This window comes from Methylomonas lenta (assembly GCF_001644015.1).
GTDB lineage: Bacteria > Pseudomonadota > Gammaproteobacteria > Methylococcales > Methylomonadaceae > Methylomonas > Methylomonas lenta.
In genome coordinates, this window is record NZ_LUUI01000092.1 from 1 (window position 1) to 57,671 (window position 57,671).

50 protein-coding genes, 2 tRNA genes and 1 pseudogene (1 of these 53 running past the window's edge) are annotated in these 57,671 nt (G+C 47.3%); 18 read left to right on the forward strand and 35 right to left on the reverse strand.

Features of this window, described 5'->3' with window-relative positions:
* Window positions 1-128 precede the first annotated feature (128 nt).
* The 4 genes from A1359_RS07705 to A1359_RS07720 form a co-directional block, all read right to left on the reverse strand.
* Window positions 129-419, reverse strand: a complete 291-nt coding sequence (locus tag A1359_RS07705) for a cupin domain-containing protein (RefSeq protein WP_066980518.1) — start codon at window positions 417-419, stop codon at window positions 129-131.
* Window positions 420-474: 55 nt separating this feature from the next.
* Window positions 475-1,473 carry a lipopolysaccharide heptosyltransferase I gene (gene waaC / locus A1359_RS07710; RefSeq protein WP_066980521.1) on the reverse strand — a complete coding sequence of 333 codons (999 nt, stop codon included), beginning with the start codon at window positions 1,471-1,473 and terminating at the stop codon, window positions 475-477.
* Between the two features lie 52 nt (window positions 1,474-1,525).
* A complete protein-coding gene (locus tag A1359_RS07715; RefSeq protein ID WP_066980784.1) occupies window positions 1,526-2,449 on the reverse strand; it encodes a branched-chain amino acid transaminase in 924 nt (307 codons plus the stop codon).
* Window positions 2,450-2,699: 250 nt separating this feature from the next.
* Window positions 2,700-4,145 carry an autotransporter outer membrane beta-barrel domain-containing protein gene (locus A1359_RS07720; protein ID WP_232322156.1) on the reverse strand — a complete coding sequence of 482 codons (1,446 nt, stop codon included), beginning with the start codon at window positions 4,143-4,145 and terminating at the stop codon, window positions 2,700-2,702.
* A 551-nt stretch (window positions 4,146-4,696) separates the two neighbouring features.
* On the opposite strand from A1359_RS07720, the gene rpe reads away from it, so the two are divergent.
* A complete protein-coding gene (gene rpe / locus A1359_RS07725; RefSeq protein WP_066980790.1) occupies window positions 4,697-5,365 on the forward strand; it encodes a ribulose-phosphate 3-epimerase in 669 nt (222 codons plus the stop codon).
* Window positions 5,366-5,465: 100 nt separating this feature from the next.
* Here rpe and A1359_RS07730 read toward each other — a convergent pair whose 3' ends face one another.
* From A1359_RS07730 to A1359_RS07760, 7 genes are all read right to left on the reverse strand, one after another.
* Window positions 5,466-6,230: an inositol monophosphatase family protein gene (locus tag A1359_RS07730; RefSeq protein WP_066980524.1), complete on the reverse strand. Its 765-nt coding sequence runs from the start codon at window positions 6,228-6,230 to the stop codon at window positions 5,466-5,468.
* Between the two features lie 86 nt (window positions 6,231-6,316).
* Entirely contained in the window at window positions 6,317-7,606 is a 1,290-nt protein-coding gene (locus A1359_RS07735; protein ID WP_066980526.1) for an ammonium transporter, read from the reverse strand.
* Window positions 7,607-7,738: 132 nt separating this feature from the next.
* Window positions 7,739-8,077: a P-II family nitrogen regulator gene (locus A1359_RS07740; protein ID WP_066980530.1), complete on the reverse strand. Its 339-nt coding sequence runs from the start codon at window positions 8,075-8,077 to the stop codon at window positions 7,739-7,741.
* Window positions 8,078-8,240: 163 nt separating this feature from the next.
* Window positions 8,241-9,503 (reverse strand): ammonium transporter, encoded by a 1,263-nt coding sequence (locus A1359_RS07745; RefSeq protein ID WP_066980532.1) that lies wholly within the window; start codon window positions 9,501-9,503, stop codon window positions 8,241-8,243.
* 18 nt (window positions 9,504-9,521) lie between these two features.
* Window positions 9,522-9,860 carry a P-II family nitrogen regulator gene (locus tag A1359_RS07750; protein ID WP_066980535.1) on the reverse strand — a complete coding sequence of 113 codons (339 nt, stop codon included), beginning with the start codon at window positions 9,858-9,860 and terminating at the stop codon, window positions 9,522-9,524.
* A 98-nt stretch (window positions 9,861-9,958) separates the two neighbouring features.
* Window positions 9,959-11,371, reverse strand: a complete 1,413-nt coding sequence (locus A1359_RS07755; RefSeq protein ID WP_066980537.1) for an ammonium transporter — start codon at window positions 11,369-11,371, stop codon at window positions 9,959-9,961.
* 20 nt (window positions 11,372-11,391) lie between these two features.
* A complete protein-coding gene (locus A1359_RS07760) occupies window positions 11,392-11,730 on the reverse strand; it encodes a P-II family nitrogen regulator (protein ID WP_066980540.1) in 339 nt (112 codons plus the stop codon).
* Window positions 11,731-12,360: 630 nt separating this feature from the next.
* Here A1359_RS07760 and A1359_RS07770 point away from each other — a divergent pair.
* Complete coding sequence (locus A1359_RS07770; RefSeq protein WP_066980546.1) at window positions 12,361-13,632, forward strand: porin; 1,272 nt, start codon at window positions 12,361-12,363, stop codon at window positions 13,630-13,632.
* A gap of 156 nt (window positions 13,633-13,788) precedes the next feature.
* Entirely contained in the window at window positions 13,789-15,198 is a 1,410-nt protein-coding gene (gene glnA, locus A1359_RS07775) for a glutamate--ammonia ligase (RefSeq protein ID WP_066980549.1), read from the forward strand.
* Between the two features lie 300 nt (window positions 15,199-15,498).
* On the opposite strand, the gene A1359_RS07780 is transcribed toward glnA, so the two are convergent.
* Window positions 15,499-16,350, reverse strand: coding sequence for an SIR2 family protein (locus tag A1359_RS07780; RefSeq protein WP_066980552.1), 852 nt, complete (start codon window positions 16,348-16,350; stop codon window positions 15,499-15,501).
* Window positions 16,351-16,815: 465 nt separating this feature from the next.
* Here A1359_RS07780 and nifH point away from each other — a divergent pair, with 465 nt between their 5' ends.
* The 8 genes from nifH to A1359_RS07820 all read left to right on the forward strand — a co-directional run bounded on the left by nifH (window position 16,816) and on the right by A1359_RS07820 (window position 23,693).
* Window positions 16,816-17,700: a nitrogenase iron protein gene (nifH, locus tag A1359_RS07785; protein ID WP_066980555.1), complete on the forward strand. Its 885-nt coding sequence runs from the start codon at window positions 16,816-16,818 to the stop codon at window positions 17,698-17,700.
* A 105-nt stretch (window positions 17,701-17,805) separates the two neighbouring features.
* Window positions 17,806-19,284: a nitrogenase molybdenum-iron protein alpha chain gene (gene nifD, locus A1359_RS07790; RefSeq protein WP_066980558.1), complete on the forward strand. Its 1,479-nt coding sequence runs from the start codon at window positions 17,806-17,808 to the stop codon at window positions 19,282-19,284.
* 137 nt (window positions 19,285-19,421) lie between these two features.
* The gene (nifK, locus tag A1359_RS07795; protein ID WP_066980561.1) at window positions 19,422-20,993 is read left to right on the forward strand and encodes a nitrogenase molybdenum-iron protein subunit beta; all 1,572 of its coding nucleotides are present in this window, start codon (window positions 19,422-19,424) and stop codon (window positions 20,991-20,993) included.
* A gap of 166 nt (window positions 20,994-21,159) precedes the next feature.
* On the forward strand, window positions 21,160-21,372 hold the full coding sequence (gene nifT / locus A1359_RS07800) for a putative nitrogen fixation protein NifT (protein WP_066980564.1): 213 nt from the start codon (window positions 21,160-21,162) through the stop codon (window positions 21,370-21,372).
* 12 nt (window positions 21,373-21,384) lie between these two features.
* Complete coding sequence (locus A1359_RS07805; protein WP_066980567.1) at window positions 21,385-21,585, forward strand: 4Fe-4S binding protein; 201 nt, start codon at window positions 21,385-21,387, stop codon at window positions 21,583-21,585.
* 110 nt (window positions 21,586-21,695) lie between these two features.
* Window positions 21,696-21,962, forward strand: a complete 267-nt coding sequence (locus tag A1359_RS07810; RefSeq protein WP_066980570.1) for a DUF6129 family protein — start codon at window positions 21,696-21,698, stop codon at window positions 21,960-21,962.
* Between the two features lie 8 nt (window positions 21,963-21,970).
* Window positions 21,971-22,738 (forward strand): 4Fe4S-binding leucine-rich repeat protein, encoded by a 768-nt coding sequence (locus tag A1359_RS07815; RefSeq protein WP_066980573.1) that lies wholly within the window; start codon window positions 21,971-21,973, stop codon window positions 22,736-22,738.
* Entirely contained in the window at window positions 22,731-23,693 is a 963-nt protein-coding gene (locus tag A1359_RS07820; protein WP_066980576.1) for a hypothetical protein, read from the forward strand. Before A1359_RS07815 ends, A1359_RS07820 begins: the two co-directional genes overlap by 8 nt.
* A gap of 273 nt (window positions 23,694-23,966) precedes the next feature.
* Here A1359_RS07820 and A1359_RS07825 read toward each other — a convergent pair whose 3' ends face one another.
* From A1359_RS07825 to A1359_RS07865, 9 genes are all read right to left on the reverse strand, one after another.
* On the reverse strand, window positions 23,967-24,539 hold the full coding sequence (locus A1359_RS07825; protein ID WP_083960554.1) for a nitrogen fixation protein NifQ: 573 nt from the start codon (window positions 24,537-24,539) through the stop codon (window positions 23,967-23,969).
* 82 nt (window positions 24,540-24,621) lie between these two features.
* Window positions 24,622-24,972 carry a 2Fe-2S iron-sulfur cluster-binding protein gene (locus tag A1359_RS07830; RefSeq protein ID WP_066980579.1) on the reverse strand — a complete coding sequence of 117 codons (351 nt, stop codon included), beginning with the start codon at window positions 24,970-24,972 and terminating at the stop codon, window positions 24,622-24,624.
* A gap of 17 nt (window positions 24,973-24,989) precedes the next feature.
* Window positions 24,990-25,277 (reverse strand): 2Fe-2S iron-sulfur cluster-binding protein, encoded by a 288-nt coding sequence (locus A1359_RS07835; RefSeq protein ID WP_066980582.1) that lies wholly within the window; start codon window positions 25,275-25,277, stop codon window positions 24,990-24,992.
* Window positions 25,278-25,496: 219 nt separating this feature from the next.
* The gene (locus A1359_RS07840) at window positions 25,497-26,777 is read right to left on the reverse strand and encodes an FprA family A-type flavoprotein (RefSeq protein ID WP_066980586.1); all 1,281 of its coding nucleotides are present in this window, start codon (window positions 26,775-26,777) and stop codon (window positions 25,497-25,499) included.
* The gene (locus tag A1359_RS07845; RefSeq protein WP_066980589.1) at window positions 26,774-27,205 is read right to left on the reverse strand and encodes an ArsC/Spx/MgsR family protein; all 432 of its coding nucleotides are present in this window, start codon (window positions 27,203-27,205) and stop codon (window positions 26,774-26,776) included. Before A1359_RS07845 ends, A1359_RS07840 begins: the two co-directional genes overlap by 4 nt.
* A 5-nt stretch (window positions 27,206-27,210) precedes the next feature.
* Window positions 27,211-27,489, reverse strand: a complete 279-nt coding sequence (locus A1359_RS07850; protein ID WP_066980592.1) for a 4Fe-4S dicluster domain-containing protein — start codon at window positions 27,487-27,489, stop codon at window positions 27,211-27,213.
* Window positions 27,490-27,653: 164 nt separating this feature from the next.
* A complete protein-coding gene (gene nifB / locus A1359_RS07855; protein ID WP_066980595.1) occupies window positions 27,654-29,144 on the reverse strand; it encodes a nitrogenase cofactor biosynthesis protein NifB in 1,491 nt (496 codons plus the stop codon).
* 378 nt (window positions 29,145-29,522) lie between these two features.
* Window positions 29,523-29,984 carry a GNAT family N-acetyltransferase gene (locus A1359_RS07860; protein WP_232322157.1) on the reverse strand — a complete coding sequence of 154 codons (462 nt, stop codon included), beginning with the start codon at window positions 29,982-29,984 and terminating at the stop codon, window positions 29,523-29,525.
* 5 nt (window positions 29,985-29,989) lie between these two features.
* A complete protein-coding gene (locus tag A1359_RS07865; RefSeq protein WP_066980598.1) occupies window positions 29,990-30,298 on the reverse strand; it encodes a DUF6156 family protein in 309 nt (102 codons plus the stop codon).
* A 241-nt stretch (window positions 30,299-30,539) separates the two neighbouring features.
* Here A1359_RS07865 and A1359_RS07870 point away from each other — a divergent pair, with 241 nt between their 5' ends.
* Window positions 30,540-32,246, forward strand: a complete 1,707-nt coding sequence (locus A1359_RS07870) for an AAA family ATPase (protein WP_066980800.1) — start codon at window positions 30,540-30,542, stop codon at window positions 32,244-32,246.
* A gap of 181 nt (window positions 32,247-32,427) precedes the next feature.
* Window positions 32,428-32,646 carry a Nif11-like leader peptide family natural product precursor gene (locus A1359_RS07875; RefSeq protein WP_066980601.1) on the forward strand — a complete coding sequence of 73 codons (219 nt, stop codon included), beginning with the start codon at window positions 32,428-32,430 and terminating at the stop codon, window positions 32,644-32,646.
* Window positions 32,647-32,781: 135 nt separating this feature from the next.
* Here A1359_RS07875 and A1359_RS23120 read toward each other — a convergent pair whose 3' ends face one another.
* Together A1359_RS23120 and A1359_RS23625 are read right to left on the reverse strand one after the other, a co-directional pair.
* Window positions 32,782-33,219: a CZB domain-containing protein gene (locus tag A1359_RS23120; protein WP_408606536.1), complete on the reverse strand. Its 438-nt coding sequence runs from the start codon at window positions 33,217-33,219 to the stop codon at window positions 32,782-32,784.
* A 15-nt stretch (window positions 33,220-33,234) separates the two neighbouring features.
* Window positions 33,235-33,483, reverse strand: a pseudogene (locus A1359_RS23625) (methyl-accepting chemotaxis protein); the annotation flags it as partial.
* A gap of 1,124 nt (window positions 33,484-34,607) precedes the next feature.
* Here A1359_RS23625 and A1359_RS07885 point away from each other — a divergent pair.
* Both A1359_RS07885 and A1359_RS07890 read left to right on the forward strand, forming a co-directional pair.
* Window positions 34,608-36,080, forward strand: coding sequence for a TrkH family potassium uptake protein (locus A1359_RS07885; RefSeq protein ID WP_083960555.1), 1,473 nt, complete (start codon window positions 34,608-34,610; stop codon window positions 36,078-36,080).
* On the forward strand, window positions 36,077-36,733 hold the full coding sequence (locus tag A1359_RS07890) for a potassium channel family protein (protein ID WP_066980606.1): 657 nt from the start codon (window positions 36,077-36,079) through the stop codon (window positions 36,731-36,733). Before A1359_RS07885 ends, A1359_RS07890 begins: the two co-directional genes overlap by 4 nt.
* Window positions 36,734-36,982: 249 nt before the next feature.
* On the opposite strand, the gene A1359_RS07895 is transcribed toward A1359_RS07890, so the two are convergent.
* The 3 genes from A1359_RS07895 to A1359_RS07905 all read right to left on the reverse strand — a co-directional run bounded on the left by A1359_RS07895 (window position 36,983) and on the right by A1359_RS07905 (window position 38,546).
* Window positions 36,983-37,058: transfer RNA gene (locus A1359_RS07895), tRNA-Thr, on the reverse strand.
* Window positions 37,059-37,184: 126 nt separating this feature from the next.
* A tRNA-Met gene (locus A1359_RS07900) sits at window positions 37,185-37,261 on the reverse strand.
* A gap of 106 nt (window positions 37,262-37,367) precedes the next feature.
* A complete protein-coding gene (locus tag A1359_RS07905) occupies window positions 37,368-38,546 on the reverse strand; it encodes a phosphoglycerate kinase (RefSeq protein ID WP_066980608.1) in 1,179 nt (392 codons plus the stop codon).
* Window positions 38,547-38,675: 129 nt separating this feature from the next.
* Here A1359_RS07905 and A1359_RS07910 point away from each other — a divergent pair, with 129 nt between their 5' ends.
* The 3 genes from A1359_RS07910 to A1359_RS07920 are packed head-to-tail and all read left to right on the forward strand — an operon-like array spanning window position 38,676 to window position 41,562.
* Window positions 38,676-40,439, forward strand: a complete 1,764-nt coding sequence (locus A1359_RS07910; protein ID WP_066980612.1) for a VWA domain-containing protein — start codon at window positions 38,676-38,678, stop codon at window positions 40,437-40,439.
* Window positions 40,436-41,044, forward strand: coding sequence for a hypothetical protein (locus A1359_RS07915; RefSeq protein WP_066980615.1), 609 nt, complete (start codon window positions 40,436-40,438; stop codon window positions 41,042-41,044). The genes A1359_RS07910 and A1359_RS07915 overlap by 4 nt, the downstream gene beginning before the upstream one ends.
* Window positions 41,045-41,055: 11 nt before the next feature.
* On the forward strand, window positions 41,056-41,562 hold the full coding sequence (locus A1359_RS07920; protein ID WP_066980618.1) for a hypothetical protein: 507 nt from the start codon (window positions 41,056-41,058) through the stop codon (window positions 41,560-41,562).
* Window positions 41,563-41,694: 132 nt separating this feature from the next.
* Here A1359_RS07920 and A1359_RS07925 read toward each other — a convergent pair whose 3' ends face one another.
* The 9 genes in view from A1359_RS07925 to A1359_RS07965 are tightly spaced (at most 15 nt apart) and all read right to left on the reverse strand, a layout consistent with a single transcriptional unit that may run on beyond the window.
* Window positions 41,695-42,669, reverse strand: coding sequence for a tetratricopeptide repeat protein (locus A1359_RS07925; protein WP_066980620.1), 975 nt, complete (start codon window positions 42,667-42,669; stop codon window positions 41,695-41,697).
* Window positions 42,669-46,196, reverse strand: coding sequence for an eCIS core domain-containing protein (locus tag A1359_RS23130; RefSeq protein ID WP_066980623.1), 3,528 nt, complete (start codon window positions 46,194-46,196; stop codon window positions 42,669-42,671). Before A1359_RS23130 ends, A1359_RS07925 begins: the two co-directional genes overlap by 1 nt.
* Window positions 46,196-48,157, reverse strand: coding sequence for an ATP-binding protein (locus A1359_RS07935; RefSeq protein ID WP_066980626.1), 1,962 nt, complete (start codon window positions 48,155-48,157; stop codon window positions 46,196-46,198). The genes A1359_RS23130 and A1359_RS07935 overlap by 1 nt, the downstream gene beginning before the upstream one ends.
* Window positions 48,158-48,166: 9 nt before the next feature.
* A complete protein-coding gene (locus A1359_RS07940; RefSeq protein WP_066980629.1) occupies window positions 48,167-49,723 on the reverse strand; it encodes a hypothetical protein in 1,557 nt (518 codons plus the stop codon).
* Complete coding sequence (locus tag A1359_RS07945; RefSeq protein ID WP_066980632.1) at window positions 49,720-51,579, reverse strand: hypothetical protein; 1,860 nt, start codon at window positions 51,577-51,579, stop codon at window positions 49,720-49,722. Before A1359_RS07945 ends, A1359_RS07940 begins: the two co-directional genes overlap by 4 nt.
* A gap of 11 nt (window positions 51,580-51,590) precedes the next feature.
* Window positions 51,591-53,300, reverse strand: a complete 1,710-nt coding sequence (locus A1359_RS07950) for a hypothetical protein (protein ID WP_066980635.1) — start codon at window positions 53,298-53,300, stop codon at window positions 51,591-51,593.
* Between the two features lie 3 nt (window positions 53,301-53,303).
* Window positions 53,304-55,148: a hypothetical protein gene (locus A1359_RS07955; RefSeq protein WP_066980638.1), complete on the reverse strand. Its 1,845-nt coding sequence runs from the start codon at window positions 55,146-55,148 to the stop codon at window positions 53,304-53,306.
* Between the two features lie 15 nt (window positions 55,149-55,163).
* Complete coding sequence (locus A1359_RS07960) at window positions 55,164-56,105, reverse strand: hypothetical protein (RefSeq protein ID WP_066980642.1); 942 nt, start codon at window positions 56,103-56,105, stop codon at window positions 55,164-55,166.
* A 1-nt stretch (window position 56,106) separates the two neighbouring features.
* Window positions 56,107-57,671, reverse strand: the 3' portion of a protein-coding gene (locus A1359_RS07965; RefSeq protein ID WP_066980645.1) for a phage tail protein. Its footprint extends 832 nt past the window's final position; only the last 1,565 of its 2,397 coding nucleotides appear in the window; the start codon falls outside the window, past its right edge; its stop codon occupies window positions 56,107-56,109.

Consider the following 57,671-nt stretch of genomic DNA (forward strand, 5'->3'; position numbering starts at 1 on the left):
AACTTAATGGCAGTGAGGCCTTGCCTGCAAATATCACATTCTGATAATCAGCTTATTTCAATCCATATCAGATTTGAATTTCACCAACAAAAAAGGCGTCCGAAGACGCCTTTTTTGCTCAGTACAAATTAAACGCCGTCGGGATAATCGTAGCTGTAATGCTTACGAAGCGGCTTTACCACTTCCCATTGACTATCCATACCTGCTGGAAAAACGACTAAATCGCCAGGAACTATGCGCACAGGTTCGCCACCCGCTGGCGTGACCAGAATTTCACCGTCCAGCACATAAGCGCATTCTGTTTCGTCAAAGTCGATAGGGAATTTTGAGACTTCTTTTTCCCAAATCGCCCAACCGGATACGCCCAGTTCCTGCAAACGCTCTTCACTGGGTTTATGTTCAATCTTAATTTGGCTCATGTTGTTCCAGAATAGGTAATTATTGAGAGCGGGATTTTAGCACTCCGTTCACGGCTTAACCACGTGCCAACAATAAATTTGCTAAATCGACAATCTCTTTCGGAGGGATTTCGGCTATTGAAAAATCGTTTTTGTTCAGCTTGAACGGATTAACCACAGAGGGAGATTTCAATACCTTATTGATATTCGTCTGGTAAACCCGACTAACCGGTGTCGGCCCAAATAAAGTAATCGATGGCCGATTCAGCCCCCAGGCCATATGTGTAGGGCCGGTATCATTACCAATCAGTAAATCAACACCTGCAATTGCAGCCTTTAAATCATTTAAACTCAATCGAGGTAATAACCTGGCATCGCTACGATCAACCAGCCATAGCCCAGCCTGTCGCTCTTGTTCATTACCCCAGCAAATCAGATAGTTGGCCGGCAAAGCTTGCATCACTTGCAAAAACTGCTCTTTTGGATAATTACGACTTGGCCAGGTCGAACCGATAACCAGCATAAGATTAGCTTGGTTAGCCTGAAAGTAGTCATGCAAATCTGCATCTGCAGGTTTGAAATACAAAAATGGCTGTTTAGCCAAAATTTGCTGTGGAGATACACTAACACCCAAGGACTGAGTCAATACGCTTACATTGCGGTCTATGGTGTTCGCATCGTAAGCACAAGCGACAGTCTTGCGATAAAATTTTGCCGCCCACTTTTCTCGAATCGAATTTCGATCAAACCCAACCGTGTTGCTAGAGAGTAAGCGCGCAACAATGGCCGATTTGATCAAACCCTGGGCATCGATAACCACATCATAGTGCTGCTGACGATATTGTTTAACCTTGGCCAACTGACTAAAAAACAAGCTTTTATCTGTTTTTAAGGCCTTTAGATTAACCGTCAATACCTGTCGAATATGCGGATTATCCGCCAAAACACCGGCAAAATTCTGCTCGACTATCCAGTCTATTTGAGCCTGCGGCAGCGCTGCTTTAATAAATTGCAGCGCAACCATAGCATGCACGATATCACCAAGCGCAGAGAGTTTAACGATTGCGATCTGCATGCATTAACCGGCTATTGCCTTAAAACTGCGTCGACTCTTGTTCAATAGACATCTAAGAGACTAATGACAACCATTCCTGATGATCGTTGCGGCGACCGTGAACGTAATCGAAATAGAGTGATTGCAATCTTTCAGTAATTGGTCCACGGCTACCCGAACCAATATCGCGGTTGTCGTATTGACGAATAGGTGTCACTTCGGCAGCAGAACCGGTAAAGAAAGCTTCATCGGCCACATATACTTCATCACGAGTGATGCGCTTTTCGATCACTTCATAGCCTTGTTCGCGCGCAATTGTAATCAATGTGTCGCGGGTAATACCTTCCAAGGCAGAAGTAGTTTCCGGGGTGTATAGTTTGCCATTGCGCACGATGAATAAATTCTCACCGCTGCCCTCTGCAGCATAACCTTCATGATCCAACAGCAAAGCTTCGTCATAACCAGTCGACAAGGCTTCCTGCAACGCTAGAATCGAATTGATGTAATTACCGTTGGCTTTGGCTTTACACATGGTGCTATTAACGTGATTACGGGTATAAGACGAAGTACGGATACGAATGCCTTTTTCCATGTTTTCCGCACCCAGGTAAGCACCCCAAGTCCAGGCAGCCACCATGACATGAACTTTCAAATTGTCAGCACGCAAGCCCATGCCTTCCGAACCGAAAAACACCATACTGCGAATGTAAGCGGTGTCTAAATTGTTTTTAGCTACCGCATCTCGATGCGCCTGATTAAGCTCTTCTTTAGAAAACGGCATTTTCATATTCATGATATGCGCCGAGCGATATAAGCGATCCGTATGCTCGGCCAATTTGAATATCGCTGTACCTTTATCAGTTTTATAGGCGCGCAAACCTTCAAAAACTCCGCAACCATAATGCAAGGTATGTGTCAGAACGTGAACTTTCGCCTCACGCCATTCGACCCATTTCCCGTCCAGCCATATCCAACCGTCTCTGTCATCCATCGTCATCATTGTCAAAACCTGCGCTTCAAGTGTGTGTTATTGGGGATTTTCGGCCTCAGCCATAGTAAGATTGTACTATAGCGAGGCTTATGTCTCTAAGCAGAAAATCAACTCAGTTAATTCCGCTCAACGACTGTTGATCATCAGAGACTTATACACAACTCAAACAAAACGCCTTCCTCATTTAGAAACGCTGTTGACAGGACAAACATTGAACAAGGAAACGCTGATTAAGCCACAACCATATCCAAGATAGCTAAAACTCCATGCGGGCACCCAGGGTGAACAAATGGCTATCCACACTTCGATAGCCAAGCAGGGCATCATAGTTAAAAAAGGCACTCACACCCTCTGCAAAGGTACCCGATATTCCGGTACCGACAGTATAGTAATTGCGGTCAGGCGCAGTGGTCACGGCATTAAACGATAAGCCGCTGGTCGTATCACCTAAAAAGCGGGTAGTAATGTTTCGACTGTTATCCTTATACTGGTGGTGCCATTCGCCGCGGATAGTCGGCATCAACACCCCCCAAGAAGTACTGAGCGCATAAGATGCTTGAGTACCCAGCGTAGTAGTGACCGACTCAACCGTCTGATCCTGAAATTGCATACCCCAACCATTTCCGCCTGACTCACTAAATCCGTCAACATCAAGCTTTAAATAATTGACTTTTGCATATGGATTTAATGTCCATTCCTGAACAGCAAAGTTATAACCAGTACCCAAACCAATGGCATATTGATTACCACCAGGCGCAGCTGTTGCCTGAGTATTCACACTATCCACACCAGATAAGGAATACTGGATGTTTCGGGTAGAATCATAATTAATACCACCAACGCTGGCGATACCGTCAAAATAGAGATTTTCAGTGGCGTAGTAATTACCGTATATCGCGCCAGTGTAGGCATTACTATCTAAACTACCGCCATTTCCATCGAAACTTGATTCAGCCCGCATATAGGTAAATGCAGTCCCCAACACTAAATCGTTAGTCAACCGATAATCCAAACCGAAATTAACACTACCTGTATCAAAGTTATAGCCCAACTGGTTAAATTCCGAGTTAACGCTACCTGTATTGTAATTACCATTAGCAAAACCGCTCAGCCTATCCCAACCACTCGATTCATCCCCGGCTGCACCTCCGCTAATATTGGAAAGTGAAGCAAGATTTACCGGTAACGCATTCTTACCTAAGCCAGCAACCTGAAACCCTCTGGCTCCAGCCCTAAGCGCAGCAAGACGCCCAGCGATAACATTAAAGGATGTGCGCGTTGCTGATATACCCTGGGACGGCATTTGTTCAGGAGAGGATACTTGAAGTGCGTTATAGGTTTGCGACAAATCGCCTTCTTGTGCAGCATCAATAAGTCCATTACAGCGGGCCTGAAAATCCGCGGCGTTAGTTCCATTTGGACAGGCAATCTCGATGACCTGAGCCATGTTATTCTGAGTGGTATCCAATGCTGATGAGCTTTGCAGTAAACCATCAATTGTAGATTCGCTGGTACTGGTTGGCGGAGTAACAATTTCGCTAGTTGTGGGGCTAACTGGAGGAGCGGTATTTGGTGGCACTTGAGCATGAGTGAATGTTGCCCACCCCAACCCTAGAAGCGCATAAGCTATTTTCCGAACATAAAGTGCAGCCAGCATCGGTTTGCCATGAGACTTTTTTTTATTTTTACATTGAATTAGCATAATATTTTTCCAAAACAATTATTTATTCCCTCAAAACAACCGCAGCGCCTCCATTCAGGGCAGATTAAAAACTGAGTATTAGCTTGATGTTTTATACAGACCCGTTAAGTATAAAATAAAATCAAAAAACCGTGACGCCACTCTAACATTCCTCTCATAATCACATCAAACTATATCTTTTTCAGCTGAAATATTAAAAAGAACTAATATGGATTGAATTACCAATTAATTCATCGGATATTGATTTCACCGATCAATATTGCAGCCATAGGCAAATATATGGTTTCATTTCCAGCGTCTACTTACTCCATTACGCAATAATGCGACAAACTTCGCCCGACAGTTTGATAACATTTGTGCATAAAATGCTTTTTATCCGGTTGAAAATATTCTTAGGCGCACGATTCGTGTAATCCATGCCGGCGTGAAGGTGTTTGTCTGTCAGTCACTCAAGAGCAAACAAGCTGAACTTATATTTTGACATTGGTGTTTTAGCCAATACCTAGAAACAACGTATAATGGTCGGTTTTATAACCAACGAGGATCAGACAATGGCTGACAATTTAATTGCACCTTCCATTCTCTCCGCTGATTTCGCGCGCTTGGGCGAAGAAGTGGACAATGTATTAAAAGCAGGCGCAGACATCGTGCATTTTGATGTCATGGACAACCACTTCGTGCCCAACCTGACCATCGGTCCTCTGGTCTGCGAAGCACTGCGTAAACACGGGGTTACCGCTCCGATTGATGTACATTTAATGGTCAACCCTGTTGACCGCATCATTCCAGATTTTGCTAAAGCAGGCGCCACTTACATTACCTTCCATCCGGAAGCGTCTTTGCATATCGATCGCACCCTGCAAATGATAAAAGATCTTGGCTGCAAAGCCGGTTTAACCTTCAACCCTGCCACCCCGCTGCACTACCTTGATCACGTCATGGACAAATTGGACATGATTTTATTGATGTCAGTTAACCCTGGTTTCGGCGGTCAATCCTTCATTCCTTCTACTCTGGACAAATTACGTCTAGTCAGAAAACGCATCGATGAAAGCGGCTTCAATATTCGTTTAGAAGTTGATGGTGGCGTGAACGCTGCAAATATCCGTGAAATCAAAGCAGCTGGTGCAGACACTTTCGTTGCAGGTTCAGCAATCTTCGGTAAACCCGATTACAAGGCTGTTATCGACGAAATGCGCGCAGAAATGGCTAAAGCTTAAGTCAAACCCGCCTTTCCGCTTCGGCCGTTAATTCGACCGAAGCGACTTTATTTGATTTCAGAACCGGGCGGGAGCAAACCGCATCCATTCTGTTTACTTGTTACATCAAAGGCAAAATCTGATCTAAAAGCTTGCCATTGGTTGCTAAAACTTGTTTTGGAAATACGCCAGGATTACCTTTAAAGTCTGTGACTGAAGCACCTGCTTCCATGGCAATCAACGCACCAGCGGCAACATCGTATAGATTAAGCTCTTGCTCCCAAAAGGCATCCACTTGACCATCTGCAACCGTACATAAATCTAAAGCGGCCGAACCTAAGCGGCGCTGACCCGTGGTGGCTTGGGCAATCCGCGCAAAACGTGCCAGATTATTATCTTCCAGATATTGGCGCAAACAAGCAAAACCTGTAGATACCATACTCGAAGCCAGGCTGGTCTCCTCTGATACCCGAATTGGTTTACCATTTTTCCAGGCACCCTTACCTTTTTCGGCGCAATAATAATCGTCCAATGCAGGACCATACACAGCGCCCATTATCAATTCACCTTCGATTTCCAGGGCTACACTAACCCCCCAATAATATTGACCTTTGGAAAAAGAATGCGTGCCGTCGATAGGATCAACGATCCAACGACTGCTTTGATTAGCTGTTTTACCACTTTCTTCCCCCCAAAATCCATATTCCGGGCAGTGCTCTTGCAAAGCTTGCTTGAGATAATTTTCGACAGCAACGTCGGCATCGGTGACTAAATCGCGGGCGCTTTTTTTGCTGATTGCCAGCTGATCCAGATCGTTAAAATAAGACATCGCCACCTCACCGGCGGCGCGAACTATAACTTCCAGGGTTTCAAGAGTGATGGGCATGTTGTTCTCAGTTGATAAAAAAGGCAGTGAGCTGACTACCGTCAACTCACCAGACAAGCTTCTATTCTAACCTGCAAGCCCTAAGTTTACAGATTGTGATAGCCAGTCTCTTCGTGTAACACAATATCCAGACCTTGCACTTCTTCATCTTCGTTAACCCGTAAACCAATCGACATATTAATCAGTTTTAACAAAATATAACTAAACAACCCGCTCCAAACTATAGTCGCTAAAACAGCCAACGCCTGCACACCGACTTGCTCGGACATGCTGACGCCGCCTAAACCCAAGCCACCGAAACTTTCGGCAGCAAATACACCTGTCAGGATAGAGCCTACACAACCACCAACCCCGTGCACCGGAAACACATCAAGGGAGTCATCTATTTTCAAAATCCGTTTGATGAACTGAGTGGCAAGAAAACACACAACGCCGGCAATGATACCAATCGCCAGACCACCCACAGGCCCGACAAAACCAGATGCGGGTGTAATGGTGCCAAGCCCTGCCACCATACCCGTGACGATACCGAGTACACTAGGCTTGCCAAAACGCAACCACTCTATGGTCATCCAGGTTAATGAACCCGCGGCGGCTGCAATATGGGTTACCACAATCGCCATGCCAGCACTACCATCGGCAGTTAATGCGCTACCACCATTAAAGCCAAACCAGCCAAACCAAAGCATGCCGGCACCTGTTACGACCATAGTCATATTATGCGGTGGCATCGCGGTAGTTGGAAATCCGCGTCTAGGCCCTAACACCAAAGCCGCAACCAAGGCGGCGACACCGGCATTGACGTGAATCACAATGCCGCCCGCAAAGTCTTTTACACCCAGATCAGCTAACCAACCGCCACCCCAAACCCAATGACAGATCGGCATATACACCACAATTAACCATAAACCACTAAACCACATCATGGCGGAAAACTTCATGCGCTCAGCAAAACCACCGACAATTAGTGCCGGCGTGATAATGGCAAACGTCATTTGAAACATGAAATAAACACTTTCAGGAATATCACCAATCAGATTTTGCGTAGTCATATCCGGCAGAAAAATCTTGCTACCGCCACCGATGAATTGCTGCAAATCCCCGCCATCGGCAAAAATAAAACTGTAAACACCAACCAGCCAAAGCATTGATACCAAACAAGTAATCGCAAAACATTGCATCAATACCGACAACACGTTTTTGCTTCGTACCAGTCCACCATAAAACAATGAAAGACCCGGTATGGTCATAAACAGCACTAAAGCGGTAGAGGTTAAAACCCAAGCTGTATTGGCCTGGTTGATTTCAGTGGCGCTCGCTAATTCCGGCAACATCAACATGGCCGGCAACATGATTTTTTTTATAGTTATAGTCATTATTTTTCACAAGATTCCTGGTCTGATGACAAGCCGGATAACGCCAGACATAATAAAATCGCCTCTATCTGCATTGGTTTCTGCAGCTAGGGCGATTTTGAGTAAGCGGCTTACCGGTTTGCAATCAAACCGTTATATGGCATCGTCCCCAGTTTCACCGGTTCTAATGCGAACAATTTGCTCCAGATGAGTAACAAAAATTTTGCCATCACCGATTTTTCCTGTATTAGCGGCCTTGACTATAGTCTCGACAGCTAGGTCGACAACGCTATCTGCAACGGCTATTTCAAGCTTTACCTTAGGTAGAAAATCGACAACATATTCAGCCCCACGATAAAGCTCGGTATGGCCTTTTTGACGACCAAAACCTTTTACTTCGGTTGCAGTAACGCCGGCCACACCAATCTCAGACAATGCTTCTCTCACATCATCCAATTTAAACGGTTTGATAATCGCGGTAATTAATTTCATACTGTCCCCAGTTAAGTGATTAAAAAGTCAAGCCTGCCGGCAATAATAAATAATTCCCGGTCAACATACAATTTTCAAAGCAATAAATGCACCAAAATAGTGCCTGACGGAAACAAAAAAACCCGGGCGCTGAAGCGCCCGTTCCTGTCGGCAGACTTAATTTTTAACCTTTACTGCTCTCGGTAAACTCCGGATAGGCTTCCATTCCACATTCGGAAAGATCCACACCATCGTACTCTTCTTCTGCGGTGACACGAATACCCATGACCGCTTTAATCGCAAACCATGTCAGCAAACTGCTGATAAACACAAAAGTAAAGATGCTGGCTATACCAATGAGTTGGGCCGATAATTTGGCTTCAGGGTTGGTAATACATACTGCCAGCAAACCCCAAATTCCAATTACACCATGAACAGACAGCGCACCAACCGGATCATCAAGCTTCATTTTATCCATGAAGATAATCGAGAACACCACCAACACACCACCGACAGCACCAATTAATGTTGCAACCAAAGGTACTGGGGTTAACGGTTCAGCCGTAATGGCAACCAAACCGGCCAAAGCACCATTGAGTACCATGGATAAATCAGCCTTACCAAATTTCAATTGCGACACAATAAGTGCGGCGATCAAACCACCAGCAGCAGCGGCATTGGTATTTACAAACACCATGGCAACTGAATTGGCTTCTCCTACATTAGAAATTTTCAATTCAGAACCACCATTAAATCCGAACCAACCCATCCAAAGAATGAATGTACCTAAAGTTGCCATCGGCAAGTTACATCCAGGAATTGGATGAACTTCACCATTAGGACCGTATTTACCTTTACGCGCACCTAATAACAAAACCCCGGCCAAAGCAGCTGTCGCTCCGCATAAATGCACTACACCGGAGCCGGCAAAATCCAGAAAACCCAGCGCATCCAAAAATCCTTTACCCCATTTCCAGTAGCCTTGTACCGGATAAATAAAGCCGGTCATCACCACTGCAAAAACCAGAAAAGCCCATAATTTCATGCGCTCAGCAACAGCGCCGGACACAATGGACATTGAAGTTGCCACAAACACAACCTGGAAGAAAAAGTCAGACAAACCTGAATAATATGTCTCACCATTACTGGCCAAAACCTCTTCCAGAGTATGCTCACTACCGATTAAAAAGCTGAAGCCGGGCCAGACACTGTTAACAGCCGCACTGGGATACATGATGCCGTAACCACACAATAAATACATCGTGCAGGCAATCGCAAACAAGGCAATGTTTTTGGTTAGAATTTCGGTAGTATTTTTAGCCCTAACCAAACCCGCTTCCAGCATGGCAAAACCTGCGCCCATCCACATGACCAATGCGCCACAGATCAGAAAGTAAAAAGTATCAAGCGCATAGCTTAATTCAACAACTTTATTTAGATTTTCCACTTGCTTCTCCTCTATTGATTAAAGCGCTTCTTCGCCGGATTCGCCGGTTCTAATCCGCACGACCTGCTCCAAATTGGTTACAAATATTTTGCCATCACCAATTTTGCCGGTATTAGCAACTTTAACGATAGCCTCGACGGCTTGCTCCAACAAACTATCCGCGACCGCCACTTCAATTTTGGCTTTAGGTAAAAAATCGACAACATATTCCGCGCCTCGATAAAGTTCTGTATGCCCTTTCTGACGCCCAAAGCCTTTAACTTCAGTAACAGTCACACCGGACACACCAATATCGGATAACGCTTCCCGCACGTCATCCAGCTTAAATGGCTTAACAACTGCTGTTATCAGTTTCATAAATTCTCCTTATATTTATTGCGACAAGATCAGGAATCATTGGCTGGTGATAAAACACCAGCGCCTGAATACAAATCTCTTTCGGAATTTGGTTGTAATTAGAGGCTATAGGCAGTTTCGCCATGCTCTGGTAAATCAAGACCTTCTCGCTCAACGACTTCATCAACACGCAAGCCAAGAAAAATATCAGCAACTTTGAATGCAAAAAATGACACCACCCCTGACCAGACAATTGCAATAGCAATCCCCCAAGATTGGCTAATAAGTTGGGCAAACATGTCGTAATCACCCACTGAATTAGACACATAATCCCATACGCCAGCACCACCTAAATCCGGGCTTGCAACGATGGCTGTACCTAACGCGCCAACGATACCACCGACACCATGAACGCCAAATGCATCGAGTGAATCATCATATCCAAGCTTGTGTTTCAGACTGGTAACTGACCAAAAACAAATGGCACCAACGAACAGACCTAGAAAAATAGCTCCCATCGGTCCGGACCAGCCACAGGCTGGTGTAATTGCAACCAAACCAGCAATTGCCCCGGAAGTTGCGCCTAACATGCTAGGTTTTCCTCGCACGATCCACTCTATCGTCATCCAGGATAATGTTGCTGCAGCGGCTGCAAGCAAGGTGTTAACAAAAACCATTGCCGCCAGACCATTAGCTTCCAGGTTGGAGCCAGCATTAAACCCAAACCAACCTACCCACAAGAGAGATGCTCCAATCATGTTCATAGTTAAACTATGAGGCGCAATAAATTCTTTTCCATAGCCTATGCGCTTGCCTATCATCAAACAGCCAATTAAACCGGCAATACCAGCGTTAATATGCACAACGGTACCGCCTGCGAAATCCAGCGCGCCTTTTTGGAACAAAAAGCCCGCCGTAGCGCCAGCTGCATCTGCTGCCGCTTGGTCTGTATAGGCATCAGGGCCAGCCCAAAACCAAACCATGTGCGCCATTGGCAAATAACAAAAGCTAAACCACAATACGGTAAACAATAAAACTGCCGAGAATCTCACACGTTCCGCAAAGGCGCCAATGATCAAAGCCGGTGTTATGGCCGAAAAGGTCAATTGAAAGGCGATATAAATATATTCCGGAATATAAACCCCTTTGCTAAAAGTGGCCGCCATCGAATCTGGGGTAACACCTTGTAAAAAGGCTTTGCTAAAGCCACCGAAAAATGCGTTGCCTTCTGTAAACGCTATGCTGTAACCATAGGTGGCCCACAAAATTGCAGTGAGTGAGAAAATGACAAAAACCTGCATTAAAATTGAAAGCATGTTTTTAGCGCGGGCCATACCGCCATAAAACAAGGCCAAGCCAGGAATTACCATTAAGATAACCAATACAGTGGCGACAATCATCCAGGCGGTATCGCCTTTATCAATTGTTGGCTCAACAACTGCCTGAGCTACGGCTAAAATTTCCTGCGCTAGTGCCGTTTCTGAGAAACCAAATAACGCAAATAGCGCCATATACACATGAATTTTTTTCATAATCATTCCACCTTTTTAAATTAGAGCGCTTCTTCGCCAGATTCGCCGGTTCTAATCCGAACAACTTGTTCCAGATTAGTCACAAAAATTTTTCCGTCGCCGATCTTGCCAGTATTGGCGACTTTAACGATGGATTCGATGGCTTGTTCCAGCAAGTTATCAGGAACCGCCACTTCAATTTTTGCCTTGGGTAGAAAGTCGACAACATATTCGGCGCCGCGATAAAGTTCTGTATGCCCTTTCTGACGCCCAAAGCCTTTAACTTCAGTAACCGTCACACCGGACACACCAATATCGGATAACGCTTCACGCACGTCATCCAGCTTAAATGGCTTAACAACTGCTGTTATTAGTTTCATAAACTGACACCTCTTTTACACATGACTAAATACCCCTAGAAAATAAAAACTTCAATCACAACAAAGCATTTAGCATGCCATTTTATATACCGCTGTTTTTATTAGGTTTATTAGAAACCAGCTTGACTAGACTGCAGTTTGCGCACTAACCTGGTGCGTAATGCGTCATTTTGAAACATCCTCTAACGCTAAATCTAATAATTCATTTAAATGGTGCAATACCCCCCCCTTCGTACTCGACCACTGACCCAGAGCCCGGGCAAAGTAACAATGCTCACCTATACTCCATATATTATCGATGAACAGCCATATCACTATCACCTCTACGCCAAACCCAGCAGCCTTTAGATAAAGCAAGCAGAATTGCAAAAGATTAATAGCCGCCAAGAGAATAGAGCCCAATGCCACAACATCTCAGATACCTTTACCAACCGAAAATAAACAAATCCGTTGCTTATAAGCAAAATATTAGATTTTTTACAACAAAAATAGTGCGCCTTGCGCACTTTTTTGGTGCGACATGATGTTACTTATTGGCGCATAATTTCATAGGCATTTGATTTTATTGTATTTTAATAATGGCACATTTAATGCTTTAATTATGCCGAGTCTTAAATCTGGAGAAATTATATGAAAAAAATCTTACCCTCATTAATAACAGGCAGCTTGGTGCTGACCGCTGTTAATGTCTTAGCCGACGATGCTGCCATTAACAGCGACCAACGCTACAGTCATGAGGCCATGGATGCCTTAACCGACGATGCTGGAGCAATCGAATCCTTGACCGATGCTGGAGCAATCGAATCCTTGACGGGTTATAACGTTAACGAAAGCGCTTTAACCAAAAGCACAGGCATAGAATTTGGTGGCTGGGCAAGTGGCGGTGTTACCTATGCATCGCATAACAATCCATCTAACAGCAACTCTCCTATCAGTTTTAATGACCGCATTAACGAATTTCAATTTAACCAATTGAACCTCTTTATGGAAAAAGCAGTAGAAAAAGGTGATAGCTGGGATTTCGGTGGCCGCGCGGACTGGATGTACGGCATGGACAGCACCAAAACTCAAGCTTTGGGCTGGGACAACAAAATAATGGTCGAGGACAAGTCTTCCTATTATTCGGTTGCCTTTCCACAAGCCTATGCAGAAATTTACGCCCCATTCGGCAATGGTATCACCGCTAAAGTCGGTCATTTCTATACCCTGATTGGCTATGAAGTCGTCACATCACCGGATAATTTCTTTTATTCACATGCCTATACCATGCTATACGGCGAACCATTCACCCATACAGGCGCATTACTAAGCTATGACATTAATGACATGGTTTCTGTAACCGGTGGTGCGGTTATGGGCTGGGACAACTTTCGTGAATCACCTGGCGCATGGGACTTCCTAGGTAGCGTCTCCGTTAAACCAGACGATGACACCTCGATCGTAACTTCTTTGATTACAGGTGACACCTTATTTGGCGGCGAACTTCGTAACACGACCATGTACAGCATCGTGCTAAGTCACGATTTTACCGACAAACTGCATTATGTAGCGCAACATGATTATGGTGTTGCACAAAGCACACCTAACAGTATTCACGCTGACTGGTATGGCATCAATCAATATTTAACCTACGACATTAACGATAAATTAGCCGCTGGCCTTCGCGCTGAATGGTTTAGAGATGCCGATGGTTACCGCACAGGTGCAGACGGTAGCTTTTATGCTGTCAGTGCCGGCGTGAATTACTCACCTCTCTCTTGGCTAAAATTGCGTCCGGAGTTGCGTTACGACAACTTCGCAGCTGACAATGGCGCCGCAGCCAATGGCATGGCAACTCCTTTTGACGGCGGAAACGAAAACGATCAGATTGGTGTCGCCATGGATATGATCGTTACTTTCTAGAGTCAGTCTCAATTTTTTTTACTCAGCAAAAATCCGCAGCAACAATCACAAATCCCTATGCTTGTTGCTGTGGCTCTTTGTAAAAATAAATGATATTGTTTACCCGCTTAACACCCATAATAACCAAAATAATTTTCCTTTAGGAGACCTTGGCCGATGTCAGTTGAAAACGCACTTAAAATGATCCAGGAAAACGACATCCAATTTGTCGATTTTCGTTTCTGCGATACCCGTGGTAAAGAACAACATGTCACCTTCCCTGCTCACAGCATAGATGAAGACACTTTTGAAGAAGGCAACATGTTCGATGGTTCATCCGTTGCCGGCTGGAAACACATCAACGAATCCGACATGATTCTGATGCCCGATCCAAGTACAGCTAAAATTGATCCTTTCTTCGACGACAAAACCCTGATCTTGCGTTGCGACATCATTGAGCCAAAAAACATGCAAGGCTACGAGCGTGATCCACGCTCTATTGCTAGACGCGCTGAAGCGTATATGCAATCGACCGGCATCGCAGACACTGCATTCTTTGGCCCTGAAAATGAATTCTTCATTTTCGATGACGTGCGCTGGTCTGCAGAGATGGGCGGCTGTTCTTACAAAATCGATTCCGAAGAAGCTGGTTGGAACTCTGAAAAAGTCTACGAAAATGGCAACATCGGTCATCGTCCTGGCATTAAAGGCGGCTACTTCCCTGTACCACCTGTAGACTCATTTCAAGACATGCGTTCTGCCATGTGCTTGGTTTTGGAAGAAATGGGCCAAACCACCGAAGTACATCACCACGAAGTGGCAACTGCCGGCCAATGCGAAATCGGTGTCAAGTTCAACACACTGGTTAAAAAAGCCGACGAAGTATTGGAACTGAAATACGTTATTGCCAACATTGCACACGCGTACGGCAAAACCGCTACTTTCATGCCTAAACCACTGGTTGGCGATAACGGTAGCGGTATGCACGTTCACCAATCTTTGGCTAAAGGCGGCGTAAATTTGTTCACTGGCGATTTGTACGGTGGCTTGTCTGAAACCGCGCTGTACTACATCGGCGGCATCATCAAACATGCAAAAGCTTTAAACGCTTTGACCAATGCCTCAACCAACAGTTACAAACGTCTGGTACCAGGTTTTGAAGCCCCTGTTATGTTGGCATACTCTGCACGCAACCGTTCTGCGTCTATCCGTATTCCTTATGTAACCAATCCTAAAGGTCGTCGTATCGAAGTTCGTTTCCCAGACTCAACTGCTAACCCATACTTGGCCTTCTCTGCCATGTTGATGGCAGGCCTGGACGGCATCCAAAACAAGATTCACCCAGGTGAAGCGATGGATAAAGACTTGTACGACTTGCCTCCAGAAGAGGAAAAAGCCATCCCACAAGTCGCGTTTTCTTTGGATTCAGCTCTTGATGCGTTGGATAAAGACCGTGAGTTCCTGACTCGTGGCGGCGTATTCACCGACGATGCGATTGACGGCTACATTGCCCTGAAACAACAAGATGTGACTCGTCTGCGTATGAGCACTCACCCTGTTGAGTTCGACATGTACTACAGCTTGTAAAGTTTAAGCCTGTTTCAGACAGGCTCAGACTGACCCAAAACCCCGCAAGTTATCTGGCTTTGCGGGGTTTTTTATGCCCCAAGTATTCCCATGAAAACCCATTGAAGCCGGCTAATTTGTCCCGATCGAGTTACCAAGATAGTTGACGCTGGACTTATCTTGGCCGTCAAAGCAAAGGACAATATGTTTTGCTGCGCAAATTTTCGGATTGATAAAAAAACATCTGTCGACTGCTAAAAGGCTGCGTTGGAAACACCCGATCTTCGCCCTCAATAAGAACAGGTGTATTCCTATCTAAACTCAAGCAGCCTGTCGGGTTTGCACCAGTTCCAATAAATCCTGGCAATCAGCTTCAATAAGCTCTAAACCCATTTTCGAAGCATAGCGTTTTTCTTTGTCGGTGGGGTTTTTTCGCAAAAACCAGCCTCTGTGCTCATCAGCAGCATAAGTAATATCGCTCATCACCATACGCTCGGAATCGCGGTTTAAAGGTACGCCGACTAACAAATACTTTTTACCGACCCGATAATCCTTCAAAAAGTCCGGAATCGCAAACCCGCCCATTAACTCGGTGATGTAATCAACGTAATCGGCGTCTGAGGCAACATAATTAGATTCGGGTTTAGGTGTACCCATGGGTTTAAATAGAATAGGCAGTTTTCTATCGACCTGCTGTTGTTCGACTTCAAAATATTGTTCTCTGTCGTAATGATAGATTTTAAAGCGGAAATGGTTACCTATGACCCGGGCCAAACCCACCACTAAGGTATGCTCCTCATCGGCATAGCTATCTTGCAATTGAGTGTCGCGATTAATGTCGACGATGTAATTAGGTTTCCACTCGGCCAACCAATCATGTACTGCAGCCCTAGTCCACTTCATTTCTGCATAGGTTTTATCCAGAAATTGGCTGACATAATTACGGCCGCGTTTTAATTCTTGATTCATTGCCGCGCGGGGAAATTCGTACATTAATTTGGGCGCCATCGGCTTACCGCCGTTCATGGCCAAAATCAAACTATCACTATCAGCTGGAATGGGGGTGCCATTTAGCTTACTGGTGACATCGAATAAAACCCCTGGCCCCAGATAAGGCACCACTTGATTGTCATATAGACCGCTAAGGATCTCAGAAAAAACCGGATTGGACATGGTAAGACTCCTGAATGGATGGATAACTTATCCATAACAAAGCAATTTTCAATCCAGTTATACAGGCTATGGGCGCACAAGCCCGGCATTCAAGGCATCACGGACTGTGGCTCTGATTAATAAGGTCTGAATCAGATTAACTATGTCAATGATAGTTGTAGGGTTTATCACAAGAGCTTGGCCTGATGTCGAGATGCCGCCAAACAAAAGTAGATCTTGATGTGCATCATTATATGACCAGCCTGAATTAGAATCTGCAGCTACACCTAGAGCGCATAAAAAACCTTATTTTTCATGTTGTCTAATCAACATCGGCAGACAATTTGTTGGGTATACAACCAACAAATCCCCAACAATTTATATTTTTTCTTTTAATTTCAATATGTTGAAACCGCTTACAACCTTGGCATGGGCTTTGCTATAACTAGGTTGTCATTAACTGTTGATCCACAAGAGGAGAAGATCATGGCGAAATTACGTCAATGTGCTATTTACGGTAAAGGTGGTATTGGTAAGTCCACTACTACTCAAAATTTGGTTGCTGGCTTAGCTGAGCTTGGCAAGAAAGTCATGATAGTAGGCTGCGACCCTAAAGCGGATTCTACTCGCTTAATTCTGCATGCAAAAGCGCAAAACTCCATTATGCAAATGGCAGCTGACGCCGGTAGCGTTGAAGATTTGGAACTGGAAGATGTATTGAAAGTCGGCTATCGCGACATCAAATGCGTTGAATCCGGTGGTCCGGAGCCAGGTGTAGGCTGTGCGGGTCGTGGTGTTATCACCGCCATCAACTTTTTGGAAGAAGAAGGCGCTTACGACGAAGACTTAGATTTCGTATTCTACGATGTACTGGGTGACGTTGTTTGCGGTGGTTTCGCGATGCCTATTCGTGAAAACAAAGCCCAAGAAATTTATATCGTTTGCTCAGGCGAAATGATGGCTATGTATGCAGCCAACAACATCGCTAAAGGTATCGTGAAATATGCTAACTCAGGCGGCGTTCGTTTGGCCGGTTTGATCTGCAATTCACGTCAAACTGCTCGTGAAGACGAACTGATCATGGAATTGGCTGCTAAATTGGGCTCACACATGATTCATTTTGTACCCCGTGACAACGTGGTACAACGTGCTGAAATCCGTCGTATGACAGTGATCGAATATGAGCCACAAGCTAAACAAGCTCAGGAGTATCGTGATCTGGCCACTAAAATCCTCAACAATAAACAATTGGTCATTCCAACACCCATCACTATGGATGAATTGGAAGACATGTTGATGGAATTCGGCATCATGGAAGAAGTGGACGAAAGCATCGTTGGTCAAACCGCATCAGCTGAAGCTGGCGCGTAATACTCAAGCATGCAGGTTGGGCTGAGCAAGCTCAATCCAACCTGCCTTATAGTTCCTAATCGAGGTCAGTTGGGGGATTACCCACGACCACAGGAGGATGACATCATGGCAGCCATGACAAGAGAAGAGACTGAAGCACTTATTCAAGAAGTGTTGGAAGTCTATCCCGAAAAAGCCAAAAAAGACCGCGAAAAACATTTAGCGGTTAACGATCAAAGCCTGGAGAAGGCAAATAAATGCATTACTTCAAACCGTAAATCCCTACCCGGCGTGATGACCATTCGTGGTTGTGCCTATGCCGGATCAAAAGGGGTGGTTTGGGGTCCAATCAAGGACATGATCCACATTTCTCACGGACCTGTAGGTTGCGGTCAATATTCCCGTGCTGGTCGCCGTAACTATTATGTGGGTACCACAGGTGTCAATACCTTTGGAACCATGAACTTTACCTCCGACTTTACCGAAAAAGATATCGTATTTGGCGGCGATAAAAAGCTCGCTAACCTGATAGACGAAATCGAAGTATTGTTCCCATTGAACAAAGGCATCTCGATTCAATCCGAGTGCCCAATCGGTCTGATCGGCGACGATATTGAAGCGGTTGCCAAAGTCAAAAATAAAGAACACGGCAAAACCATCGTACCTGTACGTTGCGAAGGTTTCCGCGGCGTATCGCAATCCTTGGGTCACCATATCGCCAACGATGCGATTCGTGACTGGGTATTGGAAAAACGCGATGGCGACGATAGCTTTCCAACCACACCGTATGACGTTGCGGTAATTGGCGACTACAACATCGGTGGTGATGCTTGGGCCTCTAGAACCCTGTTGGAAGAAATGGGTTTGCGGGTTGTTGCGCAATGGTCCGGCGACGGTACCATTGCCGAGATCGAAAAAACTCCGAAAGTTAAATTGAACCTGATTCACTGCTATCGTTCAATGAACTACATCGCCCGCCACATGGAAGAAAAATATTCCATCCCCTGGATCGAATACAACTTCTTTGGCCCGACTAAAATCGCCGAATCCTTGCGCAGAATTGCCGAGCATTTCGATGACACCATCAAAGAAGGTGCTGAACGCGTTATCGCACGTTACAAAGCTGAATACGATGCAGTTATTGAAAAATATAAACCTCGCCTGGAAGGCAAACGTGTGATGCTTTACATCGGCGGCTTGCGTCCACGTCATGTTATCGGTGCCTACGAAGATTTAGGTATGGAAGTGGTCGGTACTGGTTATGAATTTGGTCACAACGACGATTACGACCGTACCATCAAAGAAATGGGCAACGCGACCCTTTTATATGATGACGTCACCGGCTACGAATTCGAAGAATTCGTCAAAAAAGTTCAGCCTGACTTGGTAGGTTCCGGTATCAAGGAAAAATACATTTTCCAAAAAATGGGCGTGCCTTTCCGTCAAATGCATAGCTGGGATTATTCCGGCCCTTATCACGGTTATGACGGCTTCGCCATCTTCGCCCGCGATATGGATATGACTATCAACAATCCTTGCTGGAAAAGCTTTAAAGCGCCTTGGAAAACCGAAGCTGCTAGCGAGCCGGTCAAGGCTGTTGCATAAAAAATCAAGGCCCAAGGCGAAAGATGAAAGGCAAAAATATTTGCCGATGAGTATTCTCGTTCATCTTTTCGTCTTGAACCTTTCGTCTTTAGCCTGTTACGTTAGTCCACAGATTAGTGGCGCGTTAGGAGATTATCATGAGCCAAGAAGTCGACAACATTCAACCCAGTTATCCTTTATTCCGTACCGACGAATACAAGGAAAACCTGGCAAACAAACGCGAAGCCTATGAAGAGCGTCATCCGCAAGAGCAAATTGATGAGGTTTTCCAATGGACGACCACACAAGAATACAAAGAGCTGAACTTTAATCGTCAAGCCTTGACGGTAAACCCTGCTAAAGCCTGCCAACCTTTAGGTGCTGTACTGTGTGCGTTGGGCTTTGAAAAAACCATGCCTTATGTACACGGTTCACAAGGTTGTGTGGCCTACTTCCGCACCTATTTCAACCGTCATTTTAAAGAGCCTATTTCTTGCGTATCTGATTCTATGACTGAAGATGCGGCGGTATTCGGCGGCCAGAAAAATATGTTCTCCGGCCTGGAAAATGCCAAAGCCCTCTACAAACCTACCATGATTGCCGTGTCTACAACCTGTATGGCTGAGGTAATTGGTGATGACTTAAACGCGTTTATTAACAACGCTAAAAAAGAAGGTTATATCGAGCAAGAATTTCCAACCCCGTTTGCGCATACGCCAAGCTTTGTGGGTAGTCACACCACCGGTTGGGACAATATGTTTGAAGGGATTGCGCGCTACTTCACGCTGAACTTTATGGAAGGCAAAGAAGTGGGCTCCAATGGCAAAATCAACTTTGTGCCCGGCTTTGAAACCTATTTAGGCAACTTCCGGGTCATCCATCGCATGATGAAGGAAATGGGCGTTGATTACACCCTGATGAGCGATCCAACCGAAGTACTGGACACGCCTGCAGATGGTGAATTCCGCATGTACGCGGGTGGCACCACTATGGATGAAGTGAAAGATGCGCCTAACGCGATCGACACCATTTTGTTGCAACCTTGGCAGTTGGAAAAAACCAAAAAATTCGTGCAAAACACCTGGAAACACGATGCACCCAAGCTGAACATTCCGATGGGCTTGGAATGGACCGACCAATTGTTGATGAAAGTCGCTGAGTTGACCGGCAAACCTATCCCAGCTTCACTGGAAAAAGAGCGCGGACGTTTAGTCGATATGATGACAGACTCACATGCCTGGTTGCACGGCAAAAAGTTTGCCTTATACGGCGATGCCGACTTTGCCTTGGGTATGACCAAATTCCTGTTGGAAATGGGTGCCGAAGTCACTGACGTATTAGTCAATCACGCCAACAAACGCTTCAAAAAAGCCTGTGAAGAAGTATTGGCAGAATCTCCTTACGGTAAAAATGCCACTGTGCATATCGGTAAAGACTTATGGCATTTTCGTTCTCTGATGTTTACCAACAAACCGGACTTCATGATCGGTAACTCATACGGTAAATTCATCCAACGCGATACCTTCTACAAAGGTGAAGCGGACGAAGTGCCATTGATCCGTATCGGTTTCCCAATCTTCGACCGTCACCATCTGCACCGCATGACCACTTTGGGTTACGAAGGTGCGATGTACATGCTGACTACCTTGGTGAATGCTGTGCTGGAACAGTTGGATAAGGAAACCAAAGGCATGGGAACCACTGACTACAACTACGATTTGATTCGTTAAAGTAAGTTAGCGTAGGGTGGGCACGGCTGTTCCGTGCCCACCATCAGCTTTAAAAGGTGGGCAGATTGCCCACCCTACGCCTAACGGATAGGTAACTGCTCCTGCGTTACCTATCCTCCTGCATCCATGCAGTCGTAACCCGACCTACATTTGTCTGGAGAACCTTATGCCCAGCGTCATGCTTAGAAAACGCGAAGATGGCAAATTGGTGTTTTATGTAGCCAAAAAAGATCTTGAAGAAACCATCGAATCGTTGGAATTCGACAGCCCGGAAAAATGGGGTGGTGAAGTGGTATTAGGTGACGGTTCTAAGTATTACTTCGAACCTATGGAGCCCGCACCCAGAATCCCTACGACTTTACAAGCAAAACGTTTATAAAAGGAGGCCGCCATGGCTCTAACTATTGTTGCTGAAGAATGTATTTCCTGCGGAGATTGTAAACCAGTCTGCCCGACCGACTCTATCAAGGAAGGTGCAGTAGTTTTCGAAATCAGCAAGAAAACCTGCACCGAATGTAACGGTGATTATGATGAGCCGCAATGCGTGAAGGTTTGTCCGATAGATAACTGCATCTTGCCTTTAGTGGCTTGAACTCTGTAGGGCGCAATTGCGAAAGCGTATTGCGCCAATTAAACAAACCGTAAAGGCAAAGTATTGCACAATGCTAATACGCCCTAGGGTCTTAAAAAGGTGGCATTACTATGATCAGCTCTGAACAAATGCAACGCGTAGCCTCGACCATCCGCACTCAGCCGTTGACAGAAACCCTGGTGTCAATCTTGAGAACTGAATATCCTGGCGTCCACTTCACCTACTGCATGGAAGACGATATTCCCAATCAAGAACCCGTGTTAGAAGGCGAAGGTTTTAATCTTTACCTGGTCGACGGGCGCGAACATTGCCTATGTCTGACCAACAACTACGAACATGCCACAGGCATTGTGATTGCCGAAATTATTGAAGATTAGGGGTTAGCATGGCCGAGCCCAACGACTCTCCCGTATCTCTGCCTATGGCCGATTGCAGCCTGTGTCCTTTCCGCAACAAAACCCTGCTGATGGGACGCTGCATGCCTGGCGATACTTGCGTATTAGTTGATAGCGGCCGCCAGATCGATCGCTTCTTTCGGGTAAACCCCGCATATGCCGTGCTGTATTTACAGGACAAGTTCTGGGAGCGGCGCGCCATTGCAGTTCGCTATGCCCCGCAAAAAGCCATTCAAGCCTTGGTTACTGATGAAGACGAAGTGGTACGCAGGGCCGTAGCATTCCGCTTGCCTAGCGCTCAATTACAACATTTAATTAAAGATTCGGATCGAGAGGTACGCATGACCGTGGCTGATCGCATCGATCTGGAGCATCTTGAATTATTAGCCAACGATGACGATTACATCGTCCGCCTGATGGTAGTCAAACGGCTAGCGCCCGGACGATTATTTCGCTTTATCAAAGATGAGGATATCCAGGTGCGTAAAATAGTTGCAGAGCGCCTACCAGAAGTTAGTCTTGGCTTAATGGTAAGCGACCCAGCAGCTGAAGTACGCCGTATCGTTGCCGAACGCTTGTCTGATGAGGATGCTGTGGCTCTACTCAGCGACAGCGACTGGGTAGTTCGCTATACCGCAGCTTTGAAAGTCGACCCGAAAAATTTAACCGCTTTAATCGACGACCCCGAACCCGACGTGCGTGACGTTGTGCAAAAACGTCTACATTCTAATAACGCTTTGGACTCAGATCATGACTGAATCTCGTTTAATGCTTGCCGGACAAGACATCACTGATTGTTGCAAAAAAATTATTCCTGGCCAGAATGAAGACCTATTATTGAGCCAGCTACAGAGCCTAATCCCGGATCATACAATTAAGCTGGCATTAACGGGTGATGAATGGTATCGATTGGGTGGCGTTGTGGATATGAATAACAATCGCATTGCCAATGATTTGATCGAATGGGCTGAACGCACCTATCTGGAATGCGGACAAAACCTGCAAACCTTAATCGATTACAGCATCGAACAACAACTCATCGCCACCAAACAGACCGGCAAAACCTTGTATTTTGTCGTGCAAACCGGCGATCTAGCTGAAGAGTTTAGTTTGATAGAAATTGACAAAACTCACGAAGTATCCGACCGCATGCTAGTCAATCAACTGATACCACCGGAAGACTTGGAAGAATTCATCGATCCCTTGCAGCCCTTTTGCATCGAAAGCTTTTGTTTTGGACACTCTCGATATACCTACCGACGTAAGACCGATGTCAAAATGTTTATGGAAGTCATCAACGAACGTTCCCCAGGCGAACATCCGGTGCAACGTTTCATGGATGACTGGAACCGCAGCAGTGCTGGTCAAAAACATTGCATGTCCGACGACTGGATTATTCGCCCGTTCCAAAACACGGGCCGTTTCGGAGAAACAAATATCAATGTCGAAATTATCAATACTCAAAAAACCAACCTACCGCAGCTGGAAGATTTCACTGGCAAAAAAGGTAGTGCACTCAGTAATGTCCTAAACCGTTTTGATCGACAAGCCGGTTACCCGTTTGCCTGGTTCTTCTATATGATTAAGGGTAGACAGGTGTCGACCTATAGTGCTGAAGCAGTTTACCGCGATATCTCCAATGATTTTGCCTACTTGCCAAAACGCGACGAAGCGGTGTTAAGAGACTGGATTGCTAGCCCATATAATGCTTAGGCTATTGCCAAGCAAGAAAACTCGATGATTTCATAATAGCGAATTTGGGCACAGGCCGGTGAACTCAGTTATTGCTAACTCACTGCATCAGGTGTCAGATGGAAATGAGCGCAACTGAGATAAGAACTATCGGCTAAATTACCGGTTCTGGTATTGACTGATTGCGTTGCTTAAGCTGCGGCATTTAACTGCAATTGCTCTACCCAAACTGTTATACGTCAGCACCCCAGGTGCATTAGTATCAACATAAACTGTTTTGACGGTAATTTTTTCTTAATCCTCTGGGCCAAAACAAACGGGGTAATCTTTACAAACCTCGCAAGATGGCGCACGGCATAAGTAAAGTCCCTCTGCTTCGCACAATTGCTTATACAAAAACTTTTTCCACTTCATGTCCTTACTGTTACGTGCTGCCATTTCCGGGAAATTGTGCTTTAGCATGGCGGACAAATCTTTACGACTCCAGAGTCCCAGGTCTTGCCAGAGATGATCGCTGCCCAGACAGGCGGCCACGATAATGCTAATCAGCCATTCAGTTTCTTCATTGCTAATTGCAGCATATTTTCGCAATAGCTGTTCCAAATCCTGCTTTTCCAGCATGCGATTGAAATCCAGGCTGTTAGCCGAATGAGTATCTGCATCTAGGCCAAGAAAGCGTTGCCGGAGTTGATCGAATTGCAGATCGGTTAAACCCAATTTGTCCGGCAATACACCCTCGCCTGCCTGCCAGCTGGCAATAATCTGCGCCAGCCAGATAGCATTGGCCGAGCTATCACTACCGGCCAACAAATGTTCATAAAATTGTTGCCGTGTAGGTAATGCGAAAGTCATAGCTTGAGCTTGCATGGTGACATCCTCACTCGCCAACCATGTTGCACCGGTTACGCATGGATATGCTGCAAGGCCAGTGAAACATAGTTAGTACCCGTTAATACTCGACGCGAAGATCTTCATCGCGCACTATCATCTGACAAGCCAGCCGCCATTCCGACGGCAGGTCATCGACGATCATTTTTTCCAGTTCTTCTTTGGTGACTTTACCGAGTTGTTTCAAAATGCTTTTCTCCTTCTCGGTCAGCGGCCCCCCCATGCGTTGATGTTTTTTATCGATACTGGATACCTTGACCAAACAAGTACCGCAATCACCATCTTCGCATTCAAAGTTGATAGGGATTTTATTTTCCAGCGCCAGCTTCAAAACCGATTGCGTATGACTTCCAGCAACGGCATATACGGTTTTATCACGATATTCCGGACTGGTGAATGTAACTAATGCCATAAAAAATACCTCTTTGTTTAAACGGGTTTGACGGAAATAGTACCGCCTAGTACCTGGGCCTGACAGGCCAGCCGATTGTGTTTGCCTGCCATGTTTTCCCGCAGAATTTTGTCCTCCAGTACTGAAGGTTCGCTGAGGTTGTTCCAGCCTTCGGTGAGTTTCATCAAACAGGTTCCACAGTCACCTTCACGGCAACCGTAGGTAATCGCAGAGCCGACTTTTTCGGATACTTCGATTATCCGGGTTCCCGCCGGCACGGTGACGGTGACATTGATATCTTCAAAAGTAATGGTCGCTTTGGCCATTGTGTTGCTCCTTTGTGGTTGAAATACAAACGAAAACCGCCTAATCCGACGTATTTTCAGTTTAGAGCCATTGCCTTTTGGGCTATGGTTTTTTCCGCATCTTCCTTGAACTGGAAGGGTTTGCTGTTTTTTGTCTGACGACCTGGAAAATGTTTATCCGGCAGCAGGAAACCCGCCTGAAAAACACCTCATCAGTCTGGTCAGGGATACAAAATCTCCTTACGCCAAATCGGCAAAATTAATCACCCTCGCCTCCCGTATACCCATCAACTCTTGCGCCAGCTCCAAACCAAAGGCCTGGCATTCGATAATTTCGTCGTCAGTAGGGATTAATTTCACTCGCAGCCCAGGAATCGGCACTCGCAGCTTCAAGCCGCGTAATCTATCCTCCACCAGCCGGACGCCTTCACCTGTCCAGCCATAAGAACCGAACACGCCCCCCAACTTGCTTTTCAGACTGACCACCGTCAGAGAAGACAGTAAATCCCAAATGGGCTTCACCGCATCGCCGTTAATGGTTGGCGTACCCAGAACAAGGCCATCGGCTTCCTCGATCAAATCCACAAACGGCGCCACTTCACCGCCTTCCAGGTCGTAGAGTGATACACGTACGTCATCGACCTGCATGGCGCCCTGATAGATGGCTTCGGCCATGCGTTTGGTATTGCCGTAAGAGCTGATGTAAAAAATTAACAAGGTTTTTTGCTGCGCACTGATTTCGCTATGCAAAGCCGGACTGGATAATTGTCGATAGCGCTGGATATAACGTGTAGGTCGATCACGCAATATCGGGCCGTGAGTAGGGGCAATCAGTTTCAGCGGTAAGGGTTCGATCAACTCAAGCGCTCGCAGCACATACTCCTTGAAAGGCCGCATGATGTGAGCGTAGTAATATTCGAAGGAAAAGCGAAAGTCGCCCACCTGATCGTTCCACAAACGGTTATCGCAAAAATGACAACCAAACACGTCACCGGAAAACAACATGGCTTCTTCCGGCACATAAGTGCATTGAGTATCCGGCCAGTGCAAATACGGTGTGTGTAAAAACTGCAAACAACGATCGCCCAAGGAAACCGCATCGCCGGTAATCACCGGGGTATAACTAAGCTGATCCTGTTTTAACAGGCCTTTGAGCATGGATTGGGCTTTTTGCGAGATGAATAACTGCGCTTGCGGCGCCCGGCGCATTAACTCCGGCAAGGCGCCGGTATGGTCCGGTTCAAGATGATTGAGCACAATCACTTTAATTTCTGCATATTTCGCCACGCTCTCCAACCTGGCGAAAAAGTCATCGGCAAAGCCTTCCTTGACCGTATCAATGATCGCCACACCCTCGCTACCGCGCACAATATAAGCGTTGTAACTGGTGCCGTTAGCCGTTTTAAGAATGATATCGAAAGTTCGTAAATTAGGATCCAGCGCGCCTATCCAATGCACCCGTTCGGACAATGCAACAGCTTGTGGCATACCTGTTTCATTTTCCAGAACCACGCTATTCATGACCTGCAGGCCTGTTTTTGCTGCAGCTTGGGACACGTTTCCAGATCGACAGACTGTTTTGTGTTGGATTCAGTCAAGCCTAGCCAGGCATCGATGTTGTCAGTATCAAACCCGACCCGGCGCACACCTTCCGCCTCTAGCAGAGGCCGGCGAATCAAGAGTGGATCAGCCACCATCCAGTCGAGTGCCTGTGATTCGCTAGCCATTTCAGGATCAATTTCGCCGTTTTTTATGGCGGGTGCACTACGATTAAACCAACTCGCCACTGGTAAATCCGCAAAAAATGCACGTAAGCGCTGGCGATTGTCCGCCCAGGGATATTGCAGCAAATCATGCACGATCAACAGATGACCGGCTTTGATTAACAGCTGCTTCTGCCGGGTATTATTAATACACCCGGGTTTTTCATAGAAGTGCACGATAGCCATGGTAATTAATGGGCTTGAAGTTCAGCCATCGCCTCAGCCATTTTTTCAGGTGGAATACCTGTCAATGAACCGGGGGGATTGATAGGCACGCCGAGCGAGTCCAGAATCGCTCCTTCGATTGGGCAAATGGCCGCGCATTGCGGTACCTCAAAATCACCCTCGCATTCAGTGCATTTTTTCGGGTTAATTAAAAAATATGCTTCGGCTTTATAAATCGCTTTACTAGGACATAAAGGTTCGCAAGCAAAACAATTGACACAGGTATCGATAATTTTTAGGGCCATGATGATCGCTCTCGTTATGGTTGATTGCTGGTAGGCCGGAATACCCAAAGGGCACAAGTAAGCCGGTTTGAGCGCTAGCGAATACTGGCGTTTCAGGCAAAAGCCAGCGACTTGCCGGAAACACTCGCCTGGGCTATCGCCAGGCGAGTGTTTCCGGCCTACATTTATGCCGTGGCTCGCTGTTCGGCCTTGGCCTCATCTAACTTGCCTGCTGCAGCCATTTCCTTGTAAACAGCCATCACAGCTTCTTCGATAGGCTCCATGGCATGTTCACCGTTAGGCATAATTCCGGCCTGTTCCAACATATCCCAAGGCTCAAAACCTATTTTTGAACACAACACCGCTTCGCAGCCTTCCAGAGTACGAATAGTGACTTGCAATACGCTTTCACCATCACCGCAGCTATCGTCACCACTACAATAGAGATCGGTTTTGCGATGACTGATAAAACGCACACCTTCCGGTGAGGCTTCGTATATCAGGAACTCTTTGGCATGCCCAAAGTGCATATTGATAACGCCTTGTCCGCTGGTAGCAACTGCCATCAGCACTGGACGTGTAGTCAGTTTCTCTGCCTGAGCATGTAGATTTGCTGATTCGGCCTTTGCGGCGCGTTTGCTATTCATTTCCTCGGCAATAGCTTCGTGAATGACTTTGCGTTTTTCCATCGCAGCCTGATAATCGATTTCCATATCTTCGATTTTATCCAGGGTAAACTCATCACCGCGGTCTTCACCCAACATACCCACAGCATCGGCACGACATTGACGGCAATGCCGCATCATATTCATATCGCCCGAACAAGCATCCTGTAATTCCATCAACTCCTCAGGAGACGGCCCACGCTGCCCCATGACACCATAAAAAGTGCCATGTTCGGCTTCTGCAATCAGTGGCATCACGTTATGCAAAAACGCACCTTTAGCTTTGACGGTTTTACTAACTTCGGCCAGATGTTTGTCATTGACGCCGGGTATCATCACCGAGTTAACTTTGACCAAAATGCCTTTGGCCACCAGCATCTCTAAACCTTTTTGCTGTTGTTCTATCAGTATCCGGGCACCTTCTATGCCATGAATACGTTTGTTTTCCCAGAATATCCAAGGATAAATCTTGGCACCCACTTCAGGATCCAGACAGTTGATGGTGATAGTGACGTGATCAATGTTGTGTTTAGACAATTCTTCCACCGCATCCGGCAAGGCTAAACCATTGGTTGATACACATAATTTGATATCAGGCGCTTCTTCGCTCAGGCGACGGAAGGTTTCAAAAGTACGTTCAGGATTGGCTAACGGATCGCCTGGACCGGCAATACCCAAAACAGTCATTTGCGGAATGTTCGCAGCGACTGCCATAGTTTTCTTGACCGCTTGATCCGGCATCAACAGCTCCGATACCACACCAGGTCGCGATTCGTTGGCGCAATCGTATTTGCGATTACAATAATGGCACTGAATATTACAAGCTGGCGCCACCGCTACATGCATACGCGCAAAGTAATGATGGGCATCTTCCGAATAGCACGGATGGTTTTCCACTTTTGCACGTATGTCATCAGATAAATGACCTAATTGGTCATCCGTGGTACCGCACGAGCTGGCAGAGCAGCCCCCTTTGCTTGCAGGTTGTTCGTTTAATACTGGCAGTTCCATGAAAGTCACCTCACTAGTTTGTTACTAAGTGACTATGCACAGACTATACCAATTATTATTTATCTTATATCTTACTGATAATATTAGTTTTTTAGTGATTTTAAATTTTTAGCTTGTCATAAATACAACAAAATTCTCTACACAACACTCAGTCAATTGTAGGCATTTAGCAATTACACAAGGCTCAATAACGATTTATGTCTTTTCAGCCCCATGCCATTCTTACTGCCTGGAAATCAGTGCAAGTACTGCCATAAGCAAATAGCTTCCTGAAGCTTTCCAATAGACGAAGACCTAGACCGTTGCAGAAGTGATTAATGGGAAACAATTTAAGCGTGAAGATCTGCTTGAAGCGCTAAACGAAGACTCTGGATATTCTCAGCGGTCAAACATAAGCCGCATTGGTAGCATACTTGAAAAATCAAAACCTTGATTTTGATAAAACCGCTGAGCATCCCGGTTACCTGAGTCGGTTAACAAGGTAATGCGTCTGCAGTCATTCGCCTGGGCGAAGGCTTTGGCATAACCGAGTAACTCGGAACCTATGCCGGCGTTACGAAAAGCGGGGCTTACTACCATATCTTCCAACAAGGCCACCCGTCCGCCTAATGCAGTCGATACCGTAAAAAGCAGGCTAATCATGCCCACCACATCAGCTTCTGCACGAGCGACAAAAATGCTGCCCATAGCTTGATTATTAATAATCTCCAATAGGCCACACTGCTGCGCGGTCCGATCTGGCTGAAACTCGGCTTCCTGCTTAAACAATAGGGCTAATAACTCGCAAAGTGCCGGCATATCATCAATTGTTGCCGGCGTAATATCGATGATGGCTTTCACAAAGATTAATCCACTGCGGTAATTGACTGGCCTTGTTGGTCAAATATCAGCTCATTGATCTCACCATCCATGTCGGTAATTTCTGCCCGCCTCAATACGCCGTTGTCATCATAGCTATAGATGTGGAGTAATTCAATTTCGCCATAGACTCGTTTTTCACAGCGCATCAGTCGCTGTTGATCATCGTAAAAGCCACAGAAAAAGCTGTTTCGATTAGCCCTGTCGCTGTCCTGTATTTCATTGAGTAATTTCAAGGGTAATTTTACGCCGCTATAGCTGACAAAGTAGCGGCATTCGTATTGTTCTTTAGGCATCTGCTTTTGGCTGGCTCAGAGTAAAATTTTATAGGCAGCAATGATTGTGCCTTCTACTGGAAGCTTATCAAACAAGCTACCACCTGCAGTTTTTAATAGCCGGGTCTGTCGAGTTTCTACCGATTTCGAACCTATTGTCGTGTTTATTACAAGGAAGATACTAATGCATGCCAGCATGGCCTAAGTTTTGCGAGTGGCGTTGAATTTGCTTGCATTTTTGTTTTCAACTGACGCTGTGCTTATGAAACTGCATATTGAAAAACGCCACCTACCAGCTTTTCTGGAAGCACATCCCCGTTTACACGCATTAAATGAGCAATTACGCTTCGGTAATAAGGCGCAAGTGTTTTACGATCAGCTGAGCGAAGCCGAACTGGCCAGTTTAGCCGAGCTCTATCAACAAGAGGGCGAAGCATTACAACAGCAAGCCGCATTATTAAAAGCCCTACAATCCGCGCTGGCCGACAATAGTCATCGCTACAATGCGGAACAACTGGAAATGTTGCTGCCGGCTATTGCGCATTACCTGTTGGAAAACGCCATCCGCGGCTGGTTGTTTCATGTCGAAGCCAGCGGAAGAACCCTGGCTTATCTGATTACCCGTCTGGATTACACGCCACCGGGGGAAGAAGAAGCCGGCCGCATATTGCTCGAACTAAAAGCCAATAGCAAAGGCAAAATCAGCCTGGAAAATGTAATTATTCGCGGCAAGGATTTGGCGGATAAAACCATTACAGAGATTTTTATCGCTAAAGGTTATTTAAAAGAAACCCCGGATTTGATTGCCAATTACGACGAAGCCGCCACCCGCTATTTCGATTGGCGGGCTCGCTACGGCGAACAGTTTTCCGGCTGGGGCACCGGAGAATATGCCGATGATCCTACCGCCAGCCATAGATCTAGCGACTGGACCCGTAAAAATACCGTGGTACTGTCTTCGGGCGGCGGCGCCTGCCGCTTGGTCAACGATGAAAACATCCTCAGCGAACGAGTGTTGAGTCTGAATGCTTCCGGCGATATTTTAGGTAAATATCTACGCAAAGCCGGTAAAAGCCTGCGCTACGACAGCAAAACCGAATCAGCAATAGCAGCCTTTAAAGGTGAAATTCCTGTGGGTTTGTTTACCGAATTACCGGTGCACGGCTACATCTTGACCTTTCATCTGGAATTACATCATCACGTTTGGGTACATGTGGACGATATGCAGCCGTATATCTATCAGCCGGAATTAAAGCAAAAGCTGATTTTGCCGCCGGAGCAGACCGATTTGATTGATATTCTGACTGCCGAAATGGACATGTTAACCGACGATATTATCGAGGGTAAATCGGGCGGTACCACAGTGTTATGCGCCGGACCGGCCGGTGTAGGTAAAACGCTGACGGCGGAAGTTTATTCGGAAATCATTCAGCGGCCGCTTTATCGGGTGCATTCCGGACAACTGGGCTTGAATGTGGCCGAGATGGAAAAAATTCTGAAAGAAACCCTGATTCGGGCGCAGCGCTGGGGGGCGGTGATGCTGATCGACGAAGCCGATGTCTATATCAAAAAGCGTGCTGACAATCTGGCCGCGAATGCGGTGGTGGGCGTTTTTTTGCGAGTACTGGAATATTTTAACGGCCTGCTGTTTATGACCACCAACCGAGTTGATGACATCGACGACGCCATCATTTCCCGTTGCATAGCCATGATTCGTTACCAGGCTCCCAATCATGCCGATCGCTGCAAAATCTGGCGAGTGATGACCGAACAATTTTCGCTGCCGGTGACCGAATCTCTGATCGACGACTTGGCGAGCCTATTTCCTGGTGCCAGTGGCCGCGACATCAAAGGTCTGACCAAACTGGTTGCCAAATTTTGCCAGCAAAAACAGTTACAGCCAGATTTGGAGATTTTCAAACGTTGTTCTGTGTTTCGTGGACTTGAGTTGGCAAATGGTTATAACTGAGGCGAAACAATTGTAAGGATTACGACATATCCTTTAAATTTGTCGGGTAATAACTAGATCCTTTCTTAGCACCTTAACTGTAAGCCACTGAAAAAATAATATAACTCCAAATTGGTCATGATTTTGCTATTAAAGAATTGGATTTTTTCCATCTATTTGTAAATTTATCACGGAGCAACTCATGTCAATCAAGGTAATTAAAGACTTTTCCGAAAAAGCTAAAATAGACCCTGAGCTTAATGAAAAGCTAAAGGCCTGCCTCAAGATCAAGGAGATGTTGTTATTAGGCAAGGAATTCGGTTATGAAATCGACGAAGTGGAACTGTATCCACCCAACGAGCCACAATTTACTGAGGATCAGCTTTCGGAAAAACTGGCCAAGGCTTTATTGAGAGTGTAATTCCTACCACGAGTAGCTATTTTTCGTACTCATGCGAAATCATTCAGCACTACAGGGGTGGGTGAATAAACCTTGCTTACCCCTGTCAGTGATAAATGGCTAACGCACTTATGCTACGAATTCGCCACAAACTATTTAATGCGATTGGCACAAAATGCTAGGATTTTCTTCTGCGCTTCGCACCATTTTTTCCAGATTCGCTAGCACCAACAAACTGGCTTCTTCCATGCTGCCGATTTGTTTTAGCATAGCTACAGTATCATTTTTTTCATAAGCTTTAAGTGCGCCGATAGCGGACTCATGAATCGTGACATGGGGTTGTTCAATATCACGATAACCCGGCAGCTGAGAAAAACAGTTTTTGCCTTCGCCACCGTAATACCATTTCCCTAACCGGCATTCAGTATGTTGAGCAAAGTCTTCAACTGATTTTTGCGATAGTTGAAACAAAACTTTATATACTTCAAATTTATACATCAGATGATCAACTTTTGCCAGTTCGCAGAAACTTCTAAGCGATGAGGCAGCTACAACTTGTTCCATAGTGTGAGAAAAATCCACCATTTGCCTCATAGTGAAAGTGGCCTTACGGCCTTCCTCGCTAAACTTGCGGGATTGTTCGGCCAATGTAGACATTTGATCGCGTGTGGCACCACTGCCGACTTGTATCGATTCAGCTAGATTTGAGATTTTATCAGTAGCTTCAGCTGTGCGTTTAGCCAGCGTCCTGACTTCGTCAGCTACCACAGCAAAACCTCGTCCCTGCTCACCAGCTCTAGCAGCTTCGATCGAGGCGTTTAAAGCCAGTAAGTTAGTTTGATCGGCAATGCCTCGAATCATTTGCACCACCCCAATGATTTCTCTTGAGCTTTGATCCAGGGTACCCGCTTGTTCGGCTGCATAACTGGATGAACCTGCCAAGTTGGCCAAATTTTCTGCAATGTGCTCGATTGCTTGACTGCTGGTAAGGGAAATGCCCTGGGCTTCTACAGCGTTATTTTTTTCTTTTCTTAATTGATTCGCCAATGTTTGAAAACTGTTTTGAGTATTCAGCAAAGATTGGCCGAAATTTTGCAAAAAACCAATGATGTCTAAATTAAGTTTTAAATGAGTTTCCGCTAATACTTTGGCCTGATTGCTTTGTTTTAATTGCTGCAAAAGAGCCTCATGCTCACTCTCAAGCTGCTGATTGCGTTGTTGAGCGGTCACTAATTCCAATTGCAAAGCTTCAGCGCGTTTATTTTTAAAGAATGGAAGGGTCATATAAAAAATACCAAAAGGGGTTGATCAAACTGCATTAAGCGGCATTGGTTAAAATCAGACGGAATTTAAGCTCTGCGAAACCTGCATTTTTGAAATGCATAAATGACGGAAGAACTTATCGTCTGATTGTAGTTCATTGACTACGGAATTTGTAACTTAGGGTTTGTTTGGAATAGCTTCCCGCATTGGAATTCCCATGCAAAACATCGTCGTTCCGACAGGGATTGCCGAAACCCAGAAGTCATGGATAACTGAGCGCCTTCCACATCCAGCTAACTTGGATAGCGGGAATTTATCTATAAGATAAAAGTTCAAGATGCAACGCATGCCAACGCCTGCAGAGGTTAGAGCACTTAATGTTGGTACCCCACTTTTTACTTCAAAAAATACATAACGGCTACTACAGCAAACTGACCTAGCGGTTTTTTGTCGATAATTAGTCATGACTTAAAACCCCCAACACCCAAAAAACCGGTTTTAAATAAACCCCATCACTCACCGAGCTGATTCTAAAATTTCAAGTCCGTGTTTCTGCCCGCATTTAATTTGACTGACAGTCGATACCGGGACGGGTCGATGTTTGATATCGTCCTGATCAGCAAAAAAGTCATAAATCTCTTAACCGGTATTTCTACAGAAAACTCGACATCAATTAATGCTAAATTAAGCACCCGCTTCATTTCAGGATCGCCACCCGTATGAGTTTTTCCGATGTTTCCAGAGCTTTGGCTCAGCCGGTTCGCTTTCGAGTTTTGGCGCGTTATCTGGCTCAGATCGGATTGGTGATGATTGTGTTGAGAATTCCGCCTATTTTGGTCGCCTGGCAAAGTGCGGATTGGTCGTTCATGCAAGCACAGCTATTCAATATGCTGGTGTTACTGACCATCTGTTGGCCTTTGGCCCACCTTTCGGTACCGGCAGAGATCAGAAATAATGAAGTGATGGTGATCACCGCGCTATCGTTTGTGCTGGCTGCGCTGCTGGAAGCCGTTCCACTTGCCACCGCGGGCTTGAATGGTATCGACGCACTGTTCGAAGCGATTTCGGGGGTAACAACCACCGGTCTGAGCACTATGACGCATTTGCAGGACTATTCAACAAGTCTTTTGTTTAGCCGGGCCTGGATGCAATGGTATGGCGGCCTGGGGGTAGTTATTTTTTCCATTGCATTGCTGTTGCTGGATAGAAGCCTGTCAGTCCAACGTTTGATTATCAGCGATAGCAGCGAAACCAGGGATATTTTGGGCAATGCGCGTAGCCATTCGCTAAAACTACTGCTGCTTTATTCCGCCCTAACTATTTTTATAATCGGTGTTTTGTGGTTGGCCGGCTTATCTGCGTTTAGTGCCGTGACCTATGCCTTAAGCGGCATATCGACAGGCGGCTTTTCGATTAGCGATACCAGCCTGGCAGCTATCGACTCCCGCTGGGTGCAAGGCCTGGTGGCGATGTCGGGATTTTTAGGTGCAGTATCCTTACCTTTTTATTACCGCTTCGGCCGAAATGGCATCAAAGAACTGGTTTCCAATCCGGAAACTCTGGCTTTGCCGGTGATAATATTAGCGGTCATCGGCTTACTGTTTTTATGTGCCGATGCCAACGCTGGCGATACCATGGCCCGCCTGGATTACGCGGTGATCATGGGCTTATCGGCGCAAACCACCACAGGATTTGCCTGCGTCGATGTATCGGCTCTAAACGATGCCTCCAAGTTGAGCCTGATTTTTTCCATGCTGATCGGCGGCTCCATGGGTTCTACCGCCGGCGGCATCAAAATTCTGCGGTTTTTGATTGTGTTGCGCCTGTTACAATTTTTTATTGAGCGCACGGCGTTGCCAACCCATGCCGTACTGGCAAAAAGATTGGCTGGCGACAAGCTGGAAGCCGATGAAATCGAGCGAGTCCTGCTATTGATTTTGATATTTATCGCCACGGTGTTGTGCTCCTGGCTGCCCTTTCTGGTGATGGGCTACCCCCCGCTGGATGCGTTGTTCGAGGTGGTTTCCGCCTGTTCCACGACCGGTTTGTCGGCCGGCATTAGCCGAGTGGAACTGGAACCGCTGCTGAAGATTGTATTAATGGTGGATATGTTGTTAGGCCGGGTGGAGTTTTTGGCTTTTCTGGTATTTTTATATCCGCGTACCTGGTTCAAAATTGGAAATAATTCATGAAAGTGGTATTCATAGGCGCGTCTTCTCTGGCAGTAGCGACTGCAAGCCATCTGATCGATGCCGATTATGAGGTTATCATCATTGAAAACAATAAAGACGTTATCGATAACTTGATCGGGAAAGTCGATTGCGTATTCATTCACGGTAATGGCTGCAAACCGGCTATTTTGCAGGAAACCGATCCAAACTCCATCGCGGTGCTGTTTTGTCTGACCAAGAGTGACGAAGCCAATATCATTGCCAGCCTGGTCGCCCGTTCGCTGGGTTTTAAGCGCGTCATAACCCGCATCGAAGACCCGGAGTTCGAGCATATTTGCGTGGAATTGGGGCTGAATGAAACCATAGTTCCTACGCTTACCAACGCCCGCTATCTGGCCAATATCGCCGCCGGTCGGCATATTCACGAGTTATCAGCAATGATTCGAGGCCCGGTCAGATTGTTTAGTTTTATAGCCGATGAAGCCGACGCCGTCCCGATCGATGATTTAGCGCTGCCGAAACAGTCCCGAGTGATCTATTGCTATCGGGATAATCAATACCTGCCCATAGATCACGACAGCACACTTAAACAAGGCGATGAGGTCGTGCTGGTGACTACTTCGGAAGACTACGAAAAATTGCAAAACAAATGGGGGAATGGCAAAGCCAAATAACTAGCTACCGCTGGGTCAGTGCAAGTTTGAGTAACAACCCGTACTTATTGTCGATTAGCATTGCTAAAAATCAGTTAGAACGCTCACGAAATAACTTCAAGGCCTTGTCCCCTCTCCCACTGGGAGAGGGCTAGGGTGCGGGAATTAAATGATAGAGTTAATTCGCGCGCATTCCTTACATAGCGGTTAAATGAAACCAACAGGCAAAAAAAAGGCCTAGGTCGTTAAACCTAAGCCATTTCTTAAATATGGAGCTGGTGATGGGACTCGAACCCGCAACCGCCTGATTACAAATCAGGTGCTCTACCAATTGAGCTACACCAGCAAGTTTAATAGTCTCAAGAAAACCGAGTGTTGATTCGGATTGATAGAATCCGGTCACACTGCGATCACACAAAACCAAAAGTCGAAAAAAAAGGACTCGTAAAAAATTACAAGTCCTTGATTTATCTGGTAGCGGGGGCAGGATTTGAACCTACGACCTTCGGGTTATGAGCCCGACGAGCTACCAAGCTGCTCCACCCCGCGATTGATTTGGTTATTATACGGTATTTAGTTTTTATAGCAACTACTATTTCCAAATAACTGAAAATCCCTCTGCAAAAACGGCCTACCAGGATTAATACTTAATAAATTAACTAGCACTACGCGACTGTAAAACAACAACAGCCGGCAACTCTTTACCTTCCAAGAACTCAAGGAATGCACCGCCTCCGGTTGATGTATAGGATACTTTATCAGCAATGCCATACTTATCAATTGCCGCCAAAGTATCGCCGCCGCCAGCAATCGAGAACGCTGGGCTTTCGGCAATGGCCATCGATATGCTTTTGGTGCCTGCGCCAAACTGATCGATTTCAAACACACCCACAGGGCCATTCCAAACGATGGTGCCGGCTTTTGCTAAAATTTCCGCATACTGCTTAGACGTTTCAGGTCCGATATCCAAGATCAGATCATCGGCCTCTACATCGGCAACATTTTTGACAGTAGCAACTGCAGTGTCTGAAAACTCTTTGGCACAGACCACATCCACTGGCACAGGAATGTCAGCCCCACGACGCTTGGCATCGACCATTAATCGTTTCGCCTCGTCAACCAAATCAGCTTCGTACAAAGACTTACCTACCGGATAACCAGCAGCAGCGATAAAAGTATTCGCGATACCACCGCCGACGATCAATTGATCAACTTTACTGGACAACGACTCCAATACGGTCAATTTTGTAGAAACTTTTGAGCCGCCTACAATGGCAACCAATGGCTTGTTGGGCGTTTCCAGTGCTTTACCCAACGCATCCAGCTCAGCTGCCAGCAAAGGTCCGGCACAAGCGATAGACGCATGTTGCGCGACAGCATGAGTCGATGCCTCTGCACGATGCGCGGTACCAAATGCATCCATCACAAAAATATCACACAACGCCGCCATTTTTTGACCCAGTTCGGCGCTATTTTTCTTTTCACCTTTATTGAAGCGGACGTTTTCGCACAACACGACTTCGCCACGTTTTACTTCAACACCTTCCAGCCAATCTTTGACCAGGCGAACCGGTTGACCCAGTAATTTTGAAAATCGCTCAGCGACAGGCTTCAGACTTGAGGCTTCATCATATTCACCTTCCGTAGGACGACCCAAGTGCGACATCAAAATAACCGCAGCACCACCAGCCAAAGCGGCTTCAACCGTTGGCACACTGGCTTGAATACGCAAATCGCTGGTAACTTTGCCATCTTTAACCGGTACATTCAAATCCTGCCGAATCAGCACGCGCTTGCCAGCCAGATCCAGATCGACCATTCTCTTAATAGACATAAACTCTCCTAGGTGTAAAAAACGTAAGCATTATAAAGTGTAATTTACCGACAAACCTTAATAAACAGTGGTATTGGCAAGCGGTTAGACTATAGTTGAATTCATTTAGCCAAACTTTACAGCGAACTTATGAAGACGTCGATCATTGTTTTCTTTATCAGCTTGCTACTGATAGCCAGCAAAGTTAATAGCACACCTCAAAGCCCAACCGATACGGACGAAATCCAGATATTGATTGATGTTTCAGGCAGCATGAAGCAAAACGACCCACAAAATTTGCGTGCAGACGCGGCCCAACTGATTATTAATCTATTACCGGATAACGCTAAGGTCTCTATATGGTTGTTTGCCGAAAAAACCACGCTATTAAGCCATAGCGATGCCGTTGATAAAACATGGCGCACACAAGCCGCGAAAACCAGTCAATCTATCCACTCACGCGGCATATACACACATATTGAGGATGCCATCCAAACCACACTGAAACAGGGATTTAGCGGAAATGGCAATAAAAACCTGATTCTGTTAACCGACGGCATGGTGGATATATCAAAAGATATCATGGTCAGCGCTGATTCCAGAGAACGCATACTCAGCGAATGGCTACCCACACTGCGCCAGAAAAACATCAAAGTTCAAACCATAGGCCTCTCCGAACAAACCGATAAAGAGCTGCTGGAGAAGTTGGCGTTTGAAACCGGCGGTTGGCACGAAACAGCAGAATCTGCTGAGCAACTACAACGCTTGTTTCTAAAAACAGCACAAAAAGTCGCGCCTCAAGACACTCTGCCACTGAATGATAATAAATTTTCTATCGACAACAGCATCAAAGAATTTTCGATAGTGGTATTCAAAAAAGCCGGCGCCCCAGCGACTCAATTGATTGCACCGGATCAGCAAAAACTCAATAAAAAAACCGACTCTAAAACTCTATTCTGGCTGGAAAGCAGCGGTTACGATTTGATCACGCTAAAGCAACCTATTCCGGGCGAATGGCAGCTTGAAGCATCCGCCGACCCCGACAATCAGGTCATGATACTCACTGATCTAAAATTACAAATCGATGAGCTGAATAACTTCATTGCAGAAAAACAATCTATACCACTAAAACTGCACTTTACCGAACAGGATAAAATCATCACTCACCCCGACTTTCTAAGCTTGGTAAATCTCACCCTATCCATTGATCATCAAGACCCGATTAACATACCGGCAATAGCAACAGAACCCGGATTTTTCAGCCGCAGCTTAAACGAATTACCCAAAGGCAAACACCAATTAACTATCATTGCCGACGGTAAAACCTTTCAACGCGAAATCAACCAAGATATCGAAGTTGTCACCTCCCCTATCACACTGGAAAAACTGATCGACGCAGAAAACCGGCAGATCAGCCTTAAATTCCAGCCGGATATCAGTCAATTGGATAGCTCGTCTGTCGCCATCACGGCGATAATCCATAAACCCAATCTAGCCGCAGAATCTCAACTTGTTGAGGAACAAGATGGCGTATTGCAGTTAAAACTACCAGTCTTAGCTGCAGGTGAAACCATGCTAATTAACTTTAACATCACGGCCAAAACCCTAGATGGCAGCAGCGTTGCGCCTTTATTGCCGCCTATCTCGATCGATGATAGTTTTTTCGCTCCGCCTGCGCCAGCCGTTTCTCCAGTAGAACCCCAAGCCAGTTTGACCCCGGAAGTCGCCGATGCCACTCAAGCGCAACCCGAGACGGAAGTTGTTCCAGCCGAAGTAGAATCAAACTGGGGCATTACAATTGCGATTGTGCTGACTGTGAATTTACTATTAGGCGGGATGGGATTTTTTATCTATAAGAAACTAAAAATAGCCCACGCTAAAAAGCAACAACAAATATTGGAGAGATTGGCATGATGGCACTAGACTCAACCCTCATCATCATTATGCTGGAGATATTAGTACTATTGATAGTATTGGTCATCAGTTTGTTATTTATCTCCAAGCGCAAGCGCAGCAAGGAACTCAACGCCATACATAGCTTTATAGATGAGTTGGAAAAAGAAATTACGGTTAACAACAAACCACTCGAACGATTATTGGCTGATAGCTGTGGACTCGACCCACAGGAGGCAGAGGCCACTTTAAAAAACATTAATGCTTCTGAGCGGGCATTGTTACAAAATGTGATACAGCTTTTTTTGCAACGTGAAATGAGTTTATTGAAAAAGATTGATCAAAGCATTAGTCAGTTATCAGAACCCTATCACCAATTGATCAACACTCTTTCCACACATCGCCCAACTGCGAACCCTACAGACACACAAGACCTTCAACGTGCCAACCAGCAACTAAAACAACAATTGGATACGGCATTACGCACCATAGACGAGGTTACCACTGAATACACTCGCGTATTCAATGGCAACCAGACAGAGATGGAATTAGAAAATAGCAGTAAAAAAATGCTGCAAATTTTTTACGATGCCGAACGCAGCATCAAACAACAGTTACACCCCTAAGGTAACTTATCATGACAACCATCATGCTGATCAGCATAATTACAACCTCATTGTTCCTAAGCTTGATAGCCGGCTTTTTAATTATCTCCTGGCATAAAAAGCGTCAAAGCTTTAGACAATTCGATCAGCTTTTAGCCGATATTACCGATCAGCAAAATACCCGATCAGACACCTTAAAGCGACGTCTTATAGAAAAACGCCAGATTGATCCTGCCAACGCTCAAAGCATGAGCATTCATTTGATTGCAGCTGAAAAACTATTTTTACAGCAGTTCATCAATCAACAAATACAACAGCAACCCCTGGACGATTTTTATAGCCAGCTCTGCGAATTGTTGGATAGTTATCTCAATATCACCCCCGAACTGGAAAATACCCAGCAAGCAGCGCCGACAAACTCCGCCCCCATACAAGACTCAGAAAATCCTGCGACTAGCCAAGACATCAAGCCAGTAGCTGAATCAGAACCTAAACCTGACTCAGAACCTGAACCTGACTGGGGTGATGTTTTCGATTAAATGTTATTTCTGCTGTAACTATTCAGCGCAAAGCGAACCAATGACCGTCAAGTCCAGCCAGATACTGATCACAAACATTTTATGCAAACGGTTAAGCCAAACTTTCAAACCGAAAAGCTTTTTGACAGCAGCCTAATCCCGGGCAAATTCCGCAATTTTTTGCTTATAGGGCGAATCAGACTCGCCCAGTGGAGCCCAAATTTCGAATGCTTGCGGCTTATCGCCAGATTGGTAAAGGCTTAAGCCGTAATAAAACATCACCCGGTCGTTATGGCTATCATTGCGATAGAGAAATTCTAGCTGCTGTTTGGCTGGCTCGTTTTGGCTTTGCGATAGCAATATCACAGCCAGATCCAGCCGCACAGAATCGGTATCCGGGTAATAGTTTAATAAAGTTTTAAAGCTATCTACTGCCTGTGCCTTGTCACCTAAACTCATCAACACATAGCCCAGATGACGCAGCGCAGTGTAATTGGCAGCGTCCAAGGTTAACGCCCGTTGCAGCGCTTCGCGCGCCGAGCCGTAATCCTGGCGTAAAAACAAACTTACGCCCAGTTGAGCCCAGGCATCGGCATAACCGGGATTGATGTCCAGCGCCTGTTGATACAATGTAATAGCTTCCGGATGACGATTTTGCATGGCAATGGCAGTTGCCAAGGACGTGATGATACGGGCGTCATATTGGGCATTGCGATGCGCCTGCCGCCAGGCATTTTCCGCGCCGGCGGCATCACCCATATTCAAGCGCAAACGCGCTAAGTTATCCCAAACCTGAGCATTGGCTGGGTCCAGATTGGCGGCTTTATGCAACAGATCCAATCCGTCTTGTACATCGCCCATCCCAGCCAGCACTTGCCCCAGATTGCTAAGAAAATTGGCATTTTTTGGGGCCAGACTCACGGCTTTTTGCAGGTGTTTTAGCGCCTCTTTCCATTGCTTCTGCTGGGCCAGCAAAAAGCCCAGATTGTTATGACTGGTAGCATTATCGTCATCAAGCACCAGCGCTTGCCGATAACAGTCAGCTGCTTTAGCAAGCTTACCCTGCAAATGCAATTGCGCACCCTGGGCGTTTAATTCGGTAATCTGCTGCGTCAATGTTGCATCCATCAGGCTATCCTGTCGATCAAACCACTTAATATGGCATCGGTATCGATATTGGGCGTTTCAAATTGTACATCGCTTAAGGATATATCAAATGGCTGCCCTTCTTGATAATGAATCGGAAAACGCACCCCAAAAGTCAAATCCGAGCCGTATTCAAACGAAGCAAAATTCCAGCGTTGTTCGTAGACGGTAATCCACAGCGCTTCAACTTCAACGTAGCCGGAAATATCGAATACAAAGCGCGGTTGCGCATGAATATAACCTTCGGCATTGATTTCCAAACCAGTGCTTGGTGTCCAATCAAAATTGACAGCTGCTTCTGCGGCACCGGCTATACCCAACTGGCCGCCGATTTCCAAACCACCGGTAGCACTGGCACCCGGAATACCCAAACCGATGCCGGCCCGCACAAATAAGCGCACCCCTGCATCGGCAGGCACATTCAAATGTGCGCCGCCCGAGATATGAGTGTTTTCTTCATGACTGGGGTTATATTCCACCCGCAGATTCATCTGATCCAGCTGCCCCGGACCAAAACCAGCCACTGCATCGGCACCACCGGCAATACGGGCGACGATACCCGGCACAATGGGAATGGACGTGCCGACCGAAAACAGATTTCTTTCCACTTGTTTACGTGGCAACAACTCCACCGCACTAGGCAGGCCGATTTCGCCCACAACGGTGACTTCACCGTTGGGTGCAAAAGTGATACCGACCGTGCCTTGCAGCCAGGGCGCAATTTGCAAAGTAGCCGAACCGTTACCATACACATTTAGTGCGCCATCCGGCAGCGGCTCACCACTGGCGCGACCATCCTCTCCTACCGCTCGATTGGTCACCCCTACCGTGGCGTTGCCCGCCAGCATGCCACGCTGAAAGCCACCACTGAATTCTGCGGTGAATGCACCATTCTCATAACTTACGGTCAATTCGGAATCGATACCGGGAATGGCCGGTTGCGCCCGTCCGCTTGCAGATACTCGCCAAGCTTCATCTTGTTTCTGCAACCTGGCGTGAATGGAGCCGGAACGTATTGCCGGATTTGCACTAAGCTGGAGATCGCCCTCATAAATCAGGCCTTCGGCTTCAGTCTGTCGTACACTCACGGTTGCCTGTTCCACGCCGGGTATTTCCGGAGCAACACTACCGGTAATTGTGAAATCGGCACCGTTAAAGTTTACCCCCAGGCTTCCGGATCTAACCCCACGAATGCGACCCTGACCAATCGTCAGCTGCCCTTCGCCACTAAAGATGTTGTTACGATAAGCAATGGCGACATAGGAGGGGGCGTCAAACAATTCCGGATCGAAATTAAACCGACCCGCCACAGCAAACTCGGCACCTCGACCCGTACCGGTCGATGCCTCAGCACCAATAAAGCCGTTACCAACTCTATCTATGGCCAGGTTTGCCTGTCCTTCAACCGCCAGACCACGCGCCACACTCAAAGCCACTGTCAACGACGACCCGGTAATCCGAACCGGTCCGGGCAAACTCAATTCACTACCGGAGAAGGTTTTTTGCAAGCTAACATCGGTACCGGTGATGACCACGCGAAGATCAGCATTCCGTATCAACTCAATATCGGTCATGACTCGCGCAGTGACAGTAACACCACCCAAATCGTCCATCGCCACGTCTTGAACCTGTAGAGGACTCATACCTTGTAACTGAATGTTTTCAGCACCGAATAAATCAATCACGTTTTGGCGTAAGGCAGAGAAATTCACAAAACCGGCTTGTGGTATGCCTTCCATGCGACTGACTTGCACTTCCACGTTGATACCGTGCCCATATAAGCCTCGATTTGCTGAAAATAGACTGCCTTGTATGCGTGCGACCACGGCCTGATCTGGCGTCAAACTCATTGTTGTGGGCCTAAACCCGGGAATGAAGGTTTGGTCTGTGAAGGGGATTGCCGCCGATTCGCCTGTTGGCGGCAAATTGGCGGTAAAAGAGCGACCACCGGTCGAGTTATTGAAAATGATAAAGCGCGAAGGATTCGGCTCTAATCCTGCCTGTTGTACTTGCCGATGGTTCATCGGTAATACTGGGCCCATCTGTATCGCCTCATCCTTAACCTGCTCCAAGGTATAGTTGCGCCCAGAACCCGCAGTTGGTTTATCAAAAGCCGCATTGGTGATTTCAATGTTGTGATTGGCGCGCAAAGTTGCATAATCGGGACGATTGGCGCCCGTCCACATCACATCCGATGTTTTACTCACCAATAAATTAACTCGGCGTTCTATCTCCTGATCGATCAAGGCACCAGAGCTGCGGTTGGTCGATGATTCCAGTAACCACAAGTTACTCATCTCCAAATCAGGACCATTCAGTTGATATTCCTGTTTATGATCAACATCGAACGTAGAAATTTGACCCTCTGGGGTCCAGTATGGCCTAAGCACCCTATTCCGGATACTGGTTCGATCACCTACCAGGTAGTTCTGCCGATCTCGGCCCGCCGCGCGACCAATACGAAAGTAGTAAACCGGTGATCCCGGCTCACCAAACTGCCAGGCCTGAGTAATTTTACTGTCCAAAGATGCATTTAGCCCGGCGCCGTCACGGGCAGCAGTATCCCAGGTTTGCGCCTGCCTGCCACTGCGCTGCTCACCGCTAGGCCTGACCCTGACCGGAATGGGTGTAAATGTTTGCTTCACGCGTGGCAAATGAACCCCCTTCAGCCCTAATCGATAAGGTGTCGAGGTTTTTTCGAACGTTCCTTCCGGGCCATCATAGAGATTAGGGTTTGCTGGCGCCGAGGGAGCGGGAGTCGGATTTGGCGTTACTGCCGAAGGAGTCGATCCATTCGCCCGCATGATTTTGCCGGCAATCCCGTCACTTTGTTGCACCACATGCGTCAATTCATGCGCCAATAATTTTCGCCCTTCTGCACTGTCTGGCGCATACTCGCCGGTGGCAAAGAAAATATCGTTACCCACAGTAAACGCTCTGGCATTGATACCCGCTGCCAAGGCTGCCGCTTCTCCACTATTGTGTATCCGCACCGCTGAGAAATCCGCTTGCAACTGTTGCTGCATATCGTTTTTTACCGCTTCCGGCAGCGGCTCACCGTTGCCACGTAGGCTGTTAATACGTTCTTCCGTGGCCTGGTCGATTTGCGGGACATCGCCTTTGGCTTGTAAGCTTTGCGTATCGGCTTTTTTGGCCAGATTGTTCTGCGGTTTTTTACTTAAAGTAGACTCAGGCTTGGTTTGGTCAGGTTTGCGTGACAAAGTTTGCTGCTGGTCGCCCAAATCCTCACCCGGTTGCAAAGTCGCGCGTTGTATAGCTTTATCTGCCCCTGTTACAGGCGTGTCGAGTTTAGCAGCACGACTGACCCGTTCGGCGACTTGATCGGCTTGCTGTTCATGTGCGTCGCCAGGTTGGCTGACTTTCATTTTAGCTTGCAGATAGCCAGGCGCTTTGTTGTCTGCCGCCCTGGCAACTGGTTTTTCGGTGCCAGGCTTGGCAGCTTTGTCAACGGCTTGCGGTTTACGTTTCATGGTTTGCGCGTTAGCCATCATTGCCTCCTGAATCTGTCCAGTTGGGCCGGTAATTGTCGCCCCAACTTTTGATATTCCCAAGCCAGGGCTTGTAATACCGAGGCTTTGCTTAAGTTGTGTGGGTGATTTGCTTCGACAAACACGGCTGCATTCAATACTGCATTACGAATATAACCACCCGGCAATTCGCAATGTTGCGCCAGTAGTTTGACGAACTCATCAGCCGGACTACGGGCACCGAAATGGCTCTGCCATAATCTGTAGCGCTGTTCTGCATCCGGTAACGGAAACTCCAATACCGCATCCAGTCGCCGCATAAAGGCTTTGTCGATACGCGACTGGCTATTGCTGGTCAGGATGATGACACCGGGATGCTGTTCGATACGGGTCAGCAAAAAATTCGTCAACATGTTAGCAAAGCGTTCGCTGGTTTCGCCGCCATCGCTACGTTTGCCAAATAAGGTATCGGCTTCATCCAGCAACAGCACGACATCGTGATCGGCAGCATGATCCAACATCAGGCTGATATTTTTTTCGGTTTCGCCTATATATTTGTTCATCACCGCGGCCAGATCGACCCGGTATAAGGGGGCAGCAAAACAGGTAGCCAAATAGCTGGCGGCCAGGGTTTTACCGGTACCACTTTCGCCGATAAACAAAGCCCGCACCCCATTATTAACCCCGCCACTCAAAGTCGCGCCCAATCCTTGCGCCATGGTTTCCCGCTGCTGACAACGTAAAATCAGATGTTGCAATTGTCGACTTAAGGTCTCGGGTAATATCAACATCTCGGCATCCACTTGCCGCTCGACCGGTTGGGCCAGTAAACGCAGTTGATCGGCGCTCTGTAAAAAACGCGCATGCAATAGATGTTGTGGGTTGAGGGATTCCTGGTTTTGTATGGCTTGTAACTGGGCGTGTTCGGCTATATTGATAATGGCGGGTGCCGACAACTGTGCCGATTCAGCGATAACAGCGCTGTTAAAGCCGGTTAATAATGCTTGCCATAAACCCTGTCTTTGCAGTAGTGGCAAACCCGTTACCGTCATTTCCACCAGGCCAGGCGCATCCACGCTGCCATCACGCCCCAATACCACCACGCTAGTCACTAGAGTTAAGGCATCAGGCAATAACAGATGCTCGCCCGGCCCTAATAGCGGCTTAAGTATCGGCAACCAATGTCCGTACCGGGCCAGGATGCCGATTTGTTTGTCCTGACTGACGCTGGCATCGATCACCACCGGCTGTAAGCCCAGTTCATGCGCCAGTTTACCGGCAACCAATAAACAATTTTGTTGTTCGCCACGTAATACCAAGCCTTTCACCCGGCCCTGGGCGATCAATCTAAGTAATTGATCGCTACGTTGCTGAACTTCAGTAGCCAATAACGGCTGTTCAGGCAATGATAAAGTCCGGCAACCCGGCCAATCTATGGTTTTACCGTTCAGCAACTGCCATAGCTGTGGCACCATTTTAAGCCGACGCAACGGCAAGGGTTCGTCGCCGTCCAGATTAACAAAGCCGGCATTAAGCAAAGGATGCTGCAATACATCCAGTGGAGTGTATGGCCGATTAAACAGCGCATTACAAATGGAGCAAATTAAATGCAGCTCCGGCCGCAATTGCTGCGGTTGTTGCAATAAACCAATCAACAAAGCCGCTTGATGATGGCTTTCCACTACACCGCACAAACTAAGCAAGAAAAAATCCGCAGCGTTTAACCGATAATCTCTCAGCACTTGTCCCAGTGTGCCCGGCAAGCTGGGTAGAATCTGCTCCAGACTATCGACCAGTTCCAGCCAGCTACGTTGCGGTTGTTGCAATAAGGCTTGCAAATGCCGCGTATCCTGCATTTGATTAACTAGTTCAGGCGTTTGCGGCAAATGCATCTCGGCAAACAACGCCAGCGCATTTAACACCACGGTTTCCGCCAGCTCCTGCCCGGAATGCATCATAAAGCTTGGTGGCAACTGACTCATAAGCCGGCCTCAGTTAAACGACAGCGAGCCGTAATGAAATTTAACCACCTTACCCAGCCACGGCAGCCAACCCGGATCGAGATCCAGCCCCACGCGCCGCACATCCAGACGCACGGCATCTGACGCATAGCGCACGTCAACATGACAGACATCGATCTCAACCCTGGCCTGAATGGCAAATAAATTCTGATTAAACAATTGCTCGCCATAACGCTGCCGTCCCCATAACAGTAAATCATCTAGTTGCGGCAATACCGGTAATTCCAAAAGCTGTTTGTCATTATCAAAACCGCAAAAAAATGCAAACAACTTAAGCATAGACGGTTCAGGCTGCCAACCCAAAGCAATAGCCAGTTGCCATAACCAGCCCCAGGCCGAGGGATACTGCCGACTGACAGCATCAGTCAGCAAACTGTCTTGCACCTGCGGCAGATTGAGAAAGTTCAGTAGATAAAACACCCCGCTCTGCCCGCTGAAGACGCAGTAGGGCTGGGTAATACTGTCGGCTAACCCTGCCTCAGAATGAGTAATCTGTTCCGACTGCCTGATGCGACTTTCTGACATGTTCGTATTAAGCAGTTCAGTTGTGATGGGCGGCGTTATAGCGCTATTGCTAGCTTGATTCGCATCGCTTGCGTCGGTGATTAGCGCTGGCTGGGTTGATGTTTCTTGATTGTTTTGTCGCGTACTTGATTTGCCTACCACCGAATCAGCAACAGTGTTTTGCGAAATTGGATTAACTGCGTCATGAATTGGTTTGCTGCTATAGATTTTTGCCGTTTCCTGAGCTTGAGCTTGCTTGGCAAGCATTTTGGTTTGGCTGGTGCCGGTCGTAATAGCCATCAAGCGGGCCAAAATGAGATTAAAGCTTGTTAAGGCATAGTCTTGCAGTAATTGTAAAGGTTGGCACTGCTTTAGGATAATCACTCCGGCCAGTTGCATGACGGCTAAAGGCAAGGCCGTATCGCTAAACACCGGTTGCCAGGGTGCCAGCCAATGTTCAGGAATCAGACTGCCTGCTTGATCAGGGCTGAGCGTTTGCCGGGATAGCCTGACATCCAGCTGCGGACAGACTACACGGCACAATTGTTGAGCTAAATCGATGGATAATTGCTGACAAAACCAGCTTAATTGTTGATGTCGCGCTAACTGCGCCACAATGGACGGGATTAAATTCTGATGCTGCTGCCAACAGCTTACTAAGGCAGTTTCTGCCGGCTGAGCAAACCAATAATCCCATTGCTGCCAATACCAGCGCTGATTATTTTTTAAAATATCCCGGCTTAAACAGGCTAACAGCTCGGCGTAATCGCTAAAGAACACCGCATTTTCAGTAGCCGCCTTATCCAGCCAGCCATTGACTGCAGTGCCGCGATAGAAAACGGCTTGTTCAGCAAGACTATCTGCCAAGCGTGTTGCAGCTTGCTGTGCCTGCAAATTTTTGATGAACAAATACTCCCGCTCGGACACCGAGGGCCAGGCTACGCTATCCAGATCGTTAATAACCTGGCGACGCTGGGTTTCGCGGCCCTTAAACTTTAGCTGCTGGATATGAATGGCATTCACATCACGACTGCCCGACCCAAAGCGACTTTGCCGCTGACGCTTAAGCCCTCTCGCACGCTAATGGGTTGATAAATTTGCATCAGCGTAGCCACTGCACCATTTTGGTCATGATCGTCAACACGCATCATGCCCACCACCTGACGCTGAGCATCCAAAAGTTGTAATTGAGTACCCGGCGCGGCTTCGCGGTTTAAATTTAAACGCAAGATTTCGCCGGGTCGAAATATACCCGGCAAGGTTTGTAAACTGCCATGCAAAATCTGCTCGGGATCGTCGGAAGCGGCTATCAACACACAGGCGCTCAGCAAATGGGTGATGGCGCTGCGGCTATTGTCGCTAGCAGTCTCCGACAACTGGCGATAAAACCATTCCACCAATTCCACCAGTGTCCGCACCCGATTGAAATCGGCTTTTTCCACATCGGCCAGATTGGGCCAACGTTCGGGTTGCTCAATCGGTAAGCGCCTATCTTCAACCAGCTGTGCCCAGCGAAAACGGATCGAGGGTTGCACTCCCGCCAGTAAATCCAGCATACAGACACTGGCCTGGCTTAATTGTTTTTGCAGGGTTTGCGCCCGCCCGCTTAACAAACTGCGCGAGCCGTTCAACACATCTTCCAACGATAAAATACTATGCGCACTAGTAAGCTGTTGTTGCAAGGATAGTGTTTGCAACACGGTTTTACCGGCAAAGACCGAAAGAATTTGGCTATTGATTTGCAACAGCGGCAACAAGCGCCCCTGTTGAGTATTCGTCGACAAGCTACGACTGACTTTGCTGCTTAAGCGCTGCTGACGCTGATCGAATAGTTGAGTTTGCCGTACACGGCTGGGCAGTAAGTTGGCATCGTTTTGAAAATTGCGCCAATCGGCCAGCGGAATATCCAAAACAGTATCCATAAACACAGTCAAATCATCCGGCAGTTCGCGATCGGAATCAGGACAACCCGGCACCACATCGCCGGCAGACTGACTGCGCAAAGACAAGGTGTTAGGTAATAAACTGCCAACAGCGGTTTCCCGCACCCGCACATAATACAAACCCAAATAGCCTTCCAAAATACTGCGACGTTGCTGGAATTTATTTTCGACCTGCCACCAATCGTCGCTAACCAGGCGTTGCGCCAGCGCATAATCACCGACGTCTTCCAATCGACTGCGATTTAAGGCATCCAGTTGCTGACGAGCTTCGGTAATTTGCACGGCCAGTTGTTGTTTGTTCTCGCGTAATGCCAGCAAGCGTTTTAATACGCTACGTTGCAGTAACAGCAACTGGTTATGTAGATTGGAAATCGATTGGGTTTCTTTTAATAACAGCCGTCCGCTGTGAAACAACTTGGAGGCATCGTCGGTTAATGCGGTAATACTTTCTTTGCGGGCGGTAAAAATGTCCCGATAACTTTTCAGTTGGCCGTCTACCAATTCTTGCTTGAACAGATTGACAACATCCGGATCGTCTTTATATTGATTTAAAAACGCCTTAGTTTTGGCCTGCAAACTGGCATTGCTGTCGTCTGCTTCCTGCCCCAAGTCATCCTGCAAGGTTTTCAGGCTGAGGTTGAAACGACTCAACACGCTATTCAGGTCATCGATATGTTGAATAGAGGCCTGTTGATCCGCTTCCGGTGCAGTAAAGACTTCCTTGGTGGGCGGTTTGTAGGTCAGATCGTACTTCAAAAAGTTACTGCTTAACATCACCTCGGTATTCAAGGCTTGCTGAGTCTGAAATACGTTGTTCTGCGCCTGCATTTCCAGACTAAGGGCCAGCGGTTGGTTTTGTAATGCAGTAGTCTTTGGCGCCTCAAAACTAGCCACTTCTGTTAGCACATCCTGGTTGAACACTATTTTGTTGGCCATGGCAAAGTCCTCTATTGTTCGGGTGCTTTTTTGGTGGCAAATTTTATGTCGGGCATCCAGCGCGCCACTGCCAAACCGCTGCCATCGCCCGGCACACCACCAGCCAGACGGGTAAACGACAGACTGACATGATCGATTTGCTGACGTTGGCTGCGCTGCATATCGCTATATAAAGCCAGCAAATCGGTTAGATCGTCGATCAACTGTTCAGTGTTATCGATAGCTACACTGGTATCCAGATACTGTTTCAGCAAACCATTAGTTTCGCTTGCAGGCGGCAGGCTCCAATCGAATTCCTGATCAGCAGGTTGGGCCGGTATGCTATCGGTATAAGGTGCCGGCAAATTGGGGTTGATGCCGTTTGCCGCCGTTTGCCATGTTCGACTGGAATCGATCAAGCGGCTAAAAAACAATTCGGGCAAGATGGGCTGGCCTTCGGCTTCGGTATCGATTTTTTCCGGGATACTGCCGAATAGCCGTTTACCTTCGGTAGACAGAAAATCCTGTTGCTGCAGATTGTTGAATAAGCTGTCGTATTGCACAATCCAGTCTTTCCAGCTGTTATGTGCGCGTTGGCCATAACGATACAAATCCTGTTCCATTTGCCGGTCAGCTAACGGCAAATCCAGCAGATCGGCCCGATAATCGACATCCTTCACCGCCAATAACAAGCGTATGCGATCGCCGGTGATTTTTTCCAGGTCTATAGCACTGCGCGGCAATTCACGTTCGATGACGGCATGTACCTGGCTCTCGGCAATTGGCGCCATCTCCAGCTGCAAATGCGGCGGAAACCAGTGCAGTTTGGGCAAGCTGGCGACATCATCCACAAACAAGCTTGGCAACACGCCGGCGGCGGGTAGATAAGCCAGTTTAAAGCTGTCGATAATGCTTAGTCTGTCGGCGGCATCGGCCAGCAACCAGCCGTTAAAATGCTGTTGTATGGCTTGACTGGTATGAGTCAGAAAAGTCCAGTAATTGGCATCGGCTTTGGCCGGAAAACGCCCGGCTACCGCATCGAACCAGAGAATATTATCGTTTTCCACCGCCAGCATGCCTATCGGCACCGCGCCGTCTGTGCCAAACCAGTCTGTTTGCAAATGTTCTGCCAATAGCCGATTAATAGTTAGCTCTTTATCGGCTTTGGCAGCGGCGACCGCCGCGTCGGTCTCCAAAATCGCTTGTAAACTGAGGCGGGTGACGGTTTCGATGCGGGCATCGCGCAGCAAATCCAGTTCATCGCGCACGCAGGCAGCAAAATTGCCGGATTTATCCACCGCTTCCAGTTCGCGTCTGGCGGTTAAAAAATAGATGCCGTGGATTTTACTGATGGGTTCCAGGGTTCGGCTGCGACGGTCAAGATAATCGGTTTTTTGATCCTGCCAGTATTGATCCAGCGGAAAAATCATATTGATGATTTTGCCGTCACCACCAACAGCCAGACCGGGGCGCACCCGAAACAACCAGTCGCTGGCTTCGCTATCTTTCAAGGGCACTTCGCTGGCCGCCACTTCAAATCCCTGCACGATTCCCGGTGCGTGAGCAGATAACAGCGGCGCGACACGCTGCTCGGTATAGCTTTGCAGGATGTCGAATTCGCGCTCGCCCAGGCTGCGACCGGCAAACAAATTTAACCGTAATCTGCCGCGCTGCTGCAGCGGATCAAGTGCCAGCCCGTTGCCAGGCGTGGGTTGATGTAAACGAATCGTTTGCTTGCTCATCGTCTAGGCTCCCAAAAACTCGGCGGTACGTTTCCATAGCTGCAAGCTATCGTCTTTTAGACCAAAATCCGCCCCGGCATCCAGCATAAACTCATGTGCCAATTTCCCGGCTTGTAAGGTTTCCAGCAGGTTTAATAACAATTTTTGTACATTACCGGCTTCGACACTTTGCAACAAACTCGGCCAGAAAGCCCGATCATAAACACCATCCAACAACGCCAATACCCGACCGGTCAAATCCTGTATTTTGGGTTGACTGGATATTTGATCCAAATATTTACGCGCGGCTGACAGCGTGTTTTTATCGCGTATACCGCGTGCCTCAATTTGTGCCGCCAACCCAGTACCGGGGCTTTGACCGCCAGTGTTTAACAGGTTTTCATAGTCGGCTTTTAGCTGGGCATATTCTTGCTTGGCGTTGCTCAATTGCTGATTGCTGGTTTGTAGCTGCGCTTGCAGGGTGTTACGAGCTTGCTCGGCAAGTAATAAACGTTGATTCAGTTGTTCCAATTCGGTATTGGTGGCGGGCAATGCATCCGGCAACTCAAATCCGCGCGCCAATACCACGGTACTGACATGATTTTCGGCAATACGCGCCGGACGTCGCAGATAACGCAAAGGCTTATCGCCTACCCTGTCCCACAAATTACGCCAATAATCGGGTTGAACAGTATCGGGCTGCAGGCGTCGCACGGGTCTGACACTTAAAGACAACGGCAACAATGTCGGTAATAAACGGGCAGATAAGGCAAAAGGCTCGTTCTCGACCACTGCCGTCGGTGTTTCCAGGCGGCGGGCGTAAAAATTAAAATCATCATCGGCCAGCGGCGCCAGTATCATGATCCCAACCTGTTTGTCTTGTCTGAGATCAATCACTTCTTGTTGCATGGCTTCCTGTTCCAGCACCGGCAAATCTTCCTGCCGTACCGGCATAATGCTGACATTGAAGCTTTCCGGGAAATAACTTTGCAAGCCTGCCTGTGGATCGACCGCTTGTTTTGGCAAGGAACCCACCGGCGGCAGCCATTGAAAATACTGCTGGGCGGTAAAGGTTTTATTCAACGATGACCAGTTGCGGGTGGTCAGCACATCCTCTAATAATTCCTCATAATGCGCGGCCAATAGTTGCTGAAAGGCATTGCTTTGCAAATGAATCCCGGCTGGCCGATATAACAAAGATCTATCCAGCCATAGTCCGATATTCTTATCGATAGCCAATAAACCTAAAGCTACGCCATCGTCAGGAATTTCTGGCAAGGGTGCTATCTGGCTGAAAAATTGGCCAGCCAAAGCCGCCCGCGTGCTTAATTCGCCACCGGATGGAAAAGTTACACTTAAAGGCAGCAATACCAGTTCCACGCCTTCTTCATAGCTATTGATACGCGGCTCTGTGGTTTTGCCTATGTCTTCCGGGTAGGTTTCGGCGATACCGACGCCTTTTTCGCTATATTGCAACACCACGGCATACAAACCGCGATTGAAATAACGTAGCGGCGGTTGATTGAGAGTGGCGATAGTGGCGCGTTCGGTCAAATCAACTTTTAGCCTGTTAACCGCCTCCAATACCCGCCCGGAAGCTGTGATAGCCAAGCCGGGACTGACGGTTATTTGCTGATCGGTGCTTAATTCGGCTGTTAAGCCTTTAACCACGCCTGCGCCCAGCACCCGCCCGGTTTGTAATAGACGCTCGTCAAGATACTGCTGATCGCGGGTTAAATCCGAAGCTTTTAATAAACGACCGTCAAAATAATTGCTGCGGGATAAAAAAGGATCCAGGCTGCTCTTACGCAAGCCTTCCTGACTGATTTCCGGGATCACGAAAGGCTGAAATCCGATGGCATGAGACATGTCATTCTCCTTTGATTAAGGGGCTACAGACCGATGCAGGCTAAGTAGCTGCTGCGGCGTGGTGACGAAAGGTCTGAGCAAATTATTGATTTGCATGCGTTGCGGATTACTCACCACTTTGCGATCCGGGTTTAGCTGTATGCGAATCCGCGCCAGCAAGGTACGCGCAGCCTCAGCTTCAGTGGCCTGCATCTGCAAAGCGTTTTTATCGGTGCCCAAAGCATGCAGCATGGCGGCATTCAAGCTCAACAAGCCTTCGGCATTGTCTTGCGCCGTCAAATAGGTTTGTTCCACCGGATTTAATGGCGCAGATGGAACAGCCGGCACCTGTCCATGGACATGACCGCCTTGTAACGGGTCCAGATAAGCCGGTGGTCCCCAGGGGGCAAAAGCCGCATCCTCGAATAAGGGTTTTTCCGGAATCAATTCCAGTAATAGGCAATCCTTCAAGCGACTGGGTTGCACCGGATCGGTACCGGCATTTATCTGCGTCGCCATCACCGGCTGCAAACCGCTAGGTTGTTCTTGATAACGAAAGCAGATTTTTAACCACAAACTGTTATCCGAGCCATCAAAGCCACCATTGGCAACCTGCCAGATACGGTCTTTATCGCTATGCGCTTCCAGCCAGTCTTGTAAATTGATGCAGTAAGGTTCATACGAACTCACCTCACGCCCCAGACCGTCTATAGCAATGCCGGGCGACACTATGAGTTTGGTCAAAATATGTTGATCGATATTTTCCGGTTCTTCGGCCTGCAGACTCACTACCAATCCGGTCACCGTACCGTAACCGTGCAGCCAGTATTGATGTCGGACCAGGCGGCGGCGATGATAATCCTGTTCGCTAGTCGTCGCTTCCACCCCCAGCAACATGCCCGGCTCGAACACTACTCGCTTCAAAGGCTGTTCGAATTTGCCGTCGCTGATCAGACTCTGGTCTTGCATTGCTGTCATGTCACTCTCCTGATGATACGGGGGCGGTTGCCAGTTCCGGTGCCAAGGCAATGGCGTTTTGCAACAAGCTGTCGCGGCCCAGATGAATACGATTCAATATCAGCTTTTTCCAGGCCGGGGTACGTTGCAAATAACTGTCGATTTGCAGCAGCGGCGATAAACCGGGCACAAAGGCATAATCACTGGTCTTGATAGCCCACTGTAAATGCGCCGGCAATTGTTGCTGCAATATTTGCCTGACAGTTGTCTGCTGTTGCGCAGCCGGGCCGTGCAGAATCACCGACACGCGGTGACTGTAACGATCGAAAAATTCGGCAACAATGCGTTGATCGTCGGCATTGTCTTTGATCAAATCCGGCGCCAGCAGCGCCAGAAATTCACGGGCGTTTTCCGCGCTTAAAATCAGACTATCACCGACGATGCTGTTACCGCTTTGGCCGGTGCCGAGCGTTAAAGGATGTTGTTCATCGCTTAAATCCAGTCCCAAAATGGTAGCCAGAGTGCGACGCAAACGAAAATGTTCAACCGGAATCACCTGGCCGCGACTGACCCCGCCATCGGTGGCGATATCCAAGGCCAGACACAGACCGGCCATGCTGCCGCGTTGGCGTTGCAGCTGTCCGCTAAACGTCAGCCAATCGCGCTGGCGTTGCTGCGGCCAATGCGCGGGCAAATCCACCCCCAGCATATTTGCCAATCCGGGGATCTGAGAATACGGCGCGGATTGCGGATCGACCAGCAATTCGCTAGCGGCGATGCGATCTTCGATAGGCGTCAACATGCCTTCAAAGCCGGCCAGCAAACGCTCACGAAAATCGGCACTGTTCGCCGGCCGCTGATCGCCAGTCAAAGGCTGCTGATTTTGGTGAAAATGACTGGGCAAATACTGTTGTTGCCAGGAAAAACGCGGGATATAAGCCCGCATACTGTGTATCGCCGGACTATGCCGACCATCGCCCTGCATTTGCAGTTTTAGCTGTAAAAACCGTCCGCGCAGTTCTCGCGAGGCGCCGGCTTGACGTTGTAATAAAATCTGATACAAACCCTGATAAGGTTTAAGCGGGGTTTTCCAGCCTGCATAAAACGGCAGCTCGGAGGCCATGGGTAACCATAATGGCTCCGCTTGCAGCTGCCAATCGGCTTGCGATTTGCCGTCCGGGTCATCGTAAGCGCGGGCAAACACCTGTAAGGCGCAGCCGGCCGGTATACAAGCTTCCAGATACAAACGATGCCAGAGTACATCCGGAGTGCCGGCATCCAGGGCTTTGTCCAAAACGCACACTCCATTGCGTGGGAAACGCGCCTGCGGCAAAGCTAATAGAGGCAGCGGTCCTTGCTGGGATTGATAGCGGGTTTTACCATCCAAACCCACCATAAATCTTGCTGATTGCAAGGACAGCATACGATAACGCTCACCGCTCAAGCGAGCCGAAGCTTGCTGTTTATCCAAGATTACCACCGGACAGTCCCATTGCTGACGCTCGCTGCCTACCGGTGTAGCGACCAGTAATGCCAGCCTATCCGGCGCCACTAACGAACAATCGATCGCAAACGGTAGTTCCTCCG

Coding starts and splice junctions, on each gene's coding strand:
- A1359_RS07705 (WP_066980518.1), bottom strand. CDS start 419: ATGAGCCAAATTAAGATTGAACATAAACCCAGTGAAGAGCGTTTGCAG.
- waaC (WP_066980521.1), bottom strand. CDS start 1,473: ATGCAGATCGCAATCGTTAAACTCTCTGCGCTTGGTGATATCGTGCAT.
- A1359_RS07715 (WP_066980784.1), bottom strand. CDS start 2,449: ATGACGATGGATGACAGAGACGGTTGGATATGGCTGGACGGGAAATGG.
- A1359_RS07720 (WP_232322156.1), bottom strand. CDS start 4,145: ATGCTAATTCAATGTAAAAATAAAAAAAAGTCTCATGGCAAACCGATG.
- rpe (WP_066980790.1), top strand. CDS start 4,697: ATGGCTGACAATTTAATTGCACCTTCCATTCTCTCCGCTGATTTCGCG.
- A1359_RS07730 (WP_066980524.1), bottom strand. CDS start 6,230: ATGCCCATCACTCTTGAAACCCTGGAAGTTATAGTTCGCGCCGCCGGT.
- A1359_RS07735 (WP_066980526.1), bottom strand. CDS start 7,606: ATGACTATAACTATAAAAAAAATCATGTTGCCGGCCATGTTGATGTTG.
- A1359_RS07740 (WP_066980530.1), bottom strand. CDS start 8,077: ATGAAATTAATTACCGCGATTATCAAACCGTTTAAATTGGATGATGTG.
- A1359_RS07750 (WP_066980535.1), bottom strand. CDS start 9,860: ATGAAACTGATAACAGCAGTTGTTAAGCCATTTAAGCTGGATGACGTG.
- A1359_RS07755 (WP_066980537.1), bottom strand. CDS start 11,371: ATGAAAAAAATTCATGTGTATATGGCGCTATTTGCGTTATTTGGTTTC.
- A1359_RS07760 (WP_066980540.1), bottom strand. CDS start 11,730: ATGAAACTAATAACAGCAGTTGTTAAGCCATTTAAGCTGGATGACGTG.
- A1359_RS07770 (WP_066980546.1), top strand. CDS start 12,361: ATGAAAAAAATCTTACCCTCATTAATAACAGGCAGCTTGGTGCTGACC.
- glnA (WP_066980549.1), top strand. CDS start 13,789: ATGTCAGTTGAAAACGCACTTAAAATGATCCAGGAAAACGACATCCAA.
- A1359_RS07780 (WP_066980552.1), bottom strand. CDS start 16,350: ATGTCCAATCCGGTTTTTTCTGAGATCCTTAGCGGTCTATATGACAAT.
- nifH (WP_066980555.1), top strand. CDS start 16,816: ATGGCGAAATTACGTCAATGTGCTATTTACGGTAAAGGTGGTATTGGT.
- nifD (WP_066980558.1), top strand. CDS start 17,806: ATGGCAGCCATGACAAGAGAAGAGACTGAAGCACTTATTCAAGAAGTG.
- nifK (WP_066980561.1), top strand. CDS start 19,422: ATGAGCCAAGAAGTCGACAACATTCAACCCAGTTATCCTTTATTCCGT.
- nifT (WP_066980564.1), top strand. CDS start 21,160: ATGCCCAGCGTCATGCTTAGAAAACGCGAAGATGGCAAATTGGTGTTT.
- A1359_RS07805 (WP_066980567.1), top strand. CDS start 21,385: ATGGCTCTAACTATTGTTGCTGAAGAATGTATTTCCTGCGGAGATTGT.
- A1359_RS07810 (WP_066980570.1), top strand. CDS start 21,696: ATGATCAGCTCTGAACAAATGCAACGCGTAGCCTCGACCATCCGCACT.
- A1359_RS07815 (WP_066980573.1), top strand. CDS start 21,971: ATGGCCGAGCCCAACGACTCTCCCGTATCTCTGCCTATGGCCGATTGC.
- A1359_RS07820 (WP_066980576.1), top strand. CDS start 22,731: ATGACTGAATCTCGTTTAATGCTTGCCGGACAAGACATCACTGATTGT.
- A1359_RS07825 (WP_083960554.1), bottom strand. CDS start 24,539: ATGCAAGCTCAAGCTATGACTTTCGCATTACCTACACGGCAACAATTT.
- A1359_RS07830 (WP_066980579.1), bottom strand. CDS start 24,972: ATGGCATTAGTTACATTCACCAGTCCGGAATATCGTGATAAAACCGTA.
- A1359_RS07835 (WP_066980582.1), bottom strand. CDS start 25,277: ATGGCCAAAGCGACCATTACTTTTGAAGATATCAATGTCACCGTCACC.
- A1359_RS07840 (WP_066980586.1), bottom strand. CDS start 26,777: ATGAATAGCGTGGTTCTGGAAAATGAAACAGGTATGCCACAAGCTGTT.
- A1359_RS07845 (WP_066980589.1), bottom strand. CDS start 27,205: ATGGCTATCGTGCACTTCTATGAAAAACCCGGGTGTATTAATAATACC.
- A1359_RS07850 (WP_066980592.1), bottom strand. CDS start 27,489: ATGGCCCTAAAAATTATCGATACCTGTGTCAATTGTTTTGCTTGCGAA.
- nifB (WP_066980595.1), bottom strand. CDS start 29,144: ATGGAACTGCCAGTATTAAACGAACAACCTGCAAGCAAAGGGGGCTGC.
- A1359_RS07865 (WP_066980598.1), bottom strand. CDS start 30,298: ATGCCTAAAGAACAATACGAATGCCGCTACTTTGTCAGCTATAGCGGC.
- A1359_RS07870 (WP_066980800.1), top strand. CDS start 30,540: ATGAAACTGCATATTGAAAAACGCCACCTACCAGCTTTTCTGGAAGCA.
- A1359_RS07875 (WP_066980601.1), top strand. CDS start 32,428: ATGTCAATCAAGGTAATTAAAGACTTTTCCGAAAAAGCTAAAATAGAC.
- A1359_RS23120 (WP_408606536.1), bottom strand. CDS start 33,219: ATGAGGCAAATGGTGGATTTTTCTCACACTATGGAACAAGTTGTAGCT.
- A1359_RS07885 (WP_083960555.1), top strand. CDS start 34,608: ATGAGTTTTTCCGATGTTTCCAGAGCTTTGGCTCAGCCGGTTCGCTTT.
- A1359_RS07890 (WP_066980606.1), top strand. CDS start 36,077: ATGAAAGTGGTATTCATAGGCGCGTCTTCTCTGGCAGTAGCGACTGCA.
- A1359_RS07905 (WP_066980608.1), bottom strand. CDS start 38,546: ATGTCTATTAAGAGAATGGTCGATCTGGATCTGGCTGGCAAGCGCGTG.
- A1359_RS07910 (WP_066980612.1), top strand. CDS start 38,676: ATGAAGACGTCGATCATTGTTTTCTTTATCAGCTTGCTACTGATAGCC.
- A1359_RS07915 (WP_066980615.1), top strand. CDS start 40,436: ATGATGGCACTAGACTCAACCCTCATCATCATTATGCTGGAGATATTA.
- A1359_RS07920 (WP_066980618.1), top strand. CDS start 41,056: ATGACAACCATCATGCTGATCAGCATAATTACAACCTCATTGTTCCTA.
- A1359_RS07925 (WP_066980620.1), bottom strand. CDS start 42,669: ATGGATGCAACATTGACGCAGCAGATTACCGAATTAAACGCCCAGGGT.
- A1359_RS23130 (WP_066980623.1), bottom strand. CDS start 46,196: ATGGCTAACGCGCAAACCATGAAACGTAAACCGCAAGCCGTTGACAAA.
- A1359_RS07935 (WP_066980626.1), bottom strand. CDS start 48,157: ATGAGTCAGTTGCCACCAAGCTTTATGATGCATTCCGGGCAGGAGCTG.
- A1359_RS07945 (WP_066980632.1), bottom strand. CDS start 51,579: ATGGCCAACAAAATAGTGTTCAACCAGGATGTGCTAACAGAAGTGGCT.
- A1359_RS07950 (WP_066980635.1), bottom strand. CDS start 53,300: ATGAGCAAGCAAACGATTCGTTTACATCAACCCACGCCTGGCAACGGG.
- A1359_RS07955 (WP_066980638.1), bottom strand. CDS start 55,148: ATGTCTCATGCCATCGGATTTCAGCCTTTCGTGATCCCGGAAATCAGT.
- A1359_RS07960 (WP_066980642.1), bottom strand. CDS start 56,105: ATGACAGCAATGCAAGACCAGAGTCTGATCAGCGACGGCAAATTCGAA.